Below are 47,011 nucleotides of genomic sequence, written 5' to 3'. Positions count from 1 at the left end.
GCGGGGTGGAGCAGTCCGGTAGCTCGTCAGGCTCATAACCTGAAGGTCGTTGGTTCAAATCCAACCCCCGCAACCAAACACACGAACAACCCGCCCGTCGAAAGACGCGGCGGGTTTTTCGTGTTCGACCTGCGCCCTATCTTGGCCGCATGACATTTCCTCATCACGGACGATACCCCTACAGCGCCCTGCCGGACCGGCCGGTCTATGACTGGCCCGGCGGCAAGCGGCTCGCGGTCTATGTCGCGCTCAACCTCGAGACCTTCGATTTCGGGTCGGGGCTCGGGGCGGAGCTGGCGCCGGGCGGGCCGCAGCCGGACGTGCTCAACTATGCGTGGCGGGATTGGGGGAACCGGGTCGGGGCGTGGCGGATGCGCGACCTGTTCGACGCGCTGCACATGCCGGTCAGCGTGCTGGCGAACAGCCGGCTCTACCGGGATTGTCCCGGCCTGATCGAGGCGTTCCGGGCGCGGGGCGACGAGATCGTTGCCCATGGGCGCAGCAACGCCGAGCGGCAGGGCGTTCTCGACGAGGCGGCCGAGCGGGCGCTGATCGCGGAGGCGACGGAGGTGCTGACCCGCGAGGAGGGCAGGGCGCCGGAGGGCTGGCTCGGTCCATGGATCTCGCAATCGCACGCCACGCCCGACCTCCTGGCCGAGGCCGGCTACCGCTATCTCCTCGACTGGTGCCACGACGATCAGCCGACCTGGTTCGCCACGCGCGGCAACCCGATCCTGGCGATCCCCTATCCGCAGGAATTGAACGACATCCCGGCCATCGTCGCGCGCAAGGAGACCGGGCGGGAGTTCGCGCAGGCGATCCTCGACGGGTTCGAGGAGATGCTGGCGCAATCCGCCTCGGCACCTCTGGTGATGGGCATCGCCCTCCACCCCTACATCACCGGCCAGCCCCACCGCCTGGGCCCGCTGCGTCGGGCGCTCGCCCACATCGCGTCCCACCGCGACAAGATCTGGCTCACGACGGCCGGCGCCATCGCGGCCCATCCGGGGATCCCAAAGGGCTAAGCCCTTTGGCGGGGTGTCGGGGCAGGGCCCCGACTACTTCCGCCCCAACGCATACAGGGTGATAGCCGCCGCGTTCGACACGTTCAGGCTGCGGATGGCCCCCGAGAACGGGATCCGCGCAAGGGTATCGCAGCAACTGCGCGTACGCTCCCGCAAACCCTTCCCCTCAGCCCCCAACACGATGACGAGGGGCCGCTGCGCGTTGAGTGCTCCCAGCTCTACCTCCGCATCGGAATCGAGCCCGACTCGGGTGAACCCCCGCTCCCCGAGTGTGATCAGCGCCTCCGCCAGATTGCGGACGGTGATGAACGGCACGTGCTCCAGCCCGCCCGAGGCGGATTTCGCGAGCACCCCCGTCGCCCCCGGCGCGTGGCGCACGGTGGTCACGATACCCGTAACGCCGAAGGCGGCGGCGGTGCGGACGATGGCGCCGACATTGTGCGGATCGGTGATCTGGTCGAGGGCGAGCAGCAGCGCGTCCTCCGGCATGGCGTCGAGGGCGGGGGCGGGGAGGGGATCCGCCTCCAGATAGAGTCCCTGGTGGACGGCATCGGCCCCGAGCAGCCGCCCGATCTCGGCGGGTCGGACGAGCTCCGGCGCGATGCGCAGGGATTCCCCGAAGGTCTCCTGCAACCGGAGGATGGCGTTCTCGCTCGCGAGGAGGCGGCGCAGGCCGCGCTTCTCGTTGGCCAGCGCCTCGCAGACCGGATGCCAGCCGTAGAGGACGATCGCGTCGTCGCCAGCGGGCCGGGGAGGGGGATCGCCGGGATGGGCCGGGCGGCCGTGATGACGGGGCCGGAAGGGCCGTCCGGGTTTGCGGGTGTCGGGTGGCGCCACGGGGAGGGCGGGCTCCTTCGAACCATGCCTGGAGGAATGAGCCTTGGGTGAAGCCTTCGCCTCGGGTTTCGTCAAGTCGGGGCTTCGTCCGGTCGCTTCACACGGCCCGTTCTGTGGACGAAACGGGGTTATTCCCTTCAAAACATGTTCGTTCCTTCTGACCCTCCCGTCCGGTTTGGCGAACGAACCTCGCGCGCATTAGGAAGATTATCAAAACATCTTTATCAGAGAGTCTGTTCAGCAGGTTATATGCCCACGCCGTTCTCCCTGTACTCACAAGTGGTTGAGGCCGGTTCCGGTATCCGACTCTGCGCGGATGCGTATGGAACTCTGCGCGGTGGCGTATGGGAGTCTGCGCCAGCGCGGCGCCCCGGCGCATGGGATTCTGCGTGGTCGCGTATGCAATTCGGCGTCGATCGGCAGGGAAGGGTGTGAAGTCCGGGGACAAGGGGGCGTATCGAACTCTGCGTGCGCCTCGGAACGAGCCGGCCCCCGCGCCGCGCCCACGGGGGAAGCGTGGCGGGGAAACGTGGATTGCCGGGACAAGTCCGAAGCGGTCACGCCCCGCGCCCGCGAATCGTGCCATGTCCTGTCGGGGGTCCGTCCGATGCGGGCCGGGGTTCGAGCACGGGACGCAATGGGGATCGAGGCAATGGTCGCGGAGATCCGCGATCCCGACCTCCTGGCCGAGCTGGAGGCCGCCCGGGGCGGCTTCCTGTTCGCGCCGATCGTCGCCCACCTGCACCATCGGCAGCGGGAGCGCGACGCCACGCGCGCCGCCCAGGGCGAGGAGGAGGCCCGCCGGGCCGACCTGTCCCGCGACCAGAAGCGGCGGGACGCGGTGCGCCTCGTCATCGAGAACGAGCCCGCCCTGCCGGAGAACCTCCAGCACATCCATTCGGTGCTGGCCCTGTGCGGCCTGCCCTATCGCGATCCGGGGGCGGTGCGGGAATTCTCCCGGACCTACGGGCGCAACTCGCTGAACCTCATCGCCGGGCGGCTCAAGGACCCCACGACGGGCGCCTTCGCGCCCCAGGGCCTGCCCTACGGGCCGAAGGCGCGGCTGATGCTCCTGCACCTCTGCACGGAGGCCGTGCGCCAGCGCAGCGCCGTGGTGCAGGTGGCCGACACTCTCTCGGGCTTCATGCGCGAGATGGGCTTCGCCGTGACCGGGGGCGAGCGCGGCACGATCCGCCAGTTCAAGGAGCAATTGAACCGGCTCGCCGCCTGCACCATGCAGATCGGCCTCTGGGACGGGCGCGACAGCGCCACCACCCTCAACGTGCCGCCGTTCCGCAGCCTCGAACTCTGGCGCTCCCGCGCGGGCGAGGGGGACGAGGTGCAGGATGGCGGGCGCACCGTGCGCTTCGACCAGGAATTCTACGAGACCCTGATCCGCCACGCCCTGCCCGTCGACATGCGGGCGGCGAAGGCCTTCTCCGGCTCGGCGCGCAAGCTCGACCTGCTGTTCTGGCTCGGCTACCGCCTGCGGGCGCTGCCCCGACCCCTGCGCCTGACCTGGAACAACCTGCACCAGCAATTCGGGGCGGAGAACGCCTCGATCCGCAGCTTCCGGCAGGGGTTCAAGGCCGACCTCGCCCACCTGCAGGAGGTATTCCCGAAGCTGCCGGCGAGCCTCGATGAGAACGGGCTCGTTCTCTCCCCCGCCGACGAGACCGCCCTGCTCGTTCCGCCCCGGAAGGGAACGAAACGGAAGATCGCAGGGAAGATGACGGAAGACGTGGAATAATTGCAGGGAATGCCGGTTATTCCGTTGCGCCGGGCCGATGTATTCCCTTATTCCGTGCAGGGAATTGACGCGGTGGGAACGGAATGGGCCTCTCGGAACACGAGGCGGAAGAGCGGCTGGCGCAGCTGAGGCGCCAGCGGGAAACCCTCGACCGCGAGATCGCAGACCTCGTCCTCTACCTCGAACTCGGCCGACGGCTGAATGCCGGGATCCCCCGGCCGGCGCCCACGCCCGCTCCCGCGCCGGAGCCCGTCGGGGAGAGGGAGGCCCCCGCTCCGGCGCCCCGGGTCCGCCGCCCCGCCGCGCCGGAGCCCGTCGCCTTCGCCGAAGATCCCACCGGCGCCCGCCGCTACGGCCGCGCCCTCGTCGAGGCCGCCTGCGCCGTCCTCCACGAGGCCGGACGGCCCCTCCATGCGCGGGAGATCCACGATGCCCTGATCGCACGGGGCTTCGCCATTCCGGGTCGCGATCCCGTGGCGGCCCTCAACACCCGGCTGTGGAAGCGCTCGGGCGAGGGCGGCCCCCTCCGGCGGCACGGGGAGGCCGTGTACGGGTTGGCCGGTGAGGGGGACACATAAAAAAAGAGCCCAGGGGCTTTGCCCCTGGACCCCACCAAAGGACTCGTCCTTTGGGATCCCTCAGTTGCTGGCGACGTCCGCGCTCTCGCCCGAACCGCCGATCTTGCCGTCGCTGCCCAGCGAGTAGACCTCGTAGGGTGACGCGCCGAGGCCCGGTGAGCGGTAGAGGTAGGGGTGGCCCCACGGGTCCACCAGGCCGCGCGCGTCGCGCACATACGGGCCGCGCCAGCCGGGGCCGGTCGGCTGCACCAGCGCCTGGAGGCCCTGGTCGGAGCTCGGGTAGCCGCCGAGGTCGAGGTAATACAGCTCCACCGCCTGCGCGATGTTCTTCACCTGGATGCGCGCCGTCTCGCCCTTGGCCCGGCCGAGATAACCCAGCACCTGCGGCGTCACCATCGTCGCGATCATGCCGATGATCGCCAGCACCACCAGCAATTCCACCAGCGAGAAGCCCGCCTCCCCGGCCTCCTCGGCCTCGGCGCGGCTCATGCTCCCGTTCATTTCCCGGCTCCGATAATCACGACGTCTATAGGCCGGCATGATGGCCGAGCTTTCTAAAGATTTCGCTGGCGCGACAAGGGTCGATCGGTGGTTTTCGCGGCAGGTTCCGGCGGTGGTTTTCACCTTTGTTAACGCCGTCCTGCGACAAAACCCTCGTACTCCCGGAGGGACGGGCCCGAAAGGGCCGGCAGAGACGATGAGCGGTTTGCGCGCGAGCCTTGTTCTTCCCATCGGCGCCGGCCTTCTGCTCGGCCTCCTGGGCGCGAGCCCGGCGCTGGCGGAGCCGCTGACCCTCGCCCTGCCGGGTCCGCTGCCGCCGGTGCGGGTGCTCACCCTGCTGGTGGGGCTGCATCTCGTCGGCCTGTGCTTCGGCCTCGGCGGGGCGACGATGCTCGATTTCTGGATCCTGCGCTGGATGCGCTGGGGGAGCCTGCCGCCGGAGATCGCGCGGATCTTCCTGTTCGTCAGCAAGGTCTGCACGGTGGGCATCGTGCTGCTGTGGCTGTCGGGGCTCGGCTTCCTGGCGGTCTACGCGGCGGAATCGCCGGAGAAGTTCCAGAACCCGAAGCTCTGGGCGAAGATCACCGTGGTGGTGGTGCTCACCCTGAACGGGCTCATCATCCACAGCGCCGTCCTGCCCGGCATCCTGCGCGATGTCGGCCGCCCGATGCTCGACGGCATCTCGGGGGCGCGCACCGGCATCTTCCTCGTCTCCGGCGCGGTCTCGGGGGTGTCGTGGTACACCGCCTTCGTGCTGGGGCTGATGCGCGAATTGAACAACGTCGTCGCCTACGGGACGCTGATCGGCCTCTGGCTCACGGGCGTGGCGGCGGGCTCCGTCGGCGCCTACACCCTCTGGCTGCACCTGCGCGAATGGAGCGCCCTGCGCCGGGGCAGGGCGGTCCCGGCCGCGTCCCGTCCGGCACGCATCCCGGCGAGCCAGTTCGTGCGGGTCGGCGCCGCCCGAGCCTGAGGCCCGTGCCCCCCGCCGACCTCCTCCTCGCCCTCGCCCCCCTGCCGCTGACGCTGCCGATCGCCTGGATCGACTGGCGGCGGCGGATCATCCCGAACGGGTTGAACCTCGCGCTGCTCGCCGCCGGGCTCGGGCTCGCGGCCTGGCAGGATCCGGAATTCGTGTGGCTGCGCGTCGGGGAGGTCGCGGTCGCCTTCGGCCTGTTCTGGGGGGTGAGGGCGCTCCATGCCCGCCTGCGTGGCCGGATCGGGCTGGGGCTCGGGGACGTGAAGTTCCTCGCCGCCGCCACGGCCTGGACGGGCCTGACCGGTCTGCCCTTCGTCCTCCTGGTGGCGAGCCTGTCGGCGCTTCTCGTGGTGGTGCTCGCCCGCCTCGATGCGAGGACACGCTTACCTTTCGGCCCGTTCCTCGCTCTGGGCCTGCACGCCGCCCTGTTCCTGACGCCGGCCTGAAAGGGGATCCCAAAGGGCAAGCCCTTTGGCGGGTGCAGGGCAGCGCCCTGCTCTACTGCGCGAGCTGCCCGACGCTCAGGATCGCCCCCATCACCGAGACGATCAGCCCGCCGATCAACCCGCCGATGGCGACGGTGACGAGGGGGGTGAACAGGGCGAGCATCCCGTCGATGCGCTGGCGGGTCTGGGTCTCGTGCATCTCGGCGGCGTGGCCGAGGACGCTGCCCAGCCGGTTCACCTGCTCACCGCTGGCGATGAGGTTCAGGGTGGAGGGGGCGTAGGGGCGCAGGCGTCCGAGGCCGGAGGCGAGGCTGCCGCCCTCCACGAGGCGCTGCCCGGCCTCGTCGAGGGCGAGGCGGAAGACGCGGTTGCCGGCGAGCGGCGTGGTGGCGGCCACGGCGTCGGGCACCGGCACCTGCGCCTGCAGGAGGGTGGCCAGCACCCGGCAGATCCGCCCGAGTTCGATGCCGATCACCACGTCCCGCACCAGGGGCAGGCGCAGGGCCAGCGCCGAGCGGGCGGCGGCGAAGCCGGGCCGGCGCCAGCTCCGCGCCAGCAGGGCGAGGGCGGCGGCGAGCCCGCCGAGGAGCACGGGCCACCACGCGGAGACGAAATCCCCCAGCGCCCCGGCGGCGCGGATGGCGAAGGGGGGCTCCTGCCCGCTGCCCTCGAACATCGGGGCGAGCGCGGGCACCAGCACGCCGACGATCATCGCGATCGTCCCGATCGCCATCAGCACCAGCAGGCCGGGATAGATCATCGCGGAGGCGAGGTGGCGGCGCACCGCGTCCCGGCGGGCGATGGAGGCGGTGAGCGAGGCGATCACGTCGGTGAGGGTGCCGGTGGCCTCGCCCGCGCGGACGATGTCGACCATGTCCTGCGGGAAGGCCTGCGGATGCGCGCCCATGGCCCGCGACAGGGAGGCGCCGCCGACGACCCGCTCCAGCAGGTCGGTGAGGATGGGGCGCAGGGCCTTGGAGGCCTGCCGCTCGGTGAGCCGCAGCGCCCGGTCGACGGTGAGGCCGGCGCCGAGCAGGGTGCCGAATTCCCGCAGGAAGGCGACGCGGGCGGCGTCGTTCACCCGGTCGCGGCCGAACAGGTCGCGCTTCCAGAAGGCGTCCGGCCCGGCGGCGGCGGGCGCGATGGCGAACACCCGCAGCCCCTCGCCCTGCAGTTGCGCCACGGCCCGCTGGCGGGTCTCGGCCTCGACCTTGCCCGCGCGGGTGCGCCCGTCGGCGGCGTAGGCCCTGTAGGCGAAATGGCCCATCAGGCGATCCCTTCGAGGACGCGGCCGACCTCGTCGAGGCTGGTGCGGCCGGCCATCGCCAGCGCCCGCCCGCTCTCGGCGAGGGAGGTCATGCCGCCGGCCCGGGCATGGGCGGCGATGGCCTGCTCCCCGGCGCGCTCCGCGATCATCCCGCGCAACGCCCCGTCGAGGAGCATCACCTCGGACACGACCATCCGGCCCCGGTAGCCGGTGCCGTTGCAGGCGGGACAGCCGCAGGGGCGGCGCAGGGTCAAGGCGCTGCCGGGGGGCAGGCCCAGGGCGATCCGGTCCCGCTCCGTGCCGGGCACGGTCTCGGCGCAGTCGTCGCAGAGGCGGCGCACGAGGCGCTGGGCGACGACACCGTTGAGCGTGGCGGCGATGAGATAGGGCTCGACGCCCATGTCCATCAGCCGGGTCACGGCGGCGGCGGCCGAGTTGGTGTGCAGCGTCGAGACCACGAGGTGGCCGGTCAGCGACGCCTGCACGGCGATGCGCGCGGTCTCGCCGTCGCGGATCTCGCCGACCATGACCACGTCCGGGTCCTGGCGCAGGATGGAGCGGAGCGCGGCGGCGAAGTCGAGGCCGATGCCGGGATGGGCCTGCACTTGGTTCACGCCGGCCATCCGGTATTCCACCGGGTCCTCGACGGTGACGACCTTGAGATGCGGCCCGTTGAGGCGCTTGAGCGCCGCGTAGAGGGTGGTGGTCTTGCCCGAGCCGGTCGGGCCGGTGACGAGGACGAGGCCGTTCGGCCGGGCGGTCATGGCCTCGATCCGCGCGATGGCCGGGGCGTCGAAGCCGAGATCGGAGACATCCTCCACCCGGCGGGAGCCGTCGAGGACGCGCAGCACCACGCTCTCCCCATGGGCGGTGGGCAGGGTCGAGACGCGGATATCCACCTCCTGGCCCCGGTCGGGGGCCTTCATGCGCCCGTCCTGCGGCAGGCGCCGCTCGGCGATGTTGAGCCCGGCCTGGATCTTGATGCGGGTGGTGAGCGCCAGCTGCACGGATTTCGCGAGCCGCTCGGATTCGATGAGCACGCCATCGACCCGGTAGCGCACCCGCATGTCGGCCTCCTCGGCCTCCAGGTGGATGTCCGAGGCCGAGAGTTCGAAGGCCTTGCGCACGAGGCGGGCGGCGAGCCGCACGATGGGCGCTTGGCTCGCCACGTCTTGCAGGCGGGCGAGGTCGTCATCGACGGCGCCGTCCTCCTCCGGCGCGGCATCGCCGTAGACGGCCCGGTGCGCCCGCTCGAACCCGCCGGGGCCGAGGAGGCGCCGTTCCACCGGCCGGTCGGCGAGGTGTTCCAGCGCCGGCACGGTCTCGGGGTCGAAGGGATCGACCACGGCCACGGTGAGCCCGTCCGGCCCGGCGGCGACGGGCAGGATCCGGGCGCGGGCGCAGTATTCGGCGCCGATCGCCTCCGGCAGGACGGGGGCGGGCGGGATCTCCTCGGGGTCGAGGATCGGCAGGCCCGTCGCCTCCGACAGGGCGGTGACGAGGGTCGCCTCGTGGATCAGCCCGAGCTCCACCAGCAGGACGGGCAGGGCGCGCCGGCCCGGCAGGTCGAGGGCGGCGAGCGCCCGCTCGTGCCCGGCGGCGTCCAGCGCCTCGCGCTCGGCGAGGAAGGCGATGAAGTCGCGCGCCGCGTCGCGGGCCCCGCGCCGGTCGCCGCGCCGGTCGGGCACCGCCCGCAGCGGGCGGCTCTTGGCGGCCCAGATGTTCAGCATCGCCCGGTCGTCCCGTTTGCCGGTTGTTCCGTCTGCATGCCACCGCTCAACGAACGAATGCAGATGAGACAACCTTAAAGGGTTGGAAATACCGGAGGCTTAACGAAGACTCACGCGATGAACCGGAGCCTGACCGTGAGCGCCCCATCCGCCGTTCCGTCCGCGTTCCGCCACTGGCTGGGCGGAGCCGGCGCGGCCCGGTTGCGGCCGATCCTCGATGCGGCGGTGCACCTGTCGGGCTTCTCCGAGCCCCGGGCCGACCGCCTGCCCACCGCCCTGACCGTGCGCCTCGGCGCGCCGGGGGACGAGGCCGTGACGGTGATCGACCGGCGCGAGGGCGCGGCGCGGACCTACCGGTTCGAGGCCGGGGCGGCGGACCTGTCCGAGCGCGTCGCGGCGGTGGCCGGCGGGCGCGGGGGCATGCGGGCCAAGGTGCTCCTCGACCCGGCCGCCTGCTTCATCCGCTGCCTCGACGTGCCGAGCGCCGCCCTGCCGCGGATGCGCGCGCTGCTGGCGGAGGAACTGGAGGCCGCCACGCCGTTCCGGGCGGCGAGTGTCTACAGCGACTGGTTCGTGGAGGGCGAGGACGTCGCCGCGCGCGCCCTGCGGGTGCGGCACGTGGTGGTCAAGCGGGCGCGGCTCGATCCGGTGCTCGACGCCCTCGCCGCGGCCGGGCTGCCGGTCGGGCCGGTGGCGGTGGGCCGCGCCGAGGACCAGACCCTGCCGGTCGATCTCCTGAGCCACGGGCACCGGGCCCTGCCGGTCCTGCTCGGCGGCGCGGGCAAGGGCGACGTCGCCCTGTGGCTCGGGGCGGGGCTGCTCCTCGCGGTGGCCTTCTGGGGCTGGCGGGCGCAGCAGGACGCGACGCTCGCCGCCCTCGACGAGGGTTTCGCCGCCGCGCGGCACGCCATCGTGGGCGTGGCGGCGCCGGTCCAGGCGGGTCTCTCGACCATCCTCGCCACTCGCGCCCCGCCGCTCGGCCGGACCTGGGACGCCCTGGCCGCCGCCCTGCCGGAGGGCGCCGCGGCGGTGAGCCTCCGTCTCGACGGGACGGGGGCGCTCGTCACCCTCTCGGCGCGGGACGAGGCGGGCGCGCTCGCGGCCCTCGGCCGGGTGCCGGGCTTCGGGCCGCCGGTCCTGCAGGGGGCGGAGGACGAGGCGGGAGGCACGCGGCGCCTCACCCTGCACCTGCCCCGCGCCGACCGGGGAGGCCGCCCGTGACGCGTCTGCCGGATCTCGCCCTGCGGCCGCTGCTGGTGCGGCTCGCCGGATGCGGCCTGCTCCTCGCCCTCGGGGCGGGGGCGGTCTCGTCCTCCCTCGATGCCTCGTCCGCCATCGAGACCGCCCGCGACCGCCTCGACCGGGCGCGGGAGCGGGCCGCCCGGCCCGAATCCATCCCGCCGCTGGTCGCGGCGGACGGGGAGGCGCTGCTCGCCGCCTTCCGCGCCCGGCTCGACGCTCTGGCGGCGGACCGGGCGGTGGTGATCGACGCGGCGACCCTCGATCCCGATCCCGCCCGCCCGGACCTGCCGCGCCTGCGCGGCATGCTGCGCGGCACGGCCGAGGGCCTGCACGGGCTGGTCCACGCCCTGGAGACCGGTGCGCCCCTCGTCGCCCTGGAGGAGACCGACCTCGGCATCGAGCGCCCGGCCGACGGGGAGATCGGCCGCCCGACCCTCATGCGCCTCAGCCTCGTGACGCGCGGCGTGGTCGCGCCGCCAGCCCCCTTGCCAGCCCCCTCACCCCGGAGGACACCGTGACGGCCCTCGCCCGGATGCTCGCCGCGAGCGGCTGGGGGTCGCGCAGCGCCTTCGCCCTGGCCGGTCTCGCGGCGCTGGCCGCCTTCGCGATGCCGGCGGAGGAGATCCCGGCCGTGGCGCGGGCGGCCTCCATCGCCCCCGCCCCGGCCGACGGCTCGGCGGTGCGCCGGCCGCTCTTCGACCCCGAGCGCCGCCCCTGGACGGCGCAAGGCAGCCGCGACCTGATCCTGCGGCCCGACCCGGCGGCGCCGGTCCTGGTGTTGCGCGGCCTGCGCCTCGACGGCGGCCGGGCGAGCGCCTTCATCGATGACGGCAGCGGCGCCCAGGGCTGGCTCGCGGCGGGTGAGGGCAGGGGCGACTGGCACGTCGCGGCGGTCGGCGCGGACCGGGTCTCGGTGGTCCAGCGCGGGCGCCGCTACGAGGCCGAGTTCCTCGGCCGCCCGGCGACCCTGCGCCCGGCCCCGTTCGCGGATGCCCCGCCCGCCTTGAGGCCGTGATCGATCACCCCGCGATACGCTCCAGCATGGCCGCCAGCGCCTGGGGATCGACGGAGAAGGATTTCTGGTGGAGGGGGCGCGGGTCGTCCGCGTCGGGCACGCCGAACAGCGCGTGGTAGGGCTGGCCGCAGGCGGCCGCCGCGTCCCAGAAGAAGGGCTCGGCCCAGCCGCTCGGCGCGAGGCAGAGGAGCGGGGTGCCGGGTGGGCTGAACACCGTGTTCGTCATGCCGGCCCCCATGATGCCCGCGACGATCCCCGCCCCCGCGAAGGCCGCGATCTGCTCCCGCAGCGACAGGTCGTCCGTCACGATCTCCTCGAAGCCGTGGTCGCGCAGGATCGGGGCGAGGTCCGCGAGGTTGCTCAGGCGGCGGGGCCAGCGCTCCGCGCGGTTCACGAACAGGCGCCGCCCCGGCGCGGCGGCGGGGACCGTGCGCTGCCCGAGATCCCGCAGGTAGGCCAGGGCCTGGGGGTTCTTGACGAACGGGTGCTCGGAGCACGGCGTCACGTAGAGGAGGTCGCGCACCCTGAGGGGGATGTCGCGATCCACGAAGCGGCAGGCGCAGGCCTGCGGTCCGGCGACCAGGGCCACGCCCTCCTGCCGGATCCGGTCGATCGCCGGGTCGAACGACGAGAACAGGCACAGCAGGGGCCGCTCCGCCTCCGCGAGCACGGCGTAGCGCGGGAAGTCGTCGGCGAGCCAGTGGCCGTAGTTAAACGACCCCACCGAGCCGGAGAAGATCACGTCGGCGCCGCCGCCGTCGAACTCGCGGATGGCGTGGCCCTTCAACTCTTCGGCGACCGCGCCGCCCCGCTCCTGCCTGTCGATGATGCGGAAGGTCTCGTAGAGGGGGATCGTCTCGCCGTCGGCCTCGACGAAGATCATGTTCCGCCAGACGACGGCGCTCCGGATCCGCACCCAATAGGAGGGGCTGGCGCTGGCATGGCGCCGGTTGACGTCCGTGTAATGGGCGCGCAGCGCGGCGATGTCGTCGGGCGACGGCCCGTCGAGGGCCGCCGGCATCGGGCGCTCCACCGCGTGCCGCCCGAAGACGGGCCGCAGGATCTCGAAGGCGGACGCGGCGAGGGCGGAGAGGGCGTGGATCCGCGCGAAGGCGATGTGCGGATCGTGCCATTCGGCGTGTGTGTAGAGGTGATGGGGGGCGCACGACACGCCCTCGTGACTCGCTCTCCGCATCGCGCGCGGTCGCTCCCGGACCTCCCGCGCGATCCCCGATGCGCCCGAGCGTAACGCGGCGTCGGATGGGGATTCGCGCAAGACCAATTGGCTAGAAGGGGCAGGCGAATGCCCGGTCCCGTCTGCGCAATACGCGATTCTACGTTCCGGCGGAAGAACGGGCGGGGTCTTCGCCTAGTCCATCATGCGCCGGAGCACGCCCTCGGTGCCGGGCAGCGGCATCGCCATGGGCGGGGGCGGGGGGACCGGGCGCACCGGCATCATCGCCCGGAACTGCTGCCGGAAATCGTCGGCGATCTTGTCCGCCTCGGCGGTGCCGCGGATGACCTTCGGGCGGATGAAGACGATCAGCTCCGTGCGGACGCGGATGTCCGAGCGGTTGCGGAAGGCGGTGCCGATGAGGGGCAGGTCGCCGAGGATCGGCAGGCTCTCGTTCGAGAGCTGCGACTTCTCCTGCACGAGGCCGCCGAGCGCCAGGGTGTGGCCGTCGTTCACCGCCACGCTGGTCGCCACCCGCCGCTGGCGGATGGTCGGCGAATTGATGGTCGAGGTGGTGGTCGGCACCACGTCGCTGACCTCCTGGTTGATGTCGAGCACCACGAGGCCGTTCTTGTTCACCCGCGGCGTCACCGAGAGGATGACGCCGGTGTCCTTCAGTTCGATCTGGTTCAGGATCGGCGCGCCGGCGGCGAGCGCGCTCTGGCCGCTCTGCCGCACGATCGGCACCTGGTCGCCGATCTGGAGCTTCGCCGTGCGGTTGTCGAGCACGGTGATGTTCGGCGAGGACAGGACATGCACCGTGGTGATGCCCTGCAGGGCGTTCAGCACCACGTTGAAGTTCGAGCCGCTCATCAGGTAGTTGAAGCCGGGGATGCCCCGCGTCGCGGCGCTGATCAGCGCGGCGGTGCCGCTGACGGCGGTGCCGGTGCCGGTGACGGGCACGGCGGACTCCGCGAGGCCCGCCGAGGCGTTGGAGGCGAGGTTCAGCCGGTCGCCCCGGTTCTGCAGGAACCATTGCACGCCGAACTGCAGCTGGTCGTTCAGCGTCACCTCGGCGATGACGGTCTCCAGCAGCACCTGCGTCGGCATCGCGTCGAGCCGCCCGAGGATGCGCAGGATCTTGTCGTACTGGTTGCGGGTCGCGGAGACGACGAGGCTGTTGTTGGTCTCGTCGGCGACGATGCCGATCATGTCCCGGCGCGGCAGGCCGGCGGCCATCCCGCCCCCCGTCATCCCGTAGCCGCCCCCCGCCTCGGCCCCGTAGCCGCTCGCGAAACCCGAGGCGAAGCTGGCGCCGCCCTGAGCCCCGCCCCCGAATCCGGCCGGCTGCGCCCCGGCACCCTGGCCGAACCCACCGCCGCCGCCGCCGAGCGGTGCCGTGGCGGCGAGGCTTCCCGCCCCACCCGACAGCCCGCCAGACACCCCGCCCGAGGGGCCGCCGGAGAAGCCGGCCTGCGCGCCGGACCCGGTCGCGGGATCGCCGCCGAAGCCGGAGGTGCCGAGCCCGGCCCCGATTCCCGATCCGTCCGCGCCGAACCCCGCCCCGCCGGCGGTGGCACCGAGGCCGCCCGCCCCGAACCCGGCGCCGGAGGAGACGTTCACGCTGGTGCCGGTCTCGGCGGCGACGACGCTCTGGAGCACGGCGGCGAGTTCCTTCGCCGAGCGGTTCTGGATCCGGTAGACGAAGAGCTGCCGCTCCCGGTCGGCGGCCAGGGCTTCGAGCTCGCCGAGCCAGACCTGGGCGCGGTCGAGATAGGCCGACCGCGACGTGACCACGAGCACGGCGCTCAGGGCCTCGTTCGGCACGAAGCGGATGACGTCGCCGGTCCCGGCGGTCTCGCCGCCAAAGATCTGCGTGAGGTCGCGGGCGATGGCCCGGGGATTGGAGCTGCGCACCGGCAGCATCGCCGTCGACATGCCGCGCATCCAGTCGACGTCGAAGACCGCGATGGTCTGGCGCAGGGTGCGGATCTGACCGGCATCCCCGCTGAGGATCAGGACGTTGCGCGCCCGGTCGGCCCGCAGCACCACGTCGCGCGGGGCGACGGCGGCCAGGATCGCCTGCATCTCGGCGGCCGAGATCCAGCGCAGGGGCACCACCACGGCGCCGGCCTCGGCGCCGACGCCGCGCACCGGCTGCAGGGTGCCCGCCCCCGCCGCCACGATCTGCGCCATGCGGCCCCGGCGTCTCAGGGCGAGGCCCCGGCTCGACAGGGCACCCTCGAACAGCGAGAGCAGGGCGGCGCGGCTCACCGGGCCGCCGGTCTGGAGGGTGATCGGCCCGCCGGCCTCCGCGTCCAGGGTGTAGCCCCAGCCGAGGGTGTCGGTGAGCACCGCCTTGGCCGCCACGGCCAGGGGCACGTCCACGAGGTCGAGGCTCACCATCCCGGCGGGGAGGGAATCCGGCGTGGCGCTCTCGCTGCCGACCAGCCGGTCGTTGCCCCGGACCACGATCCCCGCACTCCCGCGCAACCCGGCCCCGGACGCGGGGATGTCCGAGAGGGGCTCGGCGGCCGGGGCCGCCGTGGCCGCGGCGCACAGGAGTGCCGCGCCGATCATCTGTGCGCGACCCTTCATACGACCCACGGTCCCCACTTCGGCTCTGCTTCCCAGGGACAGGACTATGATTTCGTGGTTAATAAATCGCTTATTTGCAACTTACGAACGTTTCTAGCAGCCAGTAAGCTCCTAAAAGGACAGAGCAAGTCAAAATTGAGCGGAAACTGAGCGAGCGATCGCGCTGTTTGGAGTTGCATCACCTCTCCGATGAAGTTGCAATCTCTGGTTACATCGCGACGACAGTCCATGACCCCGCGACCCACCCGCAACGCGGTTCGGAACGGTCGGGATCGGACGGCGCACCCCCGACTTACTTGCCGCACGGGCCTCGCGCGGGGGCCGCAGGACCCGCCGAATCGATTTACCCTGGCGCCGGGAATCGGCGGGAAGGGATAGTTTTCGACAATAGTCTTCGCTTAAAACAAGACTGTTCATCGCGATCAAATTGTCTATCGCGCAATCCATTTGCCGCGAAAGCAGTTCATTCCGCTCGAGGCGCCGAGCGGAGATCCTGAGAGCAACGCGCCGTTCCGTTCATTGCCCCGAGGAACACCATGTCCCGTGCCGCTCCCCGGCCCCTCCGGCTCCGCAGCGCCCTGCTCTGCGCGACCGTGCTCGCCAGCGGCCCCGCCCAGGCCGCCCTGTACGGGATCGTCGTCAATCCCGTCGCCGACCCGCTGCTCGCGGGCCTGTCGATCTCGGCCTCGGCCCCGAGCGCGGGCCTGTTCTCGCCGGTGCGCGACTGGCCGATGAACGCAATCACCCTCGGCCTGCTGCCGAGCGGCAAGGTCGTGTCCTTCGGCACGCCCGGCGGGAATCCCGGCGTTCAGGACGGCCGGACCTTCGATATCTGGGATCCGACCCTGGGCTTCACCGGGGGCAGCCACAAGACCCTGCCGGGCATCACCGGCGTGAACAGCTTCTGCGGCGCGCAGGCCTTCCTCGGGGACGGGTCCCTGCTCGTGGCCGGCGGCATCTTCGACAACGGCAACGACAAGGGCAGCGTCGTCCTGAACAACCAGGCTTCGGGCCTCGGCGCCCTGCCGGCCAAGCTCGCCAACGACCGCTACTATTCCACGATGATCACCCTGCCCGACGGGCGCCAGCTCATCATGGGCGGGTCCTATCCCTATCTCGGCGGGTTCAGCGACCCCCAGGGCAGCATCGACAAGGGCTACATGACCGGCATGACGCCGGAGATCCTGGCCGGGGGCCAGTGGAGCAGCCTGTTCGGCGCCAAGAGCCGCGACGCGTTCGGGCCAGACAACAGCCGCTGGTGGTATCCCCGCGCATGGGTCGCGCCGAACGGGCAGGTCTTCGGCATCTCCGCCGACAAGATGTGGGTCCTGAACGCCTCCGGCACCGGCTCGGTGACGACATGGGCCTTCAAGCAGCCGCAGCGCAATGCCGCCAGCGCCACCGACGCGCCGAATGTCGGGCCGGTCTCGACGGCGGTGATGTACGACACCGGCAAGATCCTCCAGGTCGGCGGCAACAGCTACACGAATGGCGATGGGTTCCTGTCGTCGAGCCTCGCCACCACGATCGACGTGAACGGCACCACCCCCGTGGTCGCGGACACGGCGCCGATGAGCGTGGGCCGGGCCTGGGCGCAGGCGACCGTCCTGCCCACGGGGCAGGTCGCCGTCACCGGCGGCAGCAAGTACAATGACCAGGCGGGGGACAACGCGGTCCTGCAATCGGAGATCTGGGACCCCCGCACCGGCAAATGGTCGGTCGGCGCCTCGGGGGCGGTCTATCGCGGCTACCACTCGACGGCGATCCTGATGCAGAACGGCGCCCTGCTGATCGCCGGGGGCGGCGCGCCCGGCCCGGTGAACAACCAGAACGCCGAGATCTACTATCCGCCCTACCTGTTCACCGCCGCCAACGGCACCGCCGCCCTGGCGACGCGGCCCCGGATCGTCAGCCTCGCCTCGATCACGCCGGGCTACGGCCAATCCCTGTCGTTCGAGCTGAACTCGCCGAACGGCCTGTCGCAGGTGGTGCTGGTCGGGCTCAGCGCCGTCACCCACAGCTTCAACGCCACGCAGCGGCGCTACGTGGCGAGCTTCAGCGTCTCCGGCCAGGGCGTCACCGCCAGGATGCCGGCCTCCGGCGCCGTCGCGCCCCCCGGCTATTACCAGCTCGTCGCCATCGACACGAAGGGCGTGCCCTCGCCGGGGGTGATCGTCGGCCTCGGCGGCGTCACGGCGCCGGTCCAGGTGACGACCCCCGTCGCCCCCTCGGCCGTGGCCTCCAACGGCGGCGGCACCGGGACCGGCGGCACCGGCACGGGCGGGACCGGAACCGGCGGGACCGGCGGCACGGGCACCGGCACCGGGGGCAACGGCGGCACGGGGGGCCTCGGCGCCACGATCGGCCCGGTCGGCCTCGCCCTCAGAGCTTCGCATTCGGGGCAGTGCCTCGCCGTCCCGGCGGGCAATAATGCCGACGGCGCCCCGGTGACGCAGCAGCCCTGCACGGGGGCGGCGGAGCAGACGTGGCAGGTTCAGGCCGGCAATGGCGGGCGGACCCTCGTCAACGCGGCGACCGGCAAGTGCCTGGACATGACCCTCGCGGCGGCGCCGGGGCCGGGCTCGCAGGTCTATCAATGGACCTGCAACGGCGGCACGAACCAGGGCTGGAACCCGCGCGGACAGGGGGCCGGCAATGCCCTCGTCTCGGCCTACAACGCCAATCTCTGCCTCGACGTGAGCGGCGCCTCCACGGCGGCGGGGGCGGGGGCCATCGTCTGGTCCTGCCACGGCGGCGCGAACCAGACCTTCACCCCCGGCCCGGCGCGGATCGCCCTGAAGGCCACCCATTCCGGCCAGTGCCTCTCCGTCCCGGCGGGCAACGGCAACGACGGCGCCCCGGTGACGCAGCAGGTCTGCACCGGCGCCGCCGAGCAGGCCTGGCAGGTCAAGCTCACCGGCGGCGGCCAGACCTTCGTCAACGCCGCCAACGGCAAGTGCCTGGACCTAACCCTCGCGGGGACGCCGGGGCCGGGCTCCCAGGTCTACCAGTGGGGCTGCCACGGCGGCACGAACCAAGCGTGGCTCGGCCGGGCGCAGGGCAACGGCTCCTCGCTCGCCTCGTCCTACAATGCCGGGCTCTGCCTCGACGTGAACGGCGCGGCGGTCACGAGCGGCGCGGGGACGATCGCCTGGACCTGCCAGGGCAGCGCCAACCAGACCTTCGGCGCGGTGGCCGTGACCTCCGCGACGCAATAGGCCCCGGCGGGGCCCCTCACCGTTCCTTCCAAGCCTTCGCGATCTGGTCGGTGAGGGGCTTCGTCAGATAGGAGAGCACCGAGCGCTCGCCGATCTGCATGTAGGCCTCCACCGGCATGCCCGGCACGAGGCGCAGGGCGCCGAGGGCTTCCTTGGCGCTCGGCTCCAGGCGGACGCGGGCGGTGTAGTAGGATTGCCCGGTCTTCGGGTCCTGGGTCACGTCGGCCGAGACCCGCACGACCTCGCCCGCCACCTCCGGCGTGGTGCGCAGGTTGAAGGCCGAGAAGCGCAGCATCGCGCTCTGCCCGAGGCGGACGTTGTCGATGTCCTGGGGCTGGACCCGCACCTCCACGAGGAGCTGGTCGGCCTGGGGCACGATCAGCATGGCGGGCTCGTTCGGAGTGACGAGGCCGCCCACCGTGTGGACCGTCATCTGGTGGACGACGCCGTCCTGCGGAGCACGCATGTCGATGCGCATCAGCTGGTCCTGCGCCGCCACCCGCTTCTCGATGAGCTCCGACCACTTGCCCCGGATCTCGGCGAGGTCCTTGCCCACCTCGGTGCGCATCTCCCGGTCGATCTGGTAGATCTGCAACTCGGTCTCGGCGATCTTGCCGCGCGAGGAGGCCGTGGCGGCGACGAGCTGCCCGCGCTCGCCCTCCAGCCGCGCCGCGTCGCGCTCCAGCCCCGTCACCCGCGAGATCGGCACGAGGTTCTTGGCGAAGAGGTCGCGCACGCCCGTGAGCTCCTGCTGGATCAGGGCGATCTCGCGGTTCTTGGCGGCGGCCTGCTCGCCGAGGCCCCGGATCTCCTGGCCCAGCTGCGCGATGCGCTCGGTCAACTGCGCCTTCTGGCCCTCGCGGGCGGCGACCCGCGACTGGAACAGCCGCGCCTCGCTCTCGATCAGGTGGGCGATGGCGGGGTTGCCGCGGGCGCGGGAGACGAGGTCGTCGGGGAAGACGACCGCCGTCGCCCCGTCGCGCTCGGCCTCGTCCCGCGCCCGGCGGGCGGCGAGCTCATCCAGGGCGTTCAGGACGATGTCGAGGTTGGTGCGGATCTGCGTCCCGTCGAGGCGCACGAGGATGTCGCCCGCCTGGACCCGGCTGCCCTCGCGCACGAGGATCTCGCCGATCACGCCCCCGGTCGGGTGCTGGACCTTCTTCACGTCCGACTCGACCACGAGCAGGCCGGGGGCGATCACCGCCGCCGAGAAATGGGTCAGGGCCGCCCAGCCGCCGATGCCCGGCACCAGCACGAGGCCGAGGCCCAGCGCCGCGATGAGGTGGCGGCGGATCGAGGGGAGGGCCAGCGCCGGGGGCGGCGCGAGGGGCGCCCCGAGGGAGCCGATGGCGGGGATGGTGGTCGTGCTCATCACGCGCTCTCACGCAGGGTCGCGACGGCCTGGGCCGGGGAGGGGGCGGGAACCGGGGTCGCCGGACGCAGGACGTGCTTCAGCACCTCCTCCTTGGGCCCGAAGGCCTGGACCCGTCCGTCCGACAGGACGAGCACCATGTCGAGGGCGGCGAGCGCGCTCGGCCGGTGGGCGATCACCACGCAGATGCCGCCCCGGCGGCGCACGCCGACGATCGCCTCGGTGAGGGCGGCCTCGCCCTCCGCGTCGAGGTTGGAATTGGGCTCGTCGAGGACCACGAGGAACGGGTCGCCGTAGAGGGCGCGGGCGAGGCCGATGCGCTGGCGCTGCCCGGCCGAGAGGCCCGCGCCGTTCTCGCCGATGCGGGTGTCGTAGCCCTCCGGCAGCCGCAGGACCATGTCGTGGACGCAGGCCGCCCGCGCCGCCGCCAGCACGGCGGCCGGATCCGCCCCGTCCTCGAACCGGGCGATGTTCTCGGCCACCGTGCCGGGGAACAGCTCCACCTCCTGCGGCAGGAAGCCGAGATGCGGGCCGAGGGTCTCGCTCGACCATTGGTCGAGGGCCGCGCCGTCGAGGCGGACCTGCCCGCGCACCGGCGCCCAGATGCCCACCAGGGCGCGGGCGAGGGAGGACTTGCCCGAGGCACTTGGGCCGATCATCCCGAGCCCCTGGCCGGCGGCGAGGGCGAAGGTCGCCTCCTGCACCGCCAGACGCCGGGAATTGGGGGGCGAGACGGCGATCCCCTCCACCGCCAGGGAGCGCACGGGGGCGGGCAGGGCGTGGGGACGGGGTGCCTCCGGCAGGCGGGCGAACAGGTCCGACAGGCGCCGCCAGCTCTGCCGTGCGGCGGCGAAGCCCTTCCAGTGGGCGATGGCGAGCTCGGCCGGGGCGAGGGCGCGGGAGACGAGGATCGAGGAGGCGATGATGATGCCGCCCGTGGCCTCGTTGTGGATCACCAGCCACGCGCCCAGCGCCAGCACGCCCGATTGCAGGGCGGTGCGGAACACCTTCGACAGGGCGCCGTAGCCGCCGACCGCGTCCGAGGCGCGCTGCTGGGTGAGGGCGTAATCGCGGTTCACGAGGCCCCAGCGCCGGCCGAGCCGGCCCTGCATGCCGAGCGCCGCCAGGGATTCGGCGTTGCGCCGGGAGACCTCCGCGAGGACGCTGCGCTGCTGGGCGTGGACCGCCGATTGCGCGGTGGGCTTGCGGGTCGCCCGGTCGTTGAGCAGCGTCACCGCCACCAGGACCAGCATGCCGACGACCGCCGCCACGCCGATGAGCGGGTGGAACAGGAAACAGATGGCGAGGTAGACCGGCATCCACGGCAGGTCGAACAGGGCCGACGGCCCGCCGCCGGACAGGAAGGCCCGCAACTGGTCGAGGTCGCGCAGGGCCATCGTCCCGTCCGGGCCGAGGCCGCCCCGCAGGGGCGCGCGCACGGTCACGTCGAAGACCCGCCCGCTCAGGGATTCGTCCAGCGCCATGCCGATGCGGACCAGCACCCGCGCGCGGATTGCTTCCAGCAGGCCCTGCAGCACGTAGAGCATGAGGGCGAGCACGCAGAGGCCGATCAGGGTCGGCACCGACCGGCTCGGGATCACCCGGTCGTAGACTTCGAGCATGAAGAACGAGCCGGTGAGATAGAGCACGTTCACCAGCGCGCTCATGCACGCCACGCCGATGAAAGCCATCCGGCAGCGCTCGAGCGCCGCGACGAGCGTGGGAGGACTGCCTGTCATCACAACCGGAACTCGCGTGGAGTGGCGTTTCGGGCGTATTACTTGTGCGGATGCTTGCAAGTACGCCGGATCGTCGCCGTTGCCGACGAATCGGGACCATGATCGCGATTGGTTAAGATTTTTCTGTGGCAGCCGCGGCGTCGGCGCCGCAGGGGGACCGGCCCCGGCCGGGCGCCTCAACCCGCTGAGAAACAGCCAAGTTTCCGGATGGCGAAAATTTTTTAGGCCAGAATGTTTTCCAAACCGGGCCGCGCGGGCCGGGTCTCCTCGAACCGTCTTGGGCAACGCCCGAACCCGAATACCGCAGTGCAACGTGGGCCTTGCCGGCAACCGTCGCAGTATTCAGTCAAGCTTCTCAATTTAGAGAATATAGTCCTGAAAAACGTAAGTTGCGAAACCGTTCCACACGCATATTCAAAAAATTAGGCAAAATGCCCCAAGTCTCGCCTTGAGTTGTGCAACGCAATCTGGCAATCGAAACTTAATACCTCGTAAAAATTGACGGCCACATTTGTGCGTCGAGAAGGATGCGGCATGCTGCTTCACAACCTGCCTCTGGTCGCGTGGCGATCCCGCAAGGTCGCCACCGGCACACAGACCGAGGCGAGGTATGGCCGCAGCCTCATCCTGGATCGGGCGCCCAAGCGTCTGTTCGACCTCAGCGTCGCCTTGGCCTGTCTCTTCCTGCTGCTGCCGCTCTTCGTGCTGGTCGCGTTCCTGGTCTGGGCCGTCGACCGCAAGTCGCCGTTCTACAGCCACCGCCGTCTCGGGAGAGGTGGAAAGACCTTCGGCTGCCTGAAGTTCCGCTCCATGCGCATGAACGGCGACGAGATCCTGCGGCGCCACCTCGCCGAGAACCCCGCCGCGATGGCGGAGTGGACGCAGAACCGGAAGCTCAAGAACGACCCCCGCATCACGATCATCGGCCATGTCCTGCGCAAGACCAGCCTGGACGAGCTGCCGCAGCTCATCAACATCCTGCGCGGCGAGATGAGCCTCGTCGGCCCGCGCCCGATCGTCGATGCCGAGCTGGAGAAGTACGGCGACGCGGCCTCCGCCTATTTCGCCGTGCGTCCGGGCCTCACCGGCGCGTGGCAGATCAGCGGCCGGTCGGACACGACCTATGACGAGCGCGTCCGCCTCGACCGCCAATACGTCGAGTCGCGCAGCTTCGCCGGCGACATCGCGATCATCCTGCGGACGGTCCCGGCGGTGTTCCTGGTCAAGGGCTCCTACTGAGCCCCACGCCCATCTCGGATCCGGTACGACAAACCCCCGCGCGGTCGCCCGCGCGGGGGTTTGTCGTTGTGCGGCCCGGCGCTTCGCGCCTGGGATACCGCATCATGAATGAATTCCATCCCACTGATCTATGTGATCGTGGCTGTGATCCATTTTCCGTCATGCTGCGGATCGCGCGCGGCGATCACGGTCTCGCGCTGGTGTGAATTGTTTCGATCTCGGAAAATTGTCTTTCTTTTCGAGGGTCGATTACGGACAAGGCACACCTATATGAGTTTCTTCAGCGATGCGGTTCATGGTGTCCGCATCGGGCACGGATGAGACCTCTGAACCTCGCCTGCCGAGCCGTCGCGATGCCGTGGAATCGGAAGCCGGAGTAAACCGATGGAGACGACGGGAGTTCTGGGACTCTTCGGCCTGTTCGGGATCGTGTGCGGCTTCTACGTCTCCGTGGTGGGCTTCGCCGTGACCGCCGTGGCGATCGTGAGCGTGCTCGGCGTCATGGCCCTGTTCGTCGGGGGCCCGATGGGCGGCTGGATGCCGGCGGGCGCCTTCGTCGCCATGCAGGTGGGCTACTTCCTCTGCCTCGTCGGCACGGCCGTCGTCGGCCATCTCCGGGGCCTGTCGCCCAAGGATTCGCGCCGCACCGAGCGCGACCTGCACATCCACCACGAATAGGGGCCTCACCCCCCGGACGGGAGGCTGAGCACCGCCATCCGGCCCGATTCGTCGACCACCACCGGCACGAGCGGGCCCGCGCCGCAGGCCTCGGCCGGCACGCGCACCCGGTAGCCGATCCGCCGCTGGCCCAGGCCCGCGAAGCCCGGCTGCCCGGTCAGGTCCCGGCGCAGGCGGCGGGGCCGCTCCACGGCGACGCGCCGCCCGCCGCAGAACAGCGCCAGCTGCATCCCCCGCCCCGGCCGCGCCGGATCGAAGGCGTAGGCGCTCACCAGGATCTCGTTCGCACCGATGGGCTCCAGGCTCTCGACCCGCGCCAGCAGGGTGTCGGGCAGGGCGAGGCCGCGCGCGGCGATGGCCGTGCCCGCGGAGGCGGGCGACGCGAAGGCGTCGGGGGGCAGGGCGGCGAGGGCGCCCCTGGCCCGGAACTCGGCCCAGTCGTTGCGGGCGGTCTCGGTGCTGCCCCAGAGGGCGCAGGCCGTGAACACGACGAGGAAGGCGGTCACGCCCCGCGTCAGGGCCGCCGGGCGCGCCCCGTCGAGGCGCGCGCGCAAGCGCCGGTACAGGGCGACGTCGAGGGGCCCGAGCAGGGCCGCGACTGCCAGCGCCCCGGCGAGGCTCACCGCCGCGTAGGCGGCCCCGTTCCAATGGGGCGGGCAGGCCCAGTTGGCCAGCATCAGCACCGGCGGGTGGGCGAGATAGAGGACGTAGCTCCAATCCCCCAGGGCGATCAGCCCCCGCGTCGCCCGGCCCTCGCGGCGGATCGGCGTCGCGGTGACGGCGGCGCCGACCAGCAGCACCGCCGCGATGCCGCCGAGCCAGCGTGCGGCGGCGGTGTCCACGAAGAAGCACGCCGCCGCGAAGGGCAGGATGAGGAGCGCCGCCAGCGGGCGCACCCAGCCCGCCGCGATCAGGCGCGGCAGGAGCAGCCCGCCCGCGAAGGGCACGCAGGCGGCCGTCACCGGCACGAGGTAGAGCGGCGGCGGCATCATGTTGCGGCTGTCGGGGGGCAGCAGCGGGAAGGCCACGGCGAGCAGCACGAGCCAGCCGGCCGCGACCGGCACGAGGCGCCGCGCCTGCCCGGCCAGGGCGAGGAGGAACAGGCCGACGTAGAAGGTCACCTCCAGGACGAGGGTCCATTCCACGTTCAGCGGGGACGAGCGCGGCCCCCCCGGCGCAAGGGACAGGGCGAGAACGGAGAGGCCGCCGAATTCCAGGCGCAGCGCCGCGAACACGGCCGCGAACAGGGCCACCACCGCGAAATAGGTCGGGAAGATGCGGCTCACCCGGTGGGCGAGGAAGACGAGGGGCGGATCGCGGGTGACGAGCCGCGCCATCAGGAACCCGGACAGGGCGAAGAAGATCGCCACGCCCCAGACGCCCATCAGCCCGTCGAGGGCGGCGAAGGGCCGCCCGGCCCCTCGCAGGGTCTGCCCGTAGACCGCGACGTGGTGGACGAGGACGAGGCCCGCCGCCAGCGCCCGCAGGAGCTGCAGGTTGGTGAGTTCCCCGCCCGCCCGCGCGATGCCCTCGGCCGGCGCCACCGCGCCGGGCGCGGAATGGGGCGCGGCGGCCGCGATCTCGGGAACGTCCCGGCTGAGGCGTGTCGGCATGGTCCTGGTCCCGGGCGGCACCGGTCCCCGGCCGGCGCGCCCGTGCCCGATGGGCAAGAAACATGGCTCCCGTGTGGTCGGCCCGGCCCGGGGATGGAGCGGGGATGGGGCGGCCGGCCGCACGGAACGTGATCGGCCCTTCCCGGTTGGCCCCACTCACCCACCCCGATCGACACTCGAAGGACAAGAGCCATGGCCAAGGCGAGCAAGCACAGCGTCGGCTCGGGCGCGCAGGGCAAGGGCTCCGGCTCCGGCGCGATGACCGAGTTGCCGGACGGCGTCCTCCCCGAGAACATGGTGCTGAGCAACCGCGACAAGGCTCAGCACAGCGACGAGCGCGGCCTCGACGGCAAGAACGTCCAGACCGAGCAGTACCAGGACCACGCGGGCAACCGCCGGAGCGACGACGACCAGCAAGCCGGCTGAGCCCGGCTCAGATCCCGGCTCAGATCCCGACTCGGCCGAGGCCGGGCAGCTTCAGGCCGGGGCGGCGCAGGTCGAACCCGGCCACCGCCCCGAGGAGGTTCACCTCGACCCCCTCCACCCAGGCCACCGTCAGCCCGACATAGCCGCCGAGGTTGATGCGGAAGCCGGTGCCGGAGGGGGTGGGCCCGACCCAGCGCCCGTCATAGGGGAAGTCCTTCCCGATGGCGGTCGCGGGCAGGCTCGCCCGCATCTCGGGCACGGCGCTCATCACCGCCGCCACGAAGGTGTTGGAGTTCGGCCCCGGCCAGAGCCGGTAATCGCCGATCTTCGCATAGCGGTAGGTGTCGATGGTGTCGCGGATGCGCGGCAGCATCCGTTCCGCCTCCGCGCCGTCGGCGGCGAAGACCACCTCCGGCACGCTGCCGAACCAGCGCCCGTCCGGCACGAAGCGGTCCACCCAGATCGGCAGGCCCCAGGCGGTGTAGTCGAAGCGCCGGTAGGCGCGCTCGCCCGGCCCCTTCACGACGATCCAGCTGTGGGTGGCGACGATGCCGCGCCAGCTCACCGTCCGCGCGGAGAACACGCGCACCACCGCCTCGGGCTTGCGCGCGGCGGGGGGCAGCAGCCCCGCGCTCGACCGGTCGGCCGAGCGCCAGTCGGCGATGTCGTTGCGGAGGTAGTAGCGCGCCGCCGAGACGGCGATCGGCGCGAGGAACACGATCACGAAGGCGAGGAAGGCGATGCGGAGCACGGGTCTCATCCGGGGGAGGGGGACCCCGCTGATCTAGGCGCCCGCGACGGCCGGCGGCAGGGCCGTGCGACCCCGCGTGTGTCTCAGAGCCACAGCAGGATCGCCCCGATCACCAGCACCACCGCGAGGCCGGCGAACAGGACGACCCGGCCGACGCCCTCGTCCCCGGGATCCGCGCGGCCCGGACCCGCCGCCGGGGGCGGCTCCGCCCCGGCGGCGGGCCTGTCGCCGGGACCGGTGGAGGCGAGGGCGGGGGGCGGATCAGGGTCCGGCGCGGCGAGGGTGAAGCGCGGGGCGGCGACGGTCTCGCCGCGCGGGCCGAGCGCGTCCGGCTCGACGCTCACCCCGGCCGCTTCCAGTTCGAGCATCACCAGGACGAGGGCGTCGACATCGAGGGCCTCGACCGGCAGGGCCGCCTGAAGCTCGCTGGCGGTGAGTTCCCCGCGCTGCCGCCCGAGGGCGATCAGCCGGTCCAGGGTCGCGCGGTCGATCGGTGCAGCCATGGACATCCGTCGGCGGGGTCGGGAAGGGGGCGTCTCGCCGGGAATGTAGGGCGGAGGGAGAACCCGGCCGAGGCTGCCCTAGATCGAGGACCATGCGCGACGGCCCCCGGCCGCCGCGCCCTGCCGAGAGCGCGATGCCCGACCTGCCCGCCGAACACCTGCGTGTCGCCGACGTGATGGCCCGCGACGTCGAATTCATCGAGCCGCAGGCGAGCGCGCAGGCGGCGGCCGTGCTGATGGGCGAGATCGAGGTCGGGGCCCTGCCGGTCGGCTCGGCCGCGCACTGCGTCGGCATCGTCACCGACCGGGACCTGCTCTACCGCGTCGTCGCCCGCGGGCGCGATCCGACGTCCGTCTCGGTGCAGGACGTGGCCTCGCGCCCCGTCCTGTCCTGCGCCCCGGACGACACGCTCCGCGCGGCCCTGGACGTCATGGGGGCGAACTATGTGCGCCGCCTCCCGGTCCTCGACGGGAACCAGCGCGTCGTGGGCTGGCTGACCCTCGCCGACGTCGCGCGCCACCTGCTCGTGAACGACGACGCCCTGCAGGTCTCCCTGCGGAACCGCCTCGAAGGAACGGGGCGCTGATCACACCCGATACCGGCGCTCCGCCGCGCGGACCAGCGTCGAGGGCAGGGCGCGGGCGGCCGCGACGTAATCCGCGAAGGCCGAGGCCGCCGGCCCGGCCTCCCGCGCGGCGACCAGGCACAGGATGAAGGCGATCAGATCCGTCTCCGGCCGCGTCAGCCCGGCCAGGGCCGCGCCGAGGGGCGGTGGGGCGCGCAGGGCGTCCGCGAAGGCGGTCAGCGTCCCGTCGTCGGCTCCGGCGGTCGCGAGCCAGTCCCGCACCGGGCCCGGCGCCCCCGCCGCGCCGCCGGCCAGCGCGGCCACGGCGGCGAAGCGGGCGATGGCCGCCCGGTCCTCTCCGGTCAGCGCGGCGAGGTTGACGCTCAGGGGCATCAGGGTCTGATGCCGGTTCTGCAGGAAGCCATGAAGGACCTTCTGGCCGACCGCATCCAGGATCTGGCGACGGCCGGGGGCTATGTCGCGGTGGCGGCGATCGATCGCCTCGCGCTCGCCTGCGGTTGTCCGGTGGTCCTGTCGTCCCGCGACTCGCTCCAACGCCCATCCCTTCCAGCCCGCGCCGCTGCGGCGACCCCCCGAACAGGTGCTCCCGAATGACCGTCGATCAAGTGCTCGCCTTCGGCCTGATCGGCGTGACGGTGGCCGCCTTCGTCTGGGACCGCCTGCCCTACGACGTCGTGGCGCTGACCGCGCTCGCCGCCGGGATCGCGCTCGGCCTCGTGCCGGCGGACAAGGCCTTCTCGGGCTTCTCCGACGACATCGTCGTCATCGTAGGCTCGGCCCTCGTCCTCTCCGCCGCCATCGCCCGCTCGGGGGCGGTGGAGACCCTGATGCGCCCGCTCATGCCGCGCCTGACGAGCCCCGGCCGGCAGGTGCCGATCCTCGTGGCCGGGGTCCTGCTCCTGTCGATGGTGACGAAGAACGTCGGGGCGCTGGCCATCTTCATGCCCATCGCCCTGCAGCTCGCCCGCCGCAGCGGCACGCCGCCCTCCGCGCTGCTGATGCCGATGGCCTCCGCCTCGCTCATCGGCGGCATCGTCACGCTGGTCGGCACCTCGCCGAACGTGATCGTCTCGAAGGTCCGCGCCGACCTGACCGGCAAGCCCTTCGGCATGTTCGACTATGCCCCCGTGGGGCTCTGCGTGGCGGCGGCCGGGTTCGCCTTCCTGTGCCTCGGCTGGCGCCTGCTGCCCCGGCGGGACGGCGGCACGCGCTCCATGGAGGCCGCCTTCACCCTGGAGCGCTACACGACGGAGGCGCGCCTGCCGCCCGGCCACCCGGCCATTGGCGGCACGGTGGCCGCCCTGGGGGCGCAGGGGGACGGCGAGGCCGGGATCGCCACGATCCTGCGCGAGCGCTTCCGGCGCTATCCGGCGAGCCCAGATTTCCGCCTGAAGGCCGAGGACGTCCTCCTCCTCGACGGCGAGCCCGACGCCCTGGAGCGCTTCGTGGCCCGCACCGGGCTGACCCTGGCCGGGGCCGCGCCCACCGCCGAATCCGTGGTGATGGAGGGCGTGGTGACGGCGGAATCCGGCCTCGTCGGGCGCACCGCCGCCCAGCTCGACCTCGCCGACAGCGCGGGCCTCGCCATCCTCGCGGTCAGCCGGCGCGGCCGGCGCATCGAGCAGCGGCTCTCCTCCGTGCGGTTCCGGGGCGGGGACGTGGTCGTGGTGCGCGGACGCGCCGCCGCCCTCGCCCCGGCCCTCGGCACCCTCAAGGTGCTGCCCCTCGCCGCGCGGGAGATCGCGCTGGGCCGCAACGACCGGAGCTGGCTGCCCGCCGCGATCCTGATCGTGGCGATGGGCCTCGTCGCGCTGCACATCGTGCCGGTGGCGGTGGCCTTCTTCGGCGCCGTCGTGGCGGTGCTGCTCCTGCGCAGCATGACGCCCCACGAGGCGTATCAGGCCGTGGAATGGCCGGTGCTCGTGCTGCTCGGCGCCCTGATCCCGATCTCCGAGACGGTCAGCACGACGGGCGGCGCCGACCTGATCGCCGCCCATCTCACCACGCTGGTGCAGGGCTTCTCGCCCGTGACGGCGCTCGGCGCGATCCTGATCCTGGCGATGGCGGTGACGCCGTTCCTCAACAACGCCGCCACCGTGCTGGTGATGGGCCCGATCGCCGCCAAGCTCGCCACCAAGCTCGGGCTCAACCCCGATCCATTCCTGATGGCGGTGGCTCTGGGCGCGGCCTGCGACTTCCTCACGCCCATCGGCCACCAATGCAACACCCTGGTGATGGGCCCCGGCGGCTACCGCTTCGGCGATTACGCCAAGCTCGGCTTCCCGCTCTCGCTCATCGTGATCGCGGTGGGCCTCCCCATGATCGCCCTGGTCTGGCCCCTGCATCCGGCGTGAGGCGGGACCGCCCGGCGCTAGCCGGCGAGCCCCGCCAGTTCCTCGAGTCCACCGCCATCGGCGTAGGCCTTCCGGAAGCTGTCCCGCGCCTTCCACCGCTGCCAGAACCGGTCGAGCTGCTCGAAGCGCTCATCGAGCGGCGTGGCCACCGGCCCGAACTTCGAGAAGGCGATGGCGGTGCAGAGGGTGATGTCGGCGAAGGTCGGCTCGCCCCCGCCCAGCAGCCAGTCGCGGCCATCCGCGAGATGGCGATCGACGAGGGCCGCGTGGGACAGGGCCTCCTTGCGGCAATGCTCGCCCCATTGCGGGTTGTGCGTCAGTTCGAGCTTCGGCCCAAGCCCCTGGTGCAGCACGTGGAACTGGGTGGTGAGCCGGTAGAGGATCTGCACCCAGACGCGGTCGTCCCACATGGCATCGAGCCCCTGCTCCAGGGGCGTCGCGCCGGTGATCCTGCGGCCCTCGTGCAGGGCATCGAGGTAGCGCACGATCGCGGCCGATTCCGACAGGTAGGTGCCATCGGCCAGTTCGAGCGTGGGCGTCTCGCCCCACGGGTTCATCTTGAGGTGGCGCCAGCCGCGCTGCTCGCCACCCGGCGCCATGTCGTAGATCACCTCGTCGTAGGCCTCGGCGATGCCCTTCTCATGCAGGAAGAGGCGCAGGCGCTGGGGGTTCGGGAAGGCAGACGGCGACGTGTAGAGGCGCGCTTTCGTCGACAAGGATCATCTCCGCTGGATGGGGCACCCGGTGAAACAGGGGTTTGGCTCACGGGATCGGCCTTTCAAGGCGGCATCACGAAAAATCGCAGGGGGGAGCCTCTGCGGTGGGGCCGCTCTTGAGCCTCTCTCGCCTCTGGATCAGAGCGCGGTCGGCAGGTGCCTAAGCCAGACCCCTTTGCGCCGCGGTGGTTCCCTCGGCTGGCCGGTCTGGTTGAAGGAGCGGCTCGACCTCCTCCAGGCTCTGCTGACGCGGCTCGACGCCGAGCGTGATCACCGTGACGATCTGGAGGACCAGCAGGCCGATCATCAGGGCCATGACGCCGGCAATCCCGTAGGTCTGGAACAGGTAGATGACGACGAACGGCGTGACGATGGTCGCACCGCGCCCGAAGGTGTTGCAGATCCCGGAGGCCCGCAGGCGCACCTCGGTGGGGAACAGTTCCGGGATGTAGATGCCGAAGAGCAGCGCCACGAGAACGTAGATCGGCACGGTCAGGCCGAATCCGATGAGAGGCAGGAGCCAGGGGTCGGTGGTGAGCGGATAGACGATCCCGAACAGGATCGCTGCGACCGAGGCGCCGACGATGGTCGGCTTGCGGCCCCAGCGATCGGCAGTGAGCGCGCCGATGGCGCTGCCCACGGGGGCGCCGAGGCCCATCAGCAGCGAGTAACCGAACGAGGTCGCGACGCTGAGTCCCTGCTTGATGAAGAAGACCGGCAGCCACGTCACGAAGCCGTAGAGCAGCGTGTTGATGACGATGAGGCAGAGGCAGCCGACGATCATCCGCCCGAGCAGCGGGGGCCGGAACAGGGTCGCGAACGCGATCTTCGGCGCCGGCGCCCCCATGGGGGCAGGGGGCGGCAGCACGCCGCCGCGGGCCGCCTCGGACTCGATCTGCCGAAGCAGCGCCTCCGCCTCATCGGTGCGCCCGACAGCCTCCAACCAGCGGGGCGATTCCGGCAGGTTCTTGCGCAGATACCAAACGCCGAGCGCCCCAAGGCCGCCGAGCACGAACATCGCCCGCCAGCCGAAGGCCGGGATGACGAGGTAGCCGATCAGCGAGGCGACCGGCAGGCCCGTGACCACGAACACCGCCATCAGCCCGAGCCAGCGCCCCCGCGAGCGGGCGGGCACGAACTCGGTCATGGTGGAATAGCCGACGACGTTCTCCGCACCGAGGCCGAGTCCCATGATGAAGCGCAGCGCGATGAGCGTCATCATGTTGGGGGCGAAGGCGGCGGCGATGGCCGCGAGGCCGAAGACGAGAAGGTTTGCCTGATAGGTGAACCGCCGCCCGTAGCGGTCGCCCAGGAATCCGGTGAGGAACGAGCCGCCCATCATCCCGACGAAGGTCGCCGAGACGAACAGGGCATTCTCCGGCAGGGTCGAGAAGCCGTTCTTCAGCGTGGCGCCGAGCACCGTCGCCGCGATGTAGATGTCGAACCCGTCGAAGAACATCCCGATACCGATCAGCCACATGATCCGGTAATGGAACGGGCCGATCGGAAGCCGGTCGAGCCGGCCTCCCGCATTGACGGTCGGCGTCATGGCGTTTCCTCCGCGTAAGGGGATCGGCGCGGAGGGCACCCGTCTGACGCGGGTCTGTCGCCCTCCGTCCGGATCTCGTGGTGGTCAGTTCAAGCGGCGCTGGCCCGCCGTGTCGCGATACCAGTCGAAGGGAGTGTCGTGGGTAGCGACCATGACGCTCTTGGTGTTGAAGTGGTCGTCGAAGCTCTCGAGACCGCATTCGCGGCCCAAGCCGCTGTCATCGACGCCGCCCCAGGGGGAGGCGGGGTCGAGGCGGTGGTGGTCGTTCACCCACACGATGCCCGCCTTCACCGAAGCCGCGACCCGGTGGGCGCGGGCGACGTCGCGGGTGCGGATGGCGGCGGCGAGGCCGAAGGGGGAATCGTTGGCGAGCCGCAGGGCGTCCGCCTCGTCCGTGAACGGGGTGACGCTGGTGAAGGGGCCGAACACCTCCTCCTGGAAGATGCGCATGTCGGAGCGCACGTCGGCGAAGACGGTGGGCTCCACGAAGAAGCCCTCCTCGCCGCCAGCGACCCGCGCCGCCTGCCCGCCGGCTACCGCGCGGGCGCCCTCGTCACGGCCGTAGCCGGCATAGGCGAGCACCCGGTCGCGCTGCTTGCCCGAGATCACCGGCCCGAGCTGTGTCGCCGGATCGAAGGGATCGCCGATGCGGATGCTCTTCGCCTTGGCGGCGAGCTTCTCCACGAAGGCCTCGTAGATCGACGCCTGGACGAGATGCCGGCTCGCGCAGACGCAGGTCTGGCCCGCCCCGATGAAGGCGCCGAAGGCGGCGTAGTTCACCGCCTGCTCCAGATCGAAGTCGTCGAACACCATGACCGGGGTCTTGCCGCCGAGCTCCATCGTCTGGTGCGCGAAGACCTTGGCCGCCGCGCTGCCCGCGATGCGGCCCGCCTCGGTGCCCCCGGTGAGCACCAGCTTGTTGATGTCGGGATGCTCGGCGAGGTGCTTGCCCGTCGTCGGCCCGAGACCGAGGACGATGTTGAACACGCCCTTCGGCAGGCCAGCCTCGGTGAAGATCTGCGCGAGCTTCAGGGTGGTCAGCGGGGTGTATTCGGACGGCTTCACCACGGTGGTGCAGCCGGTCGCCAGCACGACCGCCAGCGACTTGCACAGGATCATCAACGGGTGGTTGAACGGCGTGCAGTTCGCGACCACGCCGATGGGCGTGCGCCGCGTGTAGTTGAGGTAGGACCCCTCCACCGGGATCACCGCGTCCCGCCGCGCCAGGGCGAGGCCGGCACTGTAACGGAAGAAGTCCGGCAGACGCGAGAGTTGGGCGCGGGTCTCGTTGATCGGCCGGCCGTTGTTCAGCGTCTCCAGCTTGTAGAGCGTGTCGAGGTTGGCCTCGAACGCGTCCGCGAGGCGGTTCACCAGCCGGGCCCGCGAGCGAGTGTCCATGCCGCCCCATTCCTTCGACTCGAAGGCGGCGCGGGCGCTGCGCATGGCGCGGTCCACGTCGGCCTGGGTCGAGTTCGGGATCCGGGCGATGACCGCGCCGGTGGCGGGGTTCTTCACGTCGATGAGCGGGCCGTCTCCGGCCTCGATCTCACGCCCGTCGACGAAGTTGCCCCGCGTCTCGACGGCGAGGTCCGGTCTCGTGATCATGTTCATGGGGTGATCTCCCTCAACGGATGACGGCGCTGCGCTCGAGCGCCGGGATGATGCGGCGCTGGGCCTGGGCGACGTGCTCGCGCACGAGACGCTTGGCCGTGCGGGCATCGCGGCGTTGGACGGCCTCGATGATCGCCCCATGCTCCGCGATGAGCTGGTTGGGCTCGCGGCCCTTGATGCCGGCGAGGCTGACCCGCACGAGGCGGTCGGCCTGCTCGATCAGGTCCCGCGCCGTGGCCGCCATGCGGCGGTTGCCGGAGGCCTGGGCCAGGGCGGTGTGGAAGGCGCGGTTGTAGTCGATGAAGTCGGTGCCCTCGTCGAGCGTGCGGAAGGCGTCGAGGGATGTCAGCGCCTCCGCCGTCCCGGACTCGGCGGCATCGCCCGCGCAGGCCGGTTCGATCACGAGGCGGAAGGCCAGAAGATCGCGGGCATCCGCGATCGAAATCGGGTTCACCTGATATCCCTGTCGGGCATGAACCGTGACAAGACGCTCTCGCTCCAGCCGCAGCAGCGCCTCGCGCACCGGCTGGCGGCTCACCGCGTAGCGCTCGGCCAGTTCCTGCTCTCGCACCTCCGCCCCCGGCGGCATGCGGCAGGCCAGGATCTCGGAGCGGATGGCGTGATAGATGTTGTCGCGGAGAAGCACGGTTCTGACCCGATCAGGTTGCCTCAAGATTGCATCCGTGAAATATCACGTCAACGGAAATTTCGGTCTGAATGGGAGGATGAGGATGCGGATCACGCTCGCTGGCGGACGGATCGCAGCGCGGGAATCGGGGGCAGGGGAGCCGCTCGTCCTGTTCCACTCGCTCCTTGCCGACGCGGCGAGCTTCGACCGGATCGCCGGGCCGCTTGCGGAGCGGTTTCGGGTGATCGTGCCGGACCTGCCGGGCTTCGGCGGATCCGAGGCGGTCGCCGGCGGTCTGGAGGCCGTGGCCGACCGCATGGCCGAGGCCCTGCGCGATCTCGGCGGGCAGCCGAGCGTGCTCGGCAACGGATTCGGCGGGTTCGTGGCCCTTCAAATGGCGATCCGCCATCCCGGCCTCGCGCACCGCCTGATCCTGGCCGATTGCGGCGCCTGTTTCTCCGAGCCGGGGCGCCAGGCATTCCGGACCATGGCCGCCGTCTCCCGCGAGAAGGGGCTCGGCGCCTTGAGCGAGACCGCGATGCGCCGCCTCTTTGCCCCCGATTTCCAGGCGGCGAATCCGGCGCTGATGCAGGATCGTCTGGCGGCCTTCCTCCGCACCGACCCGACCGTGTTCCACGCCGCCTGCGATGCCCTGGCCGGGCTCGATCTCCGACCTGACCTCGGCAAGGTCGACATGCCGGTGCTGGTGCTCGTCGGTGAACAGGACGAAGCGACGCCGCCGCCGATGTCACGGGAGCTGGCGGCTGGGCTGCCCGACGCGCGCCTCACGATCCTGCCCGGCTGCGCTCACGTTCCGCAATTGCAGGAGCCGGAGCGGTTCCTGGCTGCGATGGCTTCCTTTCTGGACGAGCAGGTCCCCGTCGCCGAACTCGCGCCGACGGAGGCCTGAGGGGCCAACGCCTACTTGCGCTGGGTGTGCGTCAGTCGGTTTCGGGCCGTCCGTCGGAGCTGAAGAGGCGGGCGTGTCGTGTCCGGAGAGCCAGGACGAGAGCTAGAGTCTTCAGATCGGTCAGTTGCCCCTTCTCGGCCATTCCGGCGAGGTCAGCGAGGGGCATCTCCACCACCTTGATGTTCTCGTGCTCGCCCTCGGCGCCGCCGCCACCGGTCTTGCGATCGGTGGCGCAATAGGGGGCCAGGAACAGGTGAATCTGCTCGGTCGAGATCCCCGCGCACGAATAGGTCGTTCCGACATGTTCGAGGTCGTGCAGGCGCAGGCCCGTCTCCTCCAGAACCTCGCGCCGCGCATTCTCGTCGGGAGAGCCGTCGTCGATGAGGCCAGCCGGGGCTTCCAGCTGGGATTGTTCGCCGGAGACGTAGAGGGGCGGGACCCGCAACTCGCGCACGAGCGTCGCCACGCGTCTCTCTGGATCGTAGGGAAGGACGCCGACGGAGTTGCCGTGATCCTCGATCTCGCGCTCGACCTCCGTGCCATCGGCCAGCCGGACCTTGGCCAATCCGAACTTGGTCCAGCCGTCATGAATGATGCGGAGGCTGAGGATTTCGGCCTTCATCGGAACCTCCTGCGGGCGCGCGGGGCCAACCGCCGAGCCGGATGACCGGATCCCGGATTTCGGCGGACGGCTCTGACGACGTCCTCAGACGAACAACGAGATCGCAGGCATCCGTCGGGCAGCACGGGTCGGTTAACCCTGCCGACCCTTGGCACCGAGAAGCCGTCCATCGTGCGAACTGATTACGGCGTTCGGCCATCATGCCCGGCTCGGATTGCCGCTCTCGCTCATCGTGATCGCGGTGGGCATCGTCCTCGTCTGGCCCTTTCGTTCGGTGTGGGGTTTCGTGCGCCGATGGCGTCACGGCCTCCCGGGGATCTCCAGATCGAGGAGCGCGGAACTCAGGCCCTTGCCGTGGGCATCGAGCGCCAGCGAGCGCGTCACGCCACCGCCCAGCGCGCCGGTGAGCACGAAATTCAGCGCCCCGATCGTCGGCAGGGCGTGGCGGACGACGTCCCCGCTCACGATCCCGCGGAAATGGTCTCGGACGCGCTCGGCCGTGACGTGGGCTTCGAGATGCGCGTAATCCGCCGGATCGTAGGCGATGACCGAGATGTTCGAGGTGTTGCCCTTGTCTCCAGTTCGGGAGTGGGCGAGGTCGCGCAGCTTCATTGTCGTTTCTCCCTCACGCTCACGCTTCGATGATCTGCACCGACGGATGGGCGAGGGCGGCCGGGACAAGGACCGAGCGCACCGCCACGACCTCGCGGGCGACCTTCGAGGCGCCTCCGCCGCCGGCCGGGCCGTTAGTGTAGAGGGTCTCGACTTCATCGCCGATCCGCTTGGCCTCCGACAGGGTCTCGGTTCGCCCGGCTACCCGCAGCCGGACTTCATAGGGTTCGCCGCCGGCCGACAGCGCCTCCCCGTGAAGGGCATCGACGCCAATGAGGTCGCAGCGCAGCTCGCTCACGGCCACCCCGGTCAGGGCGAGCCGTTCGCGCACGATCTCCCGGGCCAGGCGGCCCCGCGCCAGGGCACCGGGGCCGGCATAGGAGATCTGCCCCTCGCCGACGAAGGAATCGACGTAGCCGACCGAGACCTTGAGCAGGCCCGTGGACGGCGCGCCGCCGCCGCCGGTCACGCGCACCCGATCCGGGGCGACCTGCTCCATCGCGACCCGCGAGAAATCGGCCACCACGTCGGGTTGAAGGTATCGGGCGGGGTCGTGCACCTCGTAGAGCAGCTGCTCCTTGCAGGTCGCCAGATCCACCCGTCCGCCGGAGCCTTCGACCTTGGCGATCTCGACCGTCCCGTCCTCCGAGACGCAGCCGATGGGGAAGCCGAGGCGAGCGAGATCCGGGATATCTTTGAACCCGGGGTCGGCGAAGTAGCCACCCGTGATCTGGCCGGCGCATTCGAGGAGGTGGCCCGCGAGCGTGCCCCGCCCGAGGCGCATCCAGTCGTCCATCGCCCAACCGAACTCATGCACCAGGGGCGCGAGGAACAGGGCCGGATCGCCCACCCGCCCGGTGATGACGACATCCGCCCCCGCCGCCAGCGCTTCCACGATCGGCGCGACGCCGAGATAGGCGTTGGCCGAGACGATACGGTTGCCAAGATCCGAGACCCGACAGCCGGTCTCCTCCAGGGGGAAATCGCCCTCCCGCACGGCGTCGAGCACGTCGTCTCCGGTGACGGCGGCGATCCGCAGACCGGAGAGACCCATCTCACGAGCGATGGTCTGCGTCCGCTCGGCGGCGGCGACGGGGTTCGCCGCGCCCATGTTGGTGACGACGCGGATGCCCCGGCGGCGGCACGGTGCCAGCACCGCCCGCATCCGCGCGTCGAGGAGGGGATCGAAGCCGCCCGCCGGATCGCGCATCCGCGCCTGCTGCGCCAGGGCGATGGTGCGCTCGGCCAGGCACTCGAACACGAGGTAGTCGATCCCGCCCCGCTCCGCGAGTTCGACCGCCGGCTCGATACGGTCCCCGGCATAGCCCGCGCCGGCACCCAGACGGACGGTCTTCATGGCTCGTGTCTCCGCGCTCACAGGGGGAACAAGCCCAGGGCCACGCTCGCGAAGGTCATCACCACCGACGCCGCGAGCAGGAACGGGAAGGTGAACTTCTGGTGGTCGGCGAGGTCGATCCCCGTCAGGCCGCAGACCAGGAAGGTGGCGGGGGTGAGGGGGCTGACCGGGAAGCCTGTCGTCATCTGGCCGAGGAGCGCCCCTTGCGCCACCTGCACCGGCGGCACGCCGAGCTGGTGGCCGACCTCGGCCACCACCGGCAGCACCCCGAAGTAGAACGAATCCGGATCGAACAGCATCGACAGGGGCATCGAGACGAGGCCCAGCGCGAAGGGGATGTGGCGGCCCATCTCCGGGGGCACGAAGGCCACGCCGGCCTGCGCCATGGCCTTGAGCATGCCGGTGCCCTGCATGATCCCCGTGAACACCCCAGCGGCGAGGAGGATCGAGGCCATCAGGATCGCCGCCTTGGCGTGGGCATCGACGCGCTGCCGCTGGGCATCGACCTGCGGGTAGTTGATCATCAGCGCGAGCGCCGTGCCGAGCATGAACATCAGGGCGGGCGGGATCTTCTCGGCCAGGAAGACCATCGTCCCGAGGACTGCGACGGTCAGGGCGATGTTGATCCAGAACCGGTCCGGCCGGCGCAAGGACCGCTCGGCCTCGGTCAAGGACCGTCCGGGCGAGGTCGAGGTCGCGCCGACGGGGGAGGGGGCCGCAACGCCCGGAATCCGGCCGAGACGGCGCTCCTCCCGCAGGCCCAGCCAGTAGGCGGCGGCGAAGACGAAGGCGAGGCCCACCGCCTGCACCGGCACGAGGGGCGAGAAGATCTCCGGGATCGGCAACTTGAGGGCCGCCGAGGCTCGGATCATCGGCCCGGTCCACGGCAGGAAGTTCACCCCCGCCGCCATGGAGGCGGCGCAGGCGAGCACCCGCCGGTCGATGCCGACCCGGTCGTAGAGCGGCAGCATCGCCGGGATCGTGATGAGAAAAGTCACCGCCCCTGAGCCGTCGAGGTGGATCAGCAAGGCGAGGAGGGCGGTGCCGGGCACGATCCGCGTCGGCCGCGTGCCCACGGTCGCGAGGATGCGGTCGACGATCGGATCGAGCATCCCGGCATCGCTGACCACGCCGAAGAACAGGATCGCGAAGACGAACATGCCGACGACCCCGGCGAGGCTCTGCAATCCGGTGAGCACGAACTTGCCGGTCTCGAGCCCGAAGCCTCCGATCAGGGCCGCCGCGACGGGGATGACGATGAGGGCGACCAGGGGCGACATGCGCTTGGTCAGGATGACCGCGAGCAAGAGCACGATCGTGCTCAGGCCGAGCAAAGCCAGCATAGTCCGCCTCCCGGTCGATCCCGGCTGCTCGCGAATCGGCAACCGCTGAAGGGAAGGGAACGGCACAATACTGCATTCGGCAATTGAAAAGATCGGATCGCAGCGATAGCGTCTCGCTATGGATCTCAATCTCCGTCAGGTGCGCGCGTTCGTGACGGTGGCGCAGACCGGCAGCTTCACCCGCGCGGCTGCTCTGCTGAACCTCTCCCAGCCGGCGCTCACCGTTCAGATCCGGCGGTTGGAGGAAACACTTGAAGCCCGCCTGATCGACCGCGACAGCCGCAATGTCGGCCTGACCCGGCTCGGGCGGGACCTGCTGCCGGGTTTCCGCCGGGTGATCGACGACCTCGACGCGGTGGTGTTCGATACCCGGGAGAGAGCAGCAGGCCGCACGGGGATCGTGCGCGTGGCGACGCTGCCTTCCTTCGCGGCGAGTCTGCTGCCGGATGTGATCGCGGCCTTCCGTGCCGACCATCCCCGGGTCGCGTTTCAGGTGCGGGACGTGATCGCGCAGCGGGTCTTGGATCTCGTGCGTGACGAGGTGGTGGATCTCGGGATCATCGGGGGCGCGGTGGCCGATCCCGCCATCGACGTGATCCACGCGATGAGCGACGCGCTACACGTCGTCTACCCGGTAGGACACCCGATTGGCACCGTGTCGCAGGTCACGATCGAAATCCTGAGCACCGTCCCGCTGGTGCTGATGGACGAGGCAACGAGCGTGCGCACACTGGTCGACGCGGCGTTTCTGGCAGCGGGCCGACGCCCCGTGGCCGCCTGCGAAGCGACCTACATGATGACCGCCGTTGGCATGGTGCGAGCCGGCCTGGGCCTGACGATCCTGCCGGGTTCGGCCAGGGAGATTCAGGCCGAGCCCGACCTCCGCTCCCGGCCGATCGCCGATCCTGGCTTCGAGCGCCCCGTGTCACTGATCAAGAAGGCCGGCCGAACGATGCCAGCGGTCTCCGAGCAATTTTCCGCAGCGCTGCAGGAGGCTATGGCCGTCAGTGATGAGGGGCGGCGTATCTGAGCCAACGGATCGCTTGTGCGTTTGTGCTCTCCGCTCGGCACGCGGCGCATCTGCGGCGCACGCCTTGCGCCGGACCCATCGGATCACGCGACGCTGTGCGCACCCGACACGATTCGAACGTGTGACCTTCGCCTTCGGAGCTCTCGCAATTCCATATCGAGCCCGAGAGGACCCCACGCCACCGTTGCGCTCTCCGCCCGCTTGGGCTAGGTGAAAGGCACGATCAGCACCCGTAGCTCAGCTGGATAGAGCGTTGCCCTCCGAAGGCAAAGGTCACACGTTCGAATCGTGTCGGGTGCGCCAATCTCTTCAGCGACTTAGCTGGGTATGCTCGGCGGCATTGACAGTGTGACGGAAGCACTGCGGAAGCACCGAAGTGAATTTGCTCGGGAAGTCGCCCATTCCACAATTCTGCGTGATTGCGTTTCGAGACCTTTGTTCAGCCTGAGCGCCGATCAGCCCGACCCGAAGCCGTCGCGGCTGGAAGTTATCCGCCAGGCCCTGTCGGAGCACTTGAAGGCGAAGGGCTACGCGCCGTGAGTGATCCCGAGCCCGACGACGTGTTCCGCGCCCGGTTACTACGGGTTGTCGATCCCGTAGATCGGCCGAAAGTGCAGGTGGGTGTCGGGCCACAGCTCGATCGCATCGGCGTGCGGTACGATCGGTACCGAACCGGTGTGCCTCTCAAAGGACTGGATACCGGCAGAGCAGAGGGCACATGAGCAGTTTGGGGGCTAATCAGCCCGACCCAAAGCCCTTACGGCCGGAGGCGGTCGGCCGGCTAGTCGCCAAAGCGCTCGGAGTGGACTGACATGGCTTTCGTGAAGGGCGGCGGATCGAAGCTCGTCGGCGAAAGGTCGTCTGTCTCCGGTCGCTTCGTCACCGCCAAAACCGCTGCGAAGGGCCCGACGACGGTCGACATGCGCCGCGTGCGCGATGCACTTTCGAACGCCAGTGAAGCGACTGGAGCCTTTAAGTCGAGCACCGGAACAGGGTACGGCGATCGTAAGCTTCCGCCGAAGTCTCGCTGATGCCTGGCTCGGATACCGAGGTTTTTGAAGCTCTTACCGGCGACGGGGATGATCCCAACGCCGAAGATTACATCACTTATGCACTCTTCGCCTTCGAGCGACGAGAGTGGATTGCACACTACACCAGGGAAAGAGGCCAAGCGCCTTCCGAAGCTGACCTACAAGCTTGGGTCCAGAACATCACGGCCTATCAGTTCGAACAGATGCGGCGGCGTGCTGCTACGTTCTTCGATGCGGCAGCTCGGTCGTATATGGCGGTAGAGATCGAACAAATAGGCCAAGACCTCCTTAGAACTTTCGTAGTGAGGGAAGTCAAAGCAGCGGGTAGCTTCTGGCGCCAGTTCGCTATTGCCTTGCTTACGGCGATACTTGCGCCCTTGCTGATTGGATTAGTCGTCGTAGCGGCACTACGAAGTGAAGATTATATGCCGACGATAAAGGGCACAAAAGACGCCGTGCAATCCGGCAGTAATCAACCTTCGAAATCGAAAGATCAGAACCAACAACCATAGGATGGGGCGATATGGATGCGCGATCGATAGGCTTGGTTCGCACGATGCGCGACATCAAAGTCGGACAGTTGATTCTATTCACATATAAGGACGGTGTGGAACCGGGCATCGTCGTAGAGCCATTCACCAATGCCCGAGCGATACTGCATATTAGCGCTGTTACTGGGGATAAGTTTATACCAAGATTATACGAAATGGAACACTCTTACAACGAAGCTGTTATTTTGATCGAAAATGCGCGCATTGTACCGGTGTTTTCACTGGAACATACGGGGATTGGCCGCTATCATGACGCTCCTGTTTCCAGAGCATTATACGTCAACGAAGACGGTGTTTATTTAACAGCGCTATTCAATCAAACGGTGTATACGTTCAACCTATTCGATGGAAAGAGAGCGCAAGTGTATACCGATAAAGCTGTATACACCAAATTCTGGTATATCGAAGTACCTGATAGTGCTGGCGACTTTGAGCGATATCTCGAGTTTGAAGCTTAGGTCAGGTCAACGGTCATCAGAGATTACGTACTTGGAACCCAAATGGTTAACTCGCGTTAGTGTTCGAATCCTTTACTGGGGTGATCGATGGCCGACGCGAGAGTCACGTGCATAACGAAGCCGAACCGAAACAGTAAACATGAAGGCATCACCCATCTGGGTGGAAGCACATGGAAGTGGACAAAAGAAGCGGTTATCAGTTCTATAGAAGAAAAATCTAATACGTTTCATACTTATGAAAATGGCCAAAAAGCGTATGTTGGCGTAGTAAGCGGCACGAACGGGAAATATTTGCGTACACATGCCGACGGTCAGTGGAATGATAACCTATTAGCGCTGCCCGAATGCCCTTAGTATGCACGCGCCGGCCAGACGTCGGATATCACCGATACAGCCGACGGTTGGCGTCCACACGAGCCCCCAGTGTCCGGTTGAGCCACGCATCATACTGGTGCAGCGCCGCCGTTATTTGCTCGGCCACACCGTGCTGCGCCCCGCTAGCGTCGATGCTGTAGGCGCGGCTGTTGTCGATGCTCTGGCCGCCGCCGCTGCCATCGCCCGCCGCGATCGGCACGATCTGGCCGTTGCGGTTCGGGATGAAGAACTCCCGCCCGCGCTCGCCGACCGTATAGGCCTGCCCGGCATCGACCGGGCCGCCGTCGGCGCGGAATAAGCTGCCAAAGCTGCCCGCGAATGGCCATGTGAGGTCTTCTGCTGCTCCGCTTCAGCCGTAGTGCTAGGCAATACGCCAGCGAGGCCTCGACAGCGCCACCCTGAAAGCTATCCTTCCTGGATGCGCACAGCCCTCGCCGCCCTCGCTCTTGTCGTCGCTGCCGGTGGGACACAGGCTCAGCAGAAGCTACCGACAGTCTCCGAGCTTCTAAAGGCCGAGGCTAAGGCCACCGAACGCTGCGAGGGAGGTGGCGACCCTGCGGTCGTCTCAGAGCAGTGCCGCGTCCGGGACCGGATCGGCGGACGCCTTGCTCAGGCTGGCTGGTGCTGGGGCCGTAAGGGGCAAACCGATGTAAAGAAGGAATGGCACGCTTGCCAGCCTGACTCGATCTACGAGGACGACGTTGCGGCGGTAGGGCGCTAAGTAAATCGCATCCAAGAGCCCCTTCACGATCCGTAAACGCCACCCGCCTATCACGGATGTTTGAAACCCAAGCCGGCGGAGGATCAACCAATGCCCCAGCTGCTACGGCAATTCGCCCGTGATGAGTCGGGTGCGACCGCCATCGAGTACGGCATGATCGCCGCCCTTATCGCTGTCGTCATAATTGGAACGCTGAAGATCGTTGGAACGCGACTAAACGCTAAGTTCGCTTCAATTTCCGCCCAGCTGAACTAGAGCAACATCTAAGTCACCGCCTGACTGCTCTGTTACGCTGGAAGAAACTCAAAGCTCTATGTGCCAGAACTATCTAAGCCTGCCCAATGGGTAGCTCACTACCTGGGTGGTGTAGCAAAGCAGCGCAGAGTTGCCCGTTTGCACACAGGCGGCGCGCCTCTCGCACGACGAGCCATTGCGGGCGCGTGCCCGTCACGGCGGGCACCTTGGATGGGGCGTTTGGTACGAGAGGTGAAATTTACTGAGCCGACTTGCTCGGGTCGTCGGCGGGGTTGATGTAGTTCAGCCCGAAGGGCCCGGAGCCGTTCACCTGAAGTTCCACAGGCTGCTCGGTGGTCCAGAGCGAATGCGGCATATCCTTGGGCAGGAACACGAAGCCACCCGCACGCAACTCCTTGCCTTTCGCCTTATCGATGGTCGTGCCGTGCTCGTGGTAGATCGAGCCCGAGAGGATCGTCAGCGTCTCGGCCTCGGAATGGGTGTGAGGCGCGATCACCGTGTTGGCGGGAAACTTCACCCGTAGGGCAAAAGGGCCGGGCTTGCTCGGATCGCCCGACAGCATGCTGATTTGCGTGCCCTTCGGCAGGTCAGTTGGTCCCGGCTGGTAGGTCGTGCTCGTCGCATCCGGTAGGGTGATCGCGGCGTGCGTTCCATGGTCCTGCGCAAGTCCCACACCCGTGCTGGCGATCAGGGCCGCGAGACCGGTGGCGATGGTCCGAAGGCGGTTGGTCATGGATCGTCCTCCCTGCCCGTTCGCGATGGGCTTGATAACCACTTAGCGCGCAATCGAGCCTTGGCTAATCAGGCGATGTCGAGGACCATCGTCTCGCCCCACACGGTTCGCGCTGAGGTTGTGTCAGTTGGGCCGCTAGTCGATCAGGGCGTGAAGTATTGCCCGCTAAGCAGCCCTATTATTGTAAACCATCTAGTTCGCTATGTGATATTTGATTGCGCCGTTGCAGGGAACGCACAGCCTAGCTCGGCTTGAGGCGGTATCGTCGGGCATGGACAACGTGATTCGCCCGATTTTCCGCCACGTCGAGGCCGAAGCGCCTCCCGAGACCGTGGACGCCTTCAGCCCGCTTCAGGTCTACGGGACCGCTGTCGGGCACTTCGTGGCGTTGATCCGCGCCGAAAACGAGAAGGTCGGCATGACGCTGCAGCTGATCGTCGGGCGCGAGGGCGGCGAGAATGCCGAATCCGTAGCGATTTTTCCCGACACCGTTGAGGGTGAGGCAGACGCGGAGACGACCGCCTTTGCCATCCTTCGCACGCTGGAGATCGTGAAAGAGGCGATGATCGGTAATTCTCCAGTCGCGTAGGCCTATACCACTGCGTCGGTGCATTCGCTCGGCGAAGACAACCTGCCGCTTACTCCTACCTAGTCCCAGTCAATATCAAGGGATCGTTCAAAGACCGGAGCCGGCAACTCCTTACCCTTGGGGTCCAAGACTACGACCTCTCGGAAGCCGCGTCGTTGCAACTCCCAGGTCTTCTCCAGCGCCTGCTCGTCCGTCCCGCAGGCGAAGGTCATAGCCCGGCCTTTCGGATCGATCCCCTTCACCGTGAACACGACATGCTCCCTGCCTCTGGCAGAAATTTGGGGGCTGCTGAGCGAGGGATCGGCCCCCCACTCAGATCCTAGATGGGTAGGGCAATCGAGTACGTCACTGCACCGCGACCGAGACATTCTGCAGCGAAATCACGTGAACGTCTCCAAGCCCCTGGCGAACCGAGACACCCTGTCGCCTGCGCATCCTCGCCGCCGCCCTGGAACGTCACGCCGACGTTGCTTTCCTGCTCGTCACCTCTGCCGCTCACGCCGCCGCACTATCCGCGCACGCTGCCGGATCGTCGTCTCCGTGTCCGGCCACAGCTTACACACCACCTCGAACGCAGCCTCGGCCATGTCGAGCCGATAGAGTTCGGCGAGGTGAAGTTCGATCCCGCCCCCTTCGATGTTCCACGTCTCGACGGTGTAGGGCATGCCGCCCGGCGTCGGCAGGCTCGTCGTCGGCTGCCGGGGCATCGTGATCTTCGCTTGGCAGACGGCGACGTACTTGCGCGGCTTCGGCGCGCCTAGCGCCTGCTGGTGCCGGCACGACGCGCTCAGGATCCGCAGGAGGTCCAGCACCTCGACCTCCAGGCCGAACCGGGCGTGCAGGTTGCGCACGTCGTAGCAGCCGAGCCGCCGGCAGCTCTGGCATTCGACCCGCACCTGTCCACGAGCGTAGTCGCCGAGCCGGTCCACCGTGAGCCCTCCGCTTTGGAACGGAGGCAGAACAACCAGGCTGGCGGTCGAGGCTCAACCCCCATGGGGACAGCCTGTGGAGATCGCGGTGGAGCGGTGTGGATGGCGCCCGAAAAGCCGAACGCGCAGGCAGAGTTGGCGGTACCGGACCGCTCGGTCCCGCCCCGATCTGATCACGGGGCGGGGGAGCGTCCGATCTCACCGGCGGGGGCCGGTACGCAACGCGGCCTTGGGGGCAAGATGGGCGAGGCGGGTTAGCGGGTCGTCTAGTCGGCGATTCCCCACCGTCCCGCGGCGGGTTCGGGCACGAAAAAGCCCGCCGCGGCCGAGCCGGGCGGGCGAGAAGTCCCTTGGGAGGAAGCGACGGTGTACGGTGAGTGCCACATCGCGACAACTTCCGGAGGTGCAGAGTAGGGATGGAGACAGCCCCAAAGGGGCGGAAGAAGTCGGCCTGATCCAGTACGGGTCAATCGCTGACGTCATCCTCAGACGCAGCGTCAGCATCCTGAAGCCAGTCAGGCAGTCCGGGGATGACCTCCCCGGCCACTTCACCAGCAGTAGCCAGCGCCCGCTCGGCCTTCGCCTCGGGCTGCTCTGCACGGACCTCCGCAAACAGTTGCCGGGCCCGGCGATCAATCTCTTCGTCAGATAGCCTCGCCTCGCCGAAATCAGCCATTTGGTTCACTCTCGCCGCTCGTCACTAGAGTTGCCCCGCCGCCTGATCTGATCCGAGGTCAGGCGGCGGGGCTACCGGTGTCCAGCCGGGTGAACCGCCATGCAAAACGGCTCGATCCCACGATTGGGCGTCAGGGTTACCGCCCTGTTATGCGACGACGCCCACCTGCATAACGCTTCCGTGTGCGCCAGCTGCCGGGCATTATGGATGGGCGCTCGTTCTCTTTTCGTACCGGTGTGCTCGCCGCGCGGCAGCCCCGGCCCGACGCTTCGGCTACGGTTCAGCGTGCTTGAGGCGACACCATGCTGATCCTGCTCCCCACACCCCGCCGCATCGCCCTCCTAGGGCTCCTGCTGCTTAGCCTTGTGGTGCTGGCGGACTGGACGGCCAGGGTTGAACTCGCCAGGGCGGTCAACGCGGCCCTGAACGACGGTGTCCACGCGGTCGCGCAGATCGCGGCCACGGACGACTAGGCGGCGTCCATGCGCGTCCTTCTATCCGTTCTCGCCCTCGCTTACGCCTCGCTGGTCCCTGCCATGGCTGCGCCGGCCGATCCGCAGGTACTAAGAGGCTCTAACAAAACCGGGTTTGGCGCGTTGAGTGAAGATGGCGAGACCGCTCCTTCCCGATGGCCTGTGGGCCGAGATCGCACCGCTGCTGCCGCCTGAACGGGCCAAGCCGAAGGGCGGTCGG

At 69.7% G+C, this 47,011-nt stretch carries 49 protein-coding genes, 1 tRNA gene and 1 pseudogene; 27 read left to right on the top strand and 24 right to left on the bottom strand.

Going from position 1 to position 47,011, the window contains the following annotated elements:
- The first annotated feature begins 149 nt into the window (after positions 1 to 149).
- Complete coding sequence (locus AAHF99_RS25680; RefSeq protein WP_342167184.1) at positions 150 to 1,025, top strand: polysaccharide deacetylase family protein; 876 nt, start codon at positions 150 to 152, stop codon at positions 1,023 to 1,025.
- A 33-nt stretch (positions 1,026 to 1,058) separates the two neighbouring features.
- Here the strand turns inward: AAHF99_RS25680 and AAHF99_RS25675 are convergent, their stop codons facing one another.
- On the bottom strand, positions 1,059 to 1,862 hold the full coding sequence (locus AAHF99_RS25675; RefSeq protein WP_342167183.1) for a TrmH family RNA methyltransferase: 804 nt from the start codon (positions 1,860 to 1,862) through the stop codon (positions 1,059 to 1,061).
- Positions 1,863 to 2,499: 637 nt separating this feature from the next.
- Here AAHF99_RS25675 and AAHF99_RS25670 point away from each other — a divergent pair.
- Together AAHF99_RS25670 and AAHF99_RS25665 are read left to right on the top strand one after the other, a co-directional pair.
- Positions 2,500 to 3,612 (top strand): replication protein RepA, encoded by a 1,113-nt coding sequence (locus AAHF99_RS25670; protein ID WP_342167182.1) that lies wholly within the window; start codon positions 2,500 to 2,502, stop codon positions 3,610 to 3,612.
- 83 nt (positions 3,613 to 3,695) lie between these two features.
- Positions 3,696 to 4,190, top strand: a complete 495-nt coding sequence (locus tag AAHF99_RS25665) for a hypothetical protein (RefSeq protein WP_342167181.1) — start codon at positions 3,696 to 3,698, stop codon at positions 4,188 to 4,190.
- A gap of 60 nt (positions 4,191 to 4,250) precedes the next feature.
- Here AAHF99_RS25665 and gspG read toward each other — a convergent pair whose 3' ends face one another.
- Complete coding sequence (gene gspG / locus AAHF99_RS25660) at positions 4,251 to 4,691, bottom strand: type II secretion system major pseudopilin GspG (RefSeq protein ID WP_342167180.1); 441 nt, start codon at positions 4,689 to 4,691, stop codon at positions 4,251 to 4,253.
- Positions 4,692 to 4,887: 196 nt separating this feature from the next.
- Here gspG and AAHF99_RS25655 point away from each other — a divergent pair, with 196 nt between their 5' ends.
- Both AAHF99_RS25655 and AAHF99_RS25650 read left to right on the top strand, forming a co-directional pair.
- Positions 4,888 to 5,664: a hypothetical protein gene (locus AAHF99_RS25655; protein WP_342167179.1), complete on the top strand. Its 777-nt coding sequence runs from the start codon at positions 4,888 to 4,890 to the stop codon at positions 5,662 to 5,664.
- A 5-nt stretch (positions 5,665 to 5,669) separates the two neighbouring features.
- Positions 5,670 to 6,116, top strand: coding sequence for an A24 family peptidase (locus AAHF99_RS25650; protein WP_342167178.1), 447 nt, complete (start codon positions 5,670 to 5,672; stop codon positions 6,114 to 6,116).
- Between the two features lie 52 nt (positions 6,117 to 6,168).
- Here the strand turns inward: AAHF99_RS25650 and AAHF99_RS25645 are convergent, their stop codons facing one another.
- Both AAHF99_RS25645 and AAHF99_RS25640 read right to left on the bottom strand, forming a co-directional pair.
- Positions 6,169 to 7,383: a type II secretion system F family protein gene (locus tag AAHF99_RS25645; protein WP_342167177.1), complete on the bottom strand. Its 1,215-nt coding sequence runs from the start codon at positions 7,381 to 7,383 to the stop codon at positions 6,169 to 6,171.
- Complete coding sequence (locus AAHF99_RS25640) at positions 7,383 to 9,113, bottom strand: GspE/PulE family protein (RefSeq protein WP_342167176.1); 1,731 nt, start codon at positions 9,111 to 9,113, stop codon at positions 7,383 to 7,385. The genes AAHF99_RS25645 and AAHF99_RS25640 overlap by 1 nt, the downstream gene beginning before the upstream one ends.
- A 135-nt stretch (positions 9,114 to 9,248) precedes the next feature.
- Between AAHF99_RS25640 and AAHF99_RS25635 the strand changes: the two genes are divergently transcribed.
- From AAHF99_RS25635 to AAHF99_RS25625, 3 genes are read left to right on the top strand one after another with little or no spacing between them, the layout of a single operon-like run.
- On the top strand, positions 9,249 to 10,334 hold the full coding sequence (locus tag AAHF99_RS25635) for a hypothetical protein (RefSeq protein ID WP_342167175.1): 1,086 nt from the start codon (positions 9,249 to 9,251) through the stop codon (positions 10,332 to 10,334).
- Complete coding sequence (locus tag AAHF99_RS25630; protein ID WP_342167174.1) at positions 10,331 to 10,873, top strand: hypothetical protein; 543 nt, start codon at positions 10,331 to 10,333, stop codon at positions 10,871 to 10,873. The genes AAHF99_RS25635 and AAHF99_RS25630 overlap by 4 nt, the downstream gene beginning before the upstream one ends.
- Positions 10,870 to 11,370 (top strand): hypothetical protein, encoded by a 501-nt coding sequence (locus tag AAHF99_RS25625; RefSeq protein ID WP_342167173.1) that lies wholly within the window; start codon positions 10,870 to 10,872, stop codon positions 11,368 to 11,370. The genes AAHF99_RS25630 and AAHF99_RS25625 overlap by 4 nt, the downstream gene beginning before the upstream one ends.
- Positions 11,371 to 11,374: 4 nt before the next feature.
- Here the strand turns inward: AAHF99_RS25625 and AAHF99_RS25620 are convergent, their stop codons facing one another.
- Positions 11,375 to 12,565, bottom strand: coding sequence for a glycosyltransferase family 61 protein (locus AAHF99_RS25620; RefSeq protein ID WP_342167172.1), 1,191 nt, complete (start codon positions 12,563 to 12,565; stop codon positions 11,375 to 11,377).
- Positions 12,566 to 12,739: 174 nt separating this feature from the next.
- Positions 12,740 to 15,142, bottom strand: a complete 2,403-nt coding sequence (gspD, locus tag AAHF99_RS25615) for a type II secretion system secretin GspD (protein WP_342167171.1) — start codon at positions 15,140 to 15,142, stop codon at positions 12,740 to 12,742.
- A gap of 536 nt (positions 15,143 to 15,678) precedes the next feature.
- Here gspD and AAHF99_RS25610 point away from each other — a divergent pair.
- On the top strand, positions 15,679 to 18,360 hold the full coding sequence (locus AAHF99_RS25610) for an RICIN domain-containing protein (RefSeq protein WP_342167170.1): 2,682 nt from the start codon (positions 15,679 to 15,681) through the stop codon (positions 18,358 to 18,360).
- A 16-nt stretch (positions 18,361 to 18,376) separates the two neighbouring features.
- On the opposite strand, the gene AAHF99_RS25605 is transcribed toward AAHF99_RS25610, so the two are convergent.
- Together AAHF99_RS25605 and AAHF99_RS25600 are read right to left on the bottom strand one after the other, a co-directional pair.
- Positions 18,377 to 19,732: an HlyD family type I secretion periplasmic adaptor subunit gene (locus AAHF99_RS25605; RefSeq protein ID WP_342167169.1), complete on the bottom strand. Its 1,356-nt coding sequence runs from the start codon at positions 19,730 to 19,732 to the stop codon at positions 18,377 to 18,379.
- Entirely contained in the window at positions 19,732 to 21,423 is a 1,692-nt protein-coding gene (locus AAHF99_RS25600) for a type I secretion system permease/ATPase (RefSeq protein WP_342167168.1), read from the bottom strand. Before AAHF99_RS25600 ends, AAHF99_RS25605 begins: the two co-directional genes overlap by 1 nt.
- Before the next feature lie 582 nt (positions 21,424 to 22,005).
- Between AAHF99_RS25600 and AAHF99_RS25595 the strand changes: the two genes are divergently transcribed.
- Positions 22,006 to 22,710, top strand: coding sequence for a sugar transferase (locus AAHF99_RS25595; protein ID WP_342167167.1), 705 nt, complete (start codon positions 22,006 to 22,008; stop codon positions 22,708 to 22,710).
- Between the two features lie 384 nt (positions 22,711 to 23,094).
- The gene (locus tag AAHF99_RS25590) at positions 23,095 to 23,388 is read left to right on the top strand and encodes a hypothetical protein (RefSeq protein ID WP_342167166.1); all 294 of its coding nucleotides are present in this window, start codon (positions 23,095 to 23,097) and stop codon (positions 23,386 to 23,388) included.
- 5 nt (positions 23,389 to 23,393) lie between these two features.
- On the opposite strand, the gene AAHF99_RS25585 is transcribed toward AAHF99_RS25590, so the two are convergent.
- Complete coding sequence (locus AAHF99_RS25585) at positions 23,394 to 25,001, bottom strand: acyltransferase family protein (protein ID WP_342167165.1); 1,608 nt, start codon at positions 24,999 to 25,001, stop codon at positions 23,394 to 23,396.
- 192 nt (positions 25,002 to 25,193) lie between these two features.
- Here AAHF99_RS25585 and AAHF99_RS25580 point away from each other — a divergent pair, with 192 nt between their 5' ends.
- On the top strand, positions 25,194 to 25,427 hold the full coding sequence (locus AAHF99_RS25580; protein WP_412759953.1) for a hypothetical protein: 234 nt from the start codon (positions 25,194 to 25,196) through the stop codon (positions 25,425 to 25,427).
- A gap of 19 nt (positions 25,428 to 25,446) precedes the next feature.
- Here the strand turns inward: AAHF99_RS25580 and AAHF99_RS25575 are convergent, their stop codons facing one another.
- Positions 25,447 to 26,187 (bottom strand): DUF3750 domain-containing protein, encoded by a 741-nt coding sequence (locus AAHF99_RS25575; RefSeq protein ID WP_342167164.1) that lies wholly within the window; start codon positions 26,185 to 26,187, stop codon positions 25,447 to 25,449.
- 74 nt (positions 26,188 to 26,261) lie between these two features.
- Positions 26,262 to 26,681 (bottom strand): RNA polymerase sigma factor region1.1 domain-containing protein, encoded by a 420-nt coding sequence (locus AAHF99_RS25570; RefSeq protein WP_342167163.1) that lies wholly within the window; start codon positions 26,679 to 26,681, stop codon positions 26,262 to 26,264.
- 134 nt (positions 26,682 to 26,815) lie between these two features.
- On the opposite strand from AAHF99_RS25570, the gene AAHF99_RS25565 reads away from it, so the two are divergent.
- Positions 26,816 to 27,268 (top strand): CBS domain-containing protein, encoded by a 453-nt coding sequence (locus tag AAHF99_RS25565; protein ID WP_342167162.1) that lies wholly within the window; start codon positions 26,816 to 26,818, stop codon positions 27,266 to 27,268.
- Here AAHF99_RS25565 and AAHF99_RS25560 read toward each other — a convergent pair whose 3' ends face one another.
- Positions 27,269 to 27,640: a hypothetical protein gene (locus tag AAHF99_RS25560; protein ID WP_342167161.1), complete on the bottom strand. Its 372-nt coding sequence runs from the start codon at positions 27,638 to 27,640 to the stop codon at positions 27,269 to 27,271.
- A gap of 30 nt (positions 27,641 to 27,670) precedes the next feature.
- On the opposite strand from AAHF99_RS25560, the gene AAHF99_RS25555 reads away from it, so the two are divergent.
- Positions 27,671 to 27,862 (top strand): hypothetical protein, encoded by a 192-nt coding sequence (locus tag AAHF99_RS25555; RefSeq protein WP_342167160.1) that lies wholly within the window; start codon positions 27,671 to 27,673, stop codon positions 27,860 to 27,862.
- Positions 27,859 to 29,622, top strand: coding sequence for an SLC13 family permease (locus AAHF99_RS25550; RefSeq protein ID WP_342167159.1), 1,764 nt, complete (start codon positions 27,859 to 27,861; stop codon positions 29,620 to 29,622). The genes AAHF99_RS25555 and AAHF99_RS25550 overlap by 4 nt, the downstream gene beginning before the upstream one ends.
- A gap of 17 nt (positions 29,623 to 29,639) precedes the next feature.
- Here the strand turns inward: AAHF99_RS25550 and AAHF99_RS25545 are convergent, their stop codons facing one another.
- The 4 genes from AAHF99_RS25545 to AAHF99_RS25530 all read right to left on the bottom strand — a co-directional run bounded on the left by AAHF99_RS25545 (position 29,640) and on the right by AAHF99_RS25530 (position 34,144).
- Complete coding sequence (locus AAHF99_RS25545; RefSeq protein WP_243952529.1) at positions 29,640 to 30,338, bottom strand: glutathione S-transferase family protein; 699 nt, start codon at positions 30,336 to 30,338, stop codon at positions 29,640 to 29,642.
- A gap of 160 nt (positions 30,339 to 30,498) precedes the next feature.
- Positions 30,499 to 31,887: an MFS transporter gene (locus AAHF99_RS25540; protein WP_342167158.1), complete on the bottom strand. Its 1,389-nt coding sequence runs from the start codon at positions 31,885 to 31,887 to the stop codon at positions 30,499 to 30,501.
- Positions 31,888 to 31,971: 84 nt separating this feature from the next.
- The gene (locus AAHF99_RS25535; RefSeq protein WP_412759954.1) at positions 31,972 to 33,492 is read right to left on the bottom strand and encodes an aldehyde dehydrogenase; all 1,521 of its coding nucleotides are present in this window, start codon (positions 33,490 to 33,492) and stop codon (positions 31,972 to 31,974) included.
- Positions 33,493 to 33,511: 19 nt separating this feature from the next.
- Positions 33,512 to 34,144, bottom strand: a complete 633-nt coding sequence (locus tag AAHF99_RS25530; protein ID WP_342167156.1) for a GntR family transcriptional regulator — start codon at positions 34,142 to 34,144, stop codon at positions 33,512 to 33,514.
- A gap of 85 nt (positions 34,145 to 34,229) precedes the next feature.
- Between AAHF99_RS25530 and AAHF99_RS25525 the strand changes: the two genes are divergently transcribed.
- Positions 34,230 to 35,036, top strand: a complete 807-nt coding sequence (locus AAHF99_RS25525) for an alpha/beta fold hydrolase (protein ID WP_342167155.1) — start codon at positions 34,230 to 34,232, stop codon at positions 35,034 to 35,036.
- A gap of 31 nt (positions 35,037 to 35,067) precedes the next feature.
- Here AAHF99_RS25525 and AAHF99_RS25520 read toward each other — a convergent pair whose 3' ends face one another.
- From AAHF99_RS25520 to AAHF99_RS25505, 4 genes are all read right to left on the bottom strand, one after another.
- The gene (locus tag AAHF99_RS25520) at positions 35,068 to 35,658 is read right to left on the bottom strand and encodes an NUDIX hydrolase (protein ID WP_342167154.1); all 591 of its coding nucleotides are present in this window, start codon (positions 35,656 to 35,658) and stop codon (positions 35,068 to 35,070) included.
- A 300-nt stretch (positions 35,659 to 35,958) separates the two neighbouring features.
- A complete protein-coding gene (locus AAHF99_RS25515; RefSeq protein ID WP_342167153.1) occupies positions 35,959 to 36,270 on the bottom strand; it encodes an AtuA-related protein in 312 nt (103 codons plus the stop codon).
- Positions 36,271 to 36,289: 19 nt separating this feature from the next.
- On the bottom strand, positions 36,290 to 37,627 hold the full coding sequence (locus tag AAHF99_RS25510; protein ID WP_342167152.1) for an acyclic terpene utilization AtuA family protein: 1,338 nt from the start codon (positions 37,625 to 37,627) through the stop codon (positions 36,290 to 36,292).
- Positions 37,628 to 37,644: 17 nt separating this feature from the next.
- Positions 37,645 to 38,970, bottom strand: a complete 1,326-nt coding sequence (locus AAHF99_RS25505; protein ID WP_342167151.1) for a CitMHS family transporter — start codon at positions 38,968 to 38,970, stop codon at positions 37,645 to 37,647.
- A 118-nt stretch (positions 38,971 to 39,088) separates the two neighbouring features.
- On the opposite strand from AAHF99_RS25505, the gene AAHF99_RS25500 reads away from it, so the two are divergent.
- The 8 genes from AAHF99_RS25500 to AAHF99_RS25465 all read left to right on the top strand — a co-directional run bounded on the left by AAHF99_RS25500 (position 39,089) and on the right by AAHF99_RS25465 (position 43,391).
- Complete coding sequence (locus tag AAHF99_RS25500) at positions 39,089 to 40,000, top strand: LysR family transcriptional regulator (protein ID WP_342167150.1); 912 nt, start codon at positions 39,089 to 39,091, stop codon at positions 39,998 to 40,000.
- Positions 40,001 to 40,226: 226 nt separating this feature from the next.
- A tRNA-Arg gene (locus AAHF99_RS25495) sits at positions 40,227 to 40,303 on the top strand.
- A gap of 509 nt (positions 40,304 to 40,812) precedes the next feature.
- On the top strand, positions 40,813 to 41,031 hold the full coding sequence (locus AAHF99_RS25490; protein WP_342167149.1) for a hypothetical protein: 219 nt from the start codon (positions 40,813 to 40,815) through the stop codon (positions 41,029 to 41,031).
- Complete coding sequence (locus tag AAHF99_RS25485; RefSeq protein WP_342167148.1) at positions 41,031 to 41,543, top strand: hypothetical protein; 513 nt, start codon at positions 41,031 to 41,033, stop codon at positions 41,541 to 41,543. Before AAHF99_RS25490 ends, AAHF99_RS25485 begins: the two co-directional genes overlap by 1 nt.
- A gap of 11 nt (positions 41,544 to 41,554) precedes the next feature.
- Entirely contained in the window at positions 41,555 to 42,040 is a 486-nt protein-coding gene (locus AAHF99_RS25480) for a hypothetical protein (RefSeq protein WP_342167147.1), read from the top strand.
- Between the two features lie 87 nt (positions 42,041 to 42,127).
- Positions 42,128 to 42,394, top strand: a complete 267-nt coding sequence (locus AAHF99_RS25475) for a DUF3892 domain-containing protein (protein WP_342167146.1) — start codon at positions 42,128 to 42,130, stop codon at positions 42,392 to 42,394.
- A 97-nt stretch (positions 42,395 to 42,491) separates the two neighbouring features.
- Entirely contained in the window at positions 42,492 to 42,713 is a 222-nt protein-coding gene (locus tag AAHF99_RS25470) for a hypothetical protein (protein ID WP_342167145.1), read from the top strand.
- 513 nt (positions 42,714 to 43,226) lie between these two features.
- The gene (locus AAHF99_RS25465; protein WP_342167144.1) at positions 43,227 to 43,391 is read left to right on the top strand and encodes a Flp family type IVb pilin; all 165 of its coding nucleotides are present in this window, start codon (positions 43,227 to 43,229) and stop codon (positions 43,389 to 43,391) included.
- Positions 43,392 to 43,629: 238 nt separating this feature from the next.
- On the opposite strand, the gene AAHF99_RS25460 is transcribed toward AAHF99_RS25465, so the two are convergent.
- Entirely contained in the window at positions 43,630 to 44,124 is a 495-nt protein-coding gene (locus AAHF99_RS25460) for a cupin domain-containing protein (protein WP_342167143.1), read from the bottom strand.
- Between the two features lie 271 nt (positions 44,125 to 44,395).
- Here AAHF99_RS25460 and AAHF99_RS25455 point away from each other — a divergent pair, with 271 nt between their 5' ends.
- Positions 44,396 to 44,713 carry a hypothetical protein gene (locus AAHF99_RS25455; RefSeq protein WP_342167142.1) on the top strand — a complete coding sequence of 106 codons (318 nt, stop codon included), beginning with the start codon at positions 44,396 to 44,398 and terminating at the stop codon, positions 44,711 to 44,713.
- Positions 44,714 to 44,772: 59 nt separating this feature from the next.
- Here the strand turns inward: AAHF99_RS25455 and AAHF99_RS25450 are convergent, their stop codons facing one another.
- The 3 genes from AAHF99_RS25450 to AAHF99_RS25440 form a co-directional block, all read right to left on the bottom strand.
- Positions 44,773 to 44,964 (bottom strand): hypothetical protein, encoded by a 192-nt coding sequence (locus AAHF99_RS25450; RefSeq protein ID WP_342167141.1) that lies wholly within the window; start codon positions 44,962 to 44,964, stop codon positions 44,773 to 44,775.
- Positions 44,965 to 45,195: 231 nt separating this feature from the next.
- A complete protein-coding gene (locus AAHF99_RS25445; protein ID WP_342167140.1) occupies positions 45,196 to 45,642 on the bottom strand; it encodes a hypothetical protein in 447 nt (148 codons plus the stop codon).
- A 466-nt stretch (positions 45,643 to 46,108) separates the two neighbouring features.
- Complete coding sequence (locus AAHF99_RS25440) at positions 46,109 to 46,318, bottom strand: hypothetical protein (RefSeq protein ID WP_342167139.1); 210 nt, start codon at positions 46,316 to 46,318, stop codon at positions 46,109 to 46,111.
- A gap of 302 nt (positions 46,319 to 46,620) precedes the next feature.
- On the opposite strand from AAHF99_RS25440, the gene AAHF99_RS25435 reads away from it, so the two are divergent.
- Both AAHF99_RS25435 and AAHF99_RS25430 read left to right on the top strand, forming a co-directional pair.
- Complete coding sequence (locus tag AAHF99_RS25435; protein ID WP_342167138.1) at positions 46,621 to 46,791, top strand: hypothetical protein; 171 nt, start codon at positions 46,621 to 46,623, stop codon at positions 46,789 to 46,791.
- Between the two features lie 133 nt (positions 46,792 to 46,924).
- Positions 46,925 to 47,011: pseudogene (locus AAHF99_RS25430) on the top strand (IS5/IS1182 family transposase); the annotation flags it as partial.

The organism is Methylobacterium litchii (assembly GCF_038442315.1).
Classification (GTDB): domain Bacteria; phylum Pseudomonadota; class Alphaproteobacteria; order Rhizobiales; family Beijerinckiaceae; genus Methylobacterium; species Methylobacterium litchii.
This window is presented reverse-complemented; position numbering and strand designations above follow the sequence as displayed.

Bases quoted from the DNA above. Each gene is read 5' to 3' on its own strand.
- AAHF99_RS25680 (WP_342167184.1), top strand. From the start codon at position 150: ATGACATTTCCTCATCACGGACGATACCCCTACAGCGCCCTGCCGGAC.
- AAHF99_RS25670 (WP_342167182.1), top strand. From the start codon at position 2,500: ATGGGGATCGAGGCAATGGTCGCGGAGATCCGCGATCCCGACCTCCTG.
- AAHF99_RS25665 (WP_342167181.1), top strand. From the start codon at position 3,696: ATGGGCCTCTCGGAACACGAGGCGGAAGAGCGGCTGGCGCAGCTGAGG.
- gspG (WP_342167180.1), bottom strand. From the start codon at position 4,691: ATGAACGGGAGCATGAGCCGCGCCGAGGCCGAGGAGGCCGGGGAGGCG.
- AAHF99_RS25655 (WP_342167179.1), top strand. From the start codon at position 4,888: ATGAGCGGTTTGCGCGCGAGCCTTGTTCTTCCCATCGGCGCCGGCCTT.
- AAHF99_RS25645 (WP_342167177.1), bottom strand. From the start codon at position 7,383: ATGGGCCATTTCGCCTACAGGGCCTACGCCGCCGACGGGCGCACCCGC.
- AAHF99_RS25640 (WP_342167176.1), bottom strand. From the start codon at position 9,113: ATGCTGAACATCTGGGCCGCCAAGAGCCGCCCGCTGCGGGCGGTGCCC.
- AAHF99_RS25620 (WP_342167172.1), bottom strand. From the start codon at position 12,565: ATGCGGAGAGCGAGTCACGAGGGCGTGTCGTGCGCCCCCCATCACCTC.
- gspD (WP_342167171.1), bottom strand. From the start codon at position 15,142: ATGAAGGGTCGCGCACAGATGATCGGCGCGGCACTCCTGTGCGCCGCG.
- AAHF99_RS25610 (WP_342167170.1), top strand. From the start codon at position 15,679: ATGTCCCGTGCCGCTCCCCGGCCCCTCCGGCTCCGCAGCGCCCTGCTC.
- AAHF99_RS25605 (WP_342167169.1), bottom strand. From the start codon at position 19,732: ATGAGCACGACCACCATCCCCGCCATCGGCTCCCTCGGGGCGCCCCTC.
- AAHF99_RS25600 (WP_342167168.1), bottom strand. From the start codon at position 21,423: ATGGCTTTCATCGGCGTGGCGTGCATGAGCGCGCTGGTGAACGTGCTC.
- AAHF99_RS25595 (WP_342167167.1), top strand. From the start codon at position 22,006: ATGCTGCTTCACAACCTGCCTCTGGTCGCGTGGCGATCCCGCAAGGTC.
- AAHF99_RS25590 (WP_342167166.1), top strand. From the start codon at position 23,095: ATGGAGACGACGGGAGTTCTGGGACTCTTCGGCCTGTTCGGGATCGTG.
- AAHF99_RS25585 (WP_342167165.1), bottom strand. From the start codon at position 25,001: ATGCCGACACGCCTCAGCCGGGACGTTCCCGAGATCGCGGCCGCCGCG.
- AAHF99_RS25580 (WP_412759953.1), top strand. From the start codon at position 25,194: ATGGCCAAGGCGAGCAAGCACAGCGTCGGCTCGGGCGCGCAGGGCAAG.
- AAHF99_RS25575 (WP_342167164.1), bottom strand. From the start codon at position 26,187: ATGAGACCCGTGCTCCGCATCGCCTTCCTCGCCTTCGTGATCGTGTTC.
- AAHF99_RS25570 (WP_342167163.1), bottom strand. From the start codon at position 26,681: ATGGCTGCACCGATCGACCGCGCGACCCTGGACCGGCTGATCGCCCTC.
- AAHF99_RS25565 (WP_342167162.1), top strand. From the start codon at position 26,816: ATGCCCGACCTGCCCGCCGAACACCTGCGTGTCGCCGACGTGATGGCC.
- AAHF99_RS25560 (WP_342167161.1), bottom strand. From the start codon at position 27,640: ATGCCCCTGAGCGTCAACCTCGCCGCGCTGACCGGAGAGGACCGGGCG.
- AAHF99_RS25555 (WP_342167160.1), top strand. From the start codon at position 27,671: ATGAAGGACCTTCTGGCCGACCGCATCCAGGATCTGGCGACGGCCGGG.
- AAHF99_RS25550 (WP_342167159.1), top strand. From the start codon at position 27,859: ATGACCGTCGATCAAGTGCTCGCCTTCGGCCTGATCGGCGTGACGGTG.
- AAHF99_RS25540 (WP_342167158.1), bottom strand. From the start codon at position 31,887: ATGACGCCGACCGTCAATGCGGGAGGCCGGCTCGACCGGCTTCCGATC.
- AAHF99_RS25535 (WP_412759954.1), bottom strand. From the start codon at position 33,492: ATGATCACGAGACCGGACCTCGCCGTCGAGACGCGGGGCAACTTCGTC.
- AAHF99_RS25525 (WP_342167155.1), top strand. From the start codon at position 34,230: ATGCGGATCACGCTCGCTGGCGGACGGATCGCAGCGCGGGAATCGGGG.
- AAHF99_RS25520 (WP_342167154.1), bottom strand. From the start codon at position 35,658: ATGAAGGCCGAAATCCTCAGCCTCCGCATCATTCATGACGGCTGGACC.
- AAHF99_RS25515 (WP_342167153.1), bottom strand. From the start codon at position 36,270: ATGAAGCTGCGCGACCTCGCCCACTCCCGAACTGGAGACAAGGGCAAC.
- AAHF99_RS25510 (WP_342167152.1), bottom strand. From the start codon at position 37,627: ATGAAGACCGTCCGTCTGGGTGCCGGCGCGGGCTATGCCGGGGACCGT.
- AAHF99_RS25505 (WP_342167151.1), bottom strand. From the start codon at position 38,970: ATGCTGGCTTTGCTCGGCCTGAGCACGATCGTGCTCTTGCTCGCGGTC.
- AAHF99_RS25500 (WP_342167150.1), top strand. From the start codon at position 39,089: ATGGATCTCAATCTCCGTCAGGTGCGCGCGTTCGTGACGGTGGCGCAG.
- AAHF99_RS25490 (WP_342167149.1), top strand. From the start codon at position 40,813: ATGGCTTTCGTGAAGGGCGGCGGATCGAAGCTCGTCGGCGAAAGGTCG.
- AAHF99_RS25485 (WP_342167148.1), top strand. From the start codon at position 41,031: ATGCCTGGCTCGGATACCGAGGTTTTTGAAGCTCTTACCGGCGACGGG.
- AAHF99_RS25480 (WP_342167147.1), top strand. From the start codon at position 41,555: ATGGATGCGCGATCGATAGGCTTGGTTCGCACGATGCGCGACATCAAA.
- AAHF99_RS25475 (WP_342167146.1), top strand. From the start codon at position 42,128: ATGGCCGACGCGAGAGTCACGTGCATAACGAAGCCGAACCGAAACAGT.
- AAHF99_RS25465 (WP_342167144.1), top strand. From the start codon at position 43,227: ATGCCCCAGCTGCTACGGCAATTCGCCCGTGATGAGTCGGGTGCGACC.
- AAHF99_RS25460 (WP_342167143.1), bottom strand. From the start codon at position 44,124: ATGACCAACCGCCTTCGGACCATCGCCACCGGTCTCGCGGCCCTGATC.
- AAHF99_RS25455 (WP_342167142.1), top strand. From the start codon at position 44,396: ATGGACAACGTGATTCGCCCGATTTTCCGCCACGTCGAGGCCGAAGCG.
- AAHF99_RS25440 (WP_342167139.1), bottom strand. From the start codon at position 46,318: ATGGCTGATTTCGGCGAGGCGAGGCTATCTGACGAAGAGATTGATCGC.
- AAHF99_RS25435 (WP_342167138.1), top strand. From the start codon at position 46,621: ATGCTGATCCTGCTCCCCACACCCCGCCGCATCGCCCTCCTAGGGCTC.